The sequence below is a fragment of the Olivibacter sp. SA151 genome (assembly GCF_054130995.1).
This window is the reverse complement of record NZ_CP096391.1, coordinates 1,787,816-1,845,486: the sequence shown is the minus strand read 5'-3', so window position 1 is coordinate 1,845,486 and position 57,671 is coordinate 1,787,816. Positions and strand designations below refer to the sequence as shown.

At 38.5% G+C, this 57,671-nt stretch carries 58 protein-coding genes (1 of these 58 cut by a window edge); 26 read left to right on the top strand and 32 right to left on the bottom strand.

Features of this window, described 5'->3' with window-relative positions:
* Nucleotides 1-125: 125 nt before the first annotated feature.
* Complete coding sequence (locus M1D52_RS07385) at nucleotides 126-1,016, bottom strand: hypothetical protein (protein WP_437392025.1); 891 nt, start codon at nucleotides 1,014-1,016, stop codon at nucleotides 126-128.
* A 451-nt stretch (nucleotides 1,017-1,467) separates the two neighbouring features.
* Here M1D52_RS07385 and M1D52_RS07380 point away from each other — a divergent pair, with 451 nt between their 5' ends.
* The 5 genes from M1D52_RS07380 (at nucleotide 1,468) to M1D52_RS07360 (ending at nucleotide 8,145) form a co-directional block, all read left to right on the top strand.
* Nucleotides 1,468-1,761, top strand: a complete 294-nt coding sequence (locus M1D52_RS07380; RefSeq protein WP_437392023.1) for a hypothetical protein — start codon at nucleotides 1,468-1,470, stop codon at nucleotides 1,759-1,761.
* A 31-nt stretch (nucleotides 1,762-1,792) separates the two neighbouring features.
* Nucleotides 1,793-2,425 carry a hypothetical protein gene (locus M1D52_RS07375; RefSeq protein WP_437392021.1) on the top strand — a complete coding sequence of 211 codons (633 nt, stop codon included), beginning with the start codon at nucleotides 1,793-1,795 and terminating at the stop codon, nucleotides 2,423-2,425.
* 101 nt (nucleotides 2,426-2,526) lie between these two features.
* Nucleotides 2,527-2,940, top strand: coding sequence for an ApeA N-terminal domain 1-containing protein (locus tag M1D52_RS07370; protein ID WP_437392019.1), 414 nt, complete (start codon nucleotides 2,527-2,529; stop codon nucleotides 2,938-2,940).
* Between the two features lie 215 nt (nucleotides 2,941-3,155).
* Nucleotides 3,156-7,289 carry an NACHT domain-containing protein gene (locus tag M1D52_RS07365; protein WP_437392017.1) on the top strand — a complete coding sequence of 1,378 codons (4,134 nt, stop codon included), beginning with the start codon at nucleotides 3,156-3,158 and terminating at the stop codon, nucleotides 7,287-7,289.
* 70 nt (nucleotides 7,290-7,359) lie between these two features.
* Nucleotides 7,360-8,145: a hypothetical protein gene (locus M1D52_RS07360; RefSeq protein WP_437392016.1), complete on the top strand. Its 786-nt coding sequence runs from the start codon at nucleotides 7,360-7,362 to the stop codon at nucleotides 8,143-8,145.
* Nucleotides 8,146-8,277: 132 nt separating this feature from the next.
* Here M1D52_RS07360 and M1D52_RS07355 read toward each other — a convergent pair whose 3' ends face one another.
* The 7 genes from M1D52_RS07355 to M1D52_RS07325 form a co-directional block, all read right to left on the bottom strand.
* Nucleotides 8,278-12,465: an SMEK domain-containing protein gene (locus M1D52_RS07355; protein WP_437392015.1), complete on the bottom strand. Its 4,188-nt coding sequence runs from the start codon at nucleotides 12,463-12,465 to the stop codon at nucleotides 8,278-8,280.
* 241 nt (nucleotides 12,466-12,706) lie between these two features.
* A complete protein-coding gene (locus M1D52_RS07350) occupies nucleotides 12,707-13,312 on the bottom strand; it encodes a hypothetical protein (protein WP_437392013.1) in 606 nt (201 codons plus the stop codon).
* Between the two features lie 213 nt (nucleotides 13,313-13,525).
* Nucleotides 13,526-14,338, bottom strand: a complete 813-nt coding sequence (locus tag M1D52_RS07345; protein WP_437392012.1) for an HNH endonuclease — start codon at nucleotides 14,336-14,338, stop codon at nucleotides 13,526-13,528.
* Nucleotides 14,339-14,823: 485 nt separating this feature from the next.
* On the bottom strand, nucleotides 14,824-15,444 hold the full coding sequence (locus M1D52_RS07340) for a hypothetical protein (RefSeq protein WP_437392011.1): 621 nt from the start codon (nucleotides 15,442-15,444) through the stop codon (nucleotides 14,824-14,826).
* A 221-nt stretch (nucleotides 15,445-15,665) separates the two neighbouring features.
* A complete protein-coding gene (locus M1D52_RS07335) occupies nucleotides 15,666-16,208 on the bottom strand; it encodes a hypothetical protein (RefSeq protein ID WP_457941727.1) in 543 nt (180 codons plus the stop codon).
* Nucleotides 16,201-16,611, bottom strand: coding sequence for a YbjQ family protein (locus M1D52_RS07330; protein ID WP_437392010.1), 411 nt, complete (start codon nucleotides 16,609-16,611; stop codon nucleotides 16,201-16,203). The genes M1D52_RS07335 and M1D52_RS07330 overlap by 8 nt, the downstream gene beginning before the upstream one ends.
* A 630-nt stretch (nucleotides 16,612-17,241) precedes the next feature.
* Nucleotides 17,242-17,949 carry a hypothetical protein gene (locus M1D52_RS07325; protein WP_437392009.1) on the bottom strand — a complete coding sequence of 236 codons (708 nt, stop codon included), beginning with the start codon at nucleotides 17,947-17,949 and terminating at the stop codon, nucleotides 17,242-17,244.
* A gap of 550 nt (nucleotides 17,950-18,499) precedes the next feature.
* Between M1D52_RS07325 and M1D52_RS07320 the strand changes: the two genes are divergently transcribed.
* From M1D52_RS07320 to M1D52_RS07310, 3 genes are all read left to right on the top strand, one after another.
* Nucleotides 18,500-19,687, top strand: coding sequence for a serine hydrolase domain-containing protein (locus M1D52_RS07320; protein ID WP_437392008.1), 1,188 nt, complete (start codon nucleotides 18,500-18,502; stop codon nucleotides 19,685-19,687).
* 571 nt (nucleotides 19,688-20,258) lie between these two features.
* The gene (locus tag M1D52_RS07315) at nucleotides 20,259-20,852 is read left to right on the top strand and encodes a Crp/Fnr family transcriptional regulator (protein WP_437392007.1); all 594 of its coding nucleotides are present in this window, start codon (nucleotides 20,259-20,261) and stop codon (nucleotides 20,850-20,852) included.
* 184 nt (nucleotides 20,853-21,036) lie between these two features.
* Nucleotides 21,037-21,258, top strand: coding sequence for a hypothetical protein (locus tag M1D52_RS07310; RefSeq protein ID WP_437392005.1), 222 nt, complete (start codon nucleotides 21,037-21,039; stop codon nucleotides 21,256-21,258).
* On the opposite strand, the gene M1D52_RS07305 is transcribed toward M1D52_RS07310, so the two are convergent.
* On the bottom strand, nucleotides 21,234-21,716 hold the full coding sequence (locus tag M1D52_RS07305) for a hypothetical protein (RefSeq protein WP_437392003.1): 483 nt from the start codon (nucleotides 21,714-21,716) through the stop codon (nucleotides 21,234-21,236). The genes M1D52_RS07310 and M1D52_RS07305 overlap by 25 nt on opposite strands.
* A 362-nt stretch (nucleotides 21,717-22,078) precedes the next feature.
* On the opposite strand from M1D52_RS07305, the gene M1D52_RS07300 reads away from it, so the two are divergent.
* Nucleotides 22,079-22,675 (top strand): hypothetical protein, encoded by a 597-nt coding sequence (locus M1D52_RS07300; RefSeq protein WP_437392001.1) that lies wholly within the window; start codon nucleotides 22,079-22,081, stop codon nucleotides 22,673-22,675.
* A 206-nt stretch (nucleotides 22,676-22,881) separates the two neighbouring features.
* On the opposite strand, the gene M1D52_RS07295 is transcribed toward M1D52_RS07300, so the two are convergent.
* Nucleotides 22,882-23,439 carry a hypothetical protein gene (locus tag M1D52_RS07295; RefSeq protein WP_437392000.1) on the bottom strand — a complete coding sequence of 186 codons (558 nt, stop codon included), beginning with the start codon at nucleotides 23,437-23,439 and terminating at the stop codon, nucleotides 22,882-22,884.
* A 136-nt stretch (nucleotides 23,440-23,575) separates the two neighbouring features.
* On the opposite strand from M1D52_RS07295, the gene M1D52_RS07290 reads away from it, so the two are divergent.
* Nucleotides 23,576-24,175 carry a hypothetical protein gene (locus M1D52_RS07290; RefSeq protein WP_437391999.1) on the top strand — a complete coding sequence of 200 codons (600 nt, stop codon included), beginning with the start codon at nucleotides 23,576-23,578 and terminating at the stop codon, nucleotides 24,173-24,175.
* Nucleotides 24,176-24,251: 76 nt separating this feature from the next.
* Nucleotides 24,252-24,839 carry a hypothetical protein gene (locus M1D52_RS07285; RefSeq protein WP_437391998.1) on the top strand — a complete coding sequence of 196 codons (588 nt, stop codon included), beginning with the start codon at nucleotides 24,252-24,254 and terminating at the stop codon, nucleotides 24,837-24,839.
* Nucleotides 24,840-25,046: 207 nt separating this feature from the next.
* Here M1D52_RS07285 and M1D52_RS07280 read toward each other — a convergent pair whose 3' ends face one another.
* The 7 genes from M1D52_RS07280 to M1D52_RS07250 form a co-directional block, all read right to left on the bottom strand.
* Nucleotides 25,047-25,235, bottom strand: a complete 189-nt coding sequence (locus tag M1D52_RS07280) for a hypothetical protein (RefSeq protein WP_437391997.1) — start codon at nucleotides 25,233-25,235, stop codon at nucleotides 25,047-25,049.
* Nucleotides 25,236-25,345: 110 nt separating this feature from the next.
* A complete protein-coding gene (locus tag M1D52_RS07275; protein WP_437391996.1) occupies nucleotides 25,346-25,729 on the bottom strand; it encodes a hypothetical protein in 384 nt (127 codons plus the stop codon).
* Between the two features lie 459 nt (nucleotides 25,730-26,188).
* Complete coding sequence (locus tag M1D52_RS07270) at nucleotides 26,189-26,368, bottom strand: hypothetical protein (protein ID WP_437391995.1); 180 nt, start codon at nucleotides 26,366-26,368, stop codon at nucleotides 26,189-26,191.
* Between the two features lie 22 nt (nucleotides 26,369-26,390).
* Nucleotides 26,391-26,732: a hypothetical protein gene (locus tag M1D52_RS07265; RefSeq protein ID WP_437391994.1), complete on the bottom strand. Its 342-nt coding sequence runs from the start codon at nucleotides 26,730-26,732 to the stop codon at nucleotides 26,391-26,393.
* Nucleotides 26,733-26,742: 10 nt separating this feature from the next.
* Nucleotides 26,743-26,898: an RHS repeat-associated core domain-containing protein gene (locus M1D52_RS07260; RefSeq protein WP_437391993.1), complete on the bottom strand. Its 156-nt coding sequence runs from the start codon at nucleotides 26,896-26,898 to the stop codon at nucleotides 26,743-26,745.
* A gap of 157 nt (nucleotides 26,899-27,055) precedes the next feature.
* A complete protein-coding gene (locus M1D52_RS07255; RefSeq protein ID WP_437391992.1) occupies nucleotides 27,056-27,562 on the bottom strand; it encodes a hypothetical protein in 507 nt (168 codons plus the stop codon).
* A complete protein-coding gene (locus M1D52_RS07250) occupies nucleotides 27,562-28,512 on the bottom strand; it encodes an RHS repeat-associated core domain-containing protein (RefSeq protein ID WP_437391990.1) in 951 nt (316 codons plus the stop codon). Before M1D52_RS07250 ends, M1D52_RS07255 begins: the two co-directional genes overlap by 1 nt.
* A gap of 39 nt (nucleotides 28,513-28,551) precedes the next feature.
* Between M1D52_RS07250 and M1D52_RS07245 the strand changes: the two genes are divergently transcribed.
* The 4 genes from M1D52_RS07245 to M1D52_RS07230 all read left to right on the top strand — a co-directional run bounded on the left by M1D52_RS07245 (nucleotide 28,552) and on the right by M1D52_RS07230 (nucleotide 34,311).
* Complete coding sequence (locus tag M1D52_RS07245; RefSeq protein ID WP_437391988.1) at nucleotides 28,552-29,025, top strand: lipocalin-like domain-containing protein; 474 nt, start codon at nucleotides 28,552-28,554, stop codon at nucleotides 29,023-29,025.
* 48 nt (nucleotides 29,026-29,073) lie between these two features.
* Nucleotides 29,074-31,185 carry a M48 family metalloprotease gene (locus M1D52_RS07240; protein ID WP_437391987.1) on the top strand — a complete coding sequence of 704 codons (2,112 nt, stop codon included), beginning with the start codon at nucleotides 29,074-29,076 and terminating at the stop codon, nucleotides 31,183-31,185.
* A 54-nt stretch (nucleotides 31,186-31,239) separates the two neighbouring features.
* Complete coding sequence (locus tag M1D52_RS07235; protein ID WP_437391985.1) at nucleotides 31,240-31,707, top strand: DUF1572 domain-containing protein; 468 nt, start codon at nucleotides 31,240-31,242, stop codon at nucleotides 31,705-31,707.
* 219 nt (nucleotides 31,708-31,926) lie between these two features.
* Complete coding sequence (locus M1D52_RS07230; protein WP_437391984.1) at nucleotides 31,927-34,311, top strand: ABC transporter permease; 2,385 nt, start codon at nucleotides 31,927-31,929, stop codon at nucleotides 34,309-34,311.
* 625 nt (nucleotides 34,312-34,936) lie between these two features.
* Here M1D52_RS07230 and M1D52_RS07225 read toward each other — a convergent pair.
* On the bottom strand, nucleotides 34,937-35,758 hold the full coding sequence (locus tag M1D52_RS07225) for an alpha/beta fold hydrolase (RefSeq protein WP_437391982.1): 822 nt from the start codon (nucleotides 35,756-35,758) through the stop codon (nucleotides 34,937-34,939).
* Between the two features lie 283 nt (nucleotides 35,759-36,041).
* Complete coding sequence (locus tag M1D52_RS07220; RefSeq protein ID WP_437391980.1) at nucleotides 36,042-36,380, bottom strand: winged helix-turn-helix transcriptional regulator; 339 nt, start codon at nucleotides 36,378-36,380, stop codon at nucleotides 36,042-36,044.
* 111 nt (nucleotides 36,381-36,491) lie between these two features.
* Here M1D52_RS07220 and M1D52_RS07215 point away from each other — a divergent pair, with 111 nt between their 5' ends.
* Together M1D52_RS07215 and rhuM are read left to right on the top strand one after the other, a co-directional pair.
* Complete coding sequence (locus M1D52_RS07215) at nucleotides 36,492-36,863, top strand: DoxX family protein (protein ID WP_437391979.1); 372 nt, start codon at nucleotides 36,492-36,494, stop codon at nucleotides 36,861-36,863.
* Nucleotides 36,864-37,043: 180 nt separating this feature from the next.
* The gene (rhuM, locus tag M1D52_RS07210) at nucleotides 37,044-37,217 is read left to right on the top strand and encodes a RhuM family protein (RefSeq protein WP_437393123.1); all 174 of its coding nucleotides are present in this window, start codon (nucleotides 37,044-37,046) and stop codon (nucleotides 37,215-37,217) included.
* 7 nt (nucleotides 37,218-37,224) lie between these two features.
* On the opposite strand, the gene M1D52_RS07205 is transcribed toward rhuM, so the two are convergent.
* The 3 genes from M1D52_RS07205 to M1D52_RS07195 form a co-directional block, all read right to left on the bottom strand.
* A complete protein-coding gene (locus M1D52_RS07205; RefSeq protein ID WP_437391978.1) occupies nucleotides 37,225-37,707 on the bottom strand; it encodes a hypothetical protein in 483 nt (160 codons plus the stop codon).
* 298 nt (nucleotides 37,708-38,005) lie between these two features.
* Complete coding sequence (locus M1D52_RS07200) at nucleotides 38,006-38,470, bottom strand: hypothetical protein (RefSeq protein WP_437391977.1); 465 nt, start codon at nucleotides 38,468-38,470, stop codon at nucleotides 38,006-38,008.
* 124 nt (nucleotides 38,471-38,594) lie between these two features.
* A complete protein-coding gene (locus M1D52_RS07195; RefSeq protein ID WP_437393122.1) occupies nucleotides 38,595-38,903 on the bottom strand; it encodes a DUF1016 N-terminal domain-containing protein in 309 nt (102 codons plus the stop codon).
* A 172-nt stretch (nucleotides 38,904-39,075) separates the two neighbouring features.
* Between M1D52_RS07195 and M1D52_RS07190 the strand changes: the two genes are divergently transcribed.
* Both M1D52_RS07190 and M1D52_RS07185 read left to right on the top strand, forming a co-directional pair.
* Nucleotides 39,076-40,071, top strand: coding sequence for an SDR family NAD(P)-dependent oxidoreductase (locus M1D52_RS07190; RefSeq protein ID WP_437391975.1), 996 nt, complete (start codon nucleotides 39,076-39,078; stop codon nucleotides 40,069-40,071).
* 148 nt (nucleotides 40,072-40,219) lie between these two features.
* Complete coding sequence (locus M1D52_RS07185) at nucleotides 40,220-41,068, top strand: AraC family transcriptional regulator (protein WP_437391974.1); 849 nt, start codon at nucleotides 40,220-40,222, stop codon at nucleotides 41,066-41,068.
* Nucleotides 41,069-41,224: 156 nt separating this feature from the next.
* Here the strand turns inward: M1D52_RS07185 and M1D52_RS07180 are convergent, their stop codons facing one another.
* From M1D52_RS07180 to M1D52_RS07170, 3 genes are all read right to left on the bottom strand, one after another.
* Entirely contained in the window at nucleotides 41,225-42,052 is an 828-nt protein-coding gene (locus M1D52_RS07180) for an NAD-dependent epimerase/dehydratase family protein (protein ID WP_437391972.1), read from the bottom strand.
* Between the two features lie 63 nt (nucleotides 42,053-42,115).
* Nucleotides 42,116-42,970, bottom strand: coding sequence for an AraC family transcriptional regulator (locus M1D52_RS07175; RefSeq protein WP_437391970.1), 855 nt, complete (start codon nucleotides 42,968-42,970; stop codon nucleotides 42,116-42,118).
* An 87-nt stretch (nucleotides 42,971-43,057) separates the two neighbouring features.
* Nucleotides 43,058-43,474, bottom strand: a complete 417-nt coding sequence (locus M1D52_RS07170) for a Cif family virulence factor (protein ID WP_013668200.1) — start codon at nucleotides 43,472-43,474, stop codon at nucleotides 43,058-43,060.
* A gap of 85 nt (nucleotides 43,475-43,559) precedes the next feature.
* On the opposite strand from M1D52_RS07170, the gene M1D52_RS07165 reads away from it, so the two are divergent.
* Entirely contained in the window at nucleotides 43,560-43,907 is a 348-nt protein-coding gene (locus M1D52_RS07165; protein WP_130856597.1) for a winged helix-turn-helix transcriptional regulator, read from the top strand.
* Nucleotides 43,908-44,039: 132 nt separating this feature from the next.
* On the opposite strand, the gene M1D52_RS07160 is transcribed toward M1D52_RS07165, so the two are convergent.
* Nucleotides 44,040-45,233, bottom strand: coding sequence for an MFS transporter (locus tag M1D52_RS07160; protein WP_437391968.1), 1,194 nt, complete (start codon nucleotides 45,231-45,233; stop codon nucleotides 44,040-44,042).
* Nucleotides 45,234-45,330: 97 nt separating this feature from the next.
* Nucleotides 45,331-46,278 (bottom strand): helix-turn-helix domain-containing protein, encoded by a 948-nt coding sequence (locus tag M1D52_RS07155; RefSeq protein ID WP_437391967.1) that lies wholly within the window; start codon nucleotides 46,276-46,278, stop codon nucleotides 45,331-45,333.
* 259 nt (nucleotides 46,279-46,537) lie between these two features.
* Between M1D52_RS07155 and M1D52_RS07150 the strand changes: the two genes are divergently transcribed.
* On the top strand, nucleotides 46,538-47,542 hold the full coding sequence (locus M1D52_RS07150) for an aldo/keto reductase (RefSeq protein ID WP_437391966.1): 1,005 nt from the start codon (nucleotides 46,538-46,540) through the stop codon (nucleotides 47,540-47,542).
* A gap of 8 nt (nucleotides 47,543-47,550) precedes the next feature.
* Nucleotides 47,551-48,438, top strand: coding sequence for a helix-turn-helix domain-containing protein (locus M1D52_RS07145; protein WP_377477736.1), 888 nt, complete (start codon nucleotides 47,551-47,553; stop codon nucleotides 48,436-48,438).
* 77 nt (nucleotides 48,439-48,515) lie between these two features.
* Here M1D52_RS07145 and M1D52_RS07140 read toward each other — a convergent pair whose 3' ends face one another.
* Nucleotides 48,516-49,025 (bottom strand): dihydrofolate reductase family protein, encoded by a 510-nt coding sequence (locus M1D52_RS07140; protein ID WP_149106186.1) that lies wholly within the window; start codon nucleotides 49,023-49,025, stop codon nucleotides 48,516-48,518.
* A 122-nt stretch (nucleotides 49,026-49,147) separates the two neighbouring features.
* On the opposite strand from M1D52_RS07140, the gene M1D52_RS07135 reads away from it, so the two are divergent.
* The 4 genes from M1D52_RS07135 to M1D52_RS07120 all read left to right on the top strand — a co-directional run bounded on the left by M1D52_RS07135 (nucleotide 49,148) and on the right by M1D52_RS07120 (nucleotide 51,879).
* Complete coding sequence (locus tag M1D52_RS07135) at nucleotides 49,148-49,456, top strand: winged helix-turn-helix transcriptional regulator (protein WP_289552232.1); 309 nt, start codon at nucleotides 49,148-49,150, stop codon at nucleotides 49,454-49,456.
* A 72-nt stretch (nucleotides 49,457-49,528) separates the two neighbouring features.
* Complete coding sequence (locus M1D52_RS07130) at nucleotides 49,529-50,359, top strand: sialate O-acetylesterase (protein ID WP_437391964.1); 831 nt, start codon at nucleotides 49,529-49,531, stop codon at nucleotides 50,357-50,359.
* A 244-nt stretch (nucleotides 50,360-50,603) separates the two neighbouring features.
* Nucleotides 50,604-51,371, top strand: coding sequence for a helix-turn-helix domain-containing protein (locus M1D52_RS07125; RefSeq protein ID WP_013668208.1), 768 nt, complete (start codon nucleotides 50,604-50,606; stop codon nucleotides 51,369-51,371).
* Nucleotides 51,372-51,453: 82 nt separating this feature from the next.
* Complete coding sequence (locus M1D52_RS07120) at nucleotides 51,454-51,879, top strand: VOC family protein (RefSeq protein ID WP_437391963.1); 426 nt, start codon at nucleotides 51,454-51,456, stop codon at nucleotides 51,877-51,879.
* A 137-nt stretch (nucleotides 51,880-52,016) separates the two neighbouring features.
* Here M1D52_RS07120 and M1D52_RS07115 read toward each other — a convergent pair whose 3' ends face one another.
* The 4 genes from M1D52_RS07115 to M1D52_RS07100 all read right to left on the bottom strand — a co-directional run.
* A complete protein-coding gene (locus M1D52_RS07115; protein ID WP_377611383.1) occupies nucleotides 52,017-54,554 on the bottom strand; it encodes a tetratricopeptide repeat protein in 2,538 nt (845 codons plus the stop codon).
* Between the two features lie 176 nt (nucleotides 54,555-54,730).
* Nucleotides 54,731-54,856 carry a hypothetical protein gene (locus tag M1D52_RS07110; protein ID WP_278045568.1) on the bottom strand — a complete coding sequence of 42 codons (126 nt, stop codon included), beginning with the start codon at nucleotides 54,854-54,856 and terminating at the stop codon, nucleotides 54,731-54,733.
* 201 nt (nucleotides 54,857-55,057) lie between these two features.
* Nucleotides 55,058-56,665: a peptidase dimerization domain-containing protein gene (locus M1D52_RS07105; protein WP_437391962.1), complete on the bottom strand. Its 1,608-nt coding sequence runs from the start codon at nucleotides 56,663-56,665 to the stop codon at nucleotides 55,058-55,060.
* Nucleotides 56,666-56,674: 9 nt separating this feature from the next.
* A protein-coding gene (locus tag M1D52_RS07100) for a zinc-dependent metalloprotease (RefSeq protein WP_437391960.1) crosses the window boundary here: on the bottom strand, nucleotides 56,675-57,671 show its final stretch. It continues 1,547 nt past the right edge of the window; only the last 997 of its 2,544 coding nucleotides appear in the window; its start codon lies off the right edge, out of view — the gene reads right to left on this strand; it ends in the stop codon at nucleotides 56,675-56,677.

Here is a 57,671-nt window from a genome sequence, read left to right as displayed (position 1 = left end):
TCTAGTGTTAAAAAATTAACCGAACCACCTAATATCTATGGGTAGTAAAAGCAAGTAGAATATACGGGTATCAATTTTTAGTCTGCTCCTGTTTTCTGAATGCGGTTCGTTAAGAAATGGAGAAGCTATCTTTTTAACAGCGTTTTGACATCGAACATTTCTATTTCGCTAACCGCTATAAACGCAGCTTTCAAGCGATTGAGATCCCGATATTTTGAAGCCCAGTTTAAAACTTGTGCCTGTATCGAGATAATGTCGCTGTTTTTGAAGGTTTCCGGTTCGTAAATGATCAATATCACAGGAACTGCACTTCGACCAGTATTACTTTTGTAATAGGTTATTGTATTATTGAGTTGGACTAAAGCTTTGTCTACTACGAAATGGTTAAAATTGGTTTTGAAATATTTGATTTCAATAATACGATCCCTGTAGGAAGAGGATCTGGAAGCCATAACGACGTCTATCTCGGTACGCCCCAGCCTCATTTGGGTATAGGTGTCAAAGTGCCTGCTGGGATTATTTTTGAATAGGTTATACACGCGCTCCTCTACTTTCAGGTAGTCGATCAGAGAGTAGTCGCTCGGGCCGGTTTTGTGTTCTTCATTATTGACGGCTTCAATTTCCTGTACTTCGCTTTGGGCTTTTTCCGCGACTTCCAATGGACTCATCGCAGTCAATTCCAGTTTTGATTTGGCCAGTTCGGTATCAAATTTTTCATCGATACTTCGTTGTCGTTTGAACCATCGGCGCAGCCCCCATTGCGAAAGGAGAATACCAAATGCAAACAGAAGTAAAGAAATAACTGGAAGGGCATCCTGTAGGAAGGCAACCTGCATTTGCTTTCTCCAGATGAGCGTTTGCATATGGGGTTGCAGTTCCAAAATTTTAGAAATTTCCAAATATACACCGAAATCTTCTTTTAAAAAGAGATAAGGTAATGCGAAGCTTAGTGTAATCAATACCAATCCGATGGAGACAAGGAATTTATTTACATCTCCGTATTCGATTTTTTCCATTGGCGTTTTTTTGGTAGGACAAGATAATATATTTTAATGATTTTCCTATTTAGACTAAGGTTGTGTACTTACCATATTCTTAAATACAAACAAACCAAAATGCAAGCCTCCATACATTGCACCACAACGCCGATACACCCCACATCGCTATCGTTTTCCCTAAAAAATTAAAAGATCTATATGCTTATCAAACAACTGATAACCCCTTCTATTTCATATTAACGAATTTTTTTTCATTGAAAAGTGAACGGTCAATTTCATTTGGTTGCTCGTTTAGGGCTTTCCGTAAAATATTTAGCAGAAGACTATTTAGCTTTGAAAATATGAAAAAGATATTTCACCAATTGCACAGAAGTTCGCTATATTAGATCAATAATAACAACGTTAAACCAAACCATAGTTTAAATCAGATAGCAAACTAAACGAAAAAAAGCGATCAATCGGAGAAATCATGGGAGAGACTTATGGCATCAGTTATTTAACAATTGCACACAAAGACAGCTCTTCGCATAAGCAAGAAATATTAAGTAGCAAATTATGTGGATGCTTTTACTCTCAACAGACCTATCCGCCATCTGAGATTTTGGAATGGATCAATGATATTAACGGCGAAACAGCAATGTCTCCAAAATGTGGAATAGGTGCTGTTTTGACCTCCCAATATCCTATAGAGGATAAAAGATTTTTGTTGATATTATATTGCCAACAAACAATGAGACACCTAAAAGGAAAGAAACGTGTATAAATTTTACTCAATTATATCAACCACATTGATAGTGTTGATAATTGTACTTGGAGGTATAAAATTTGACTCAAGTGTTTCCGAGTGGCTATCTTCACTCTCAACCTTTGCAACACTCATGGTAGCTGTATATGCACTTTTTCAATGGAAGGAACAAAAACAGTATGATGTGCAAGTTGAAGCGTTGTCAGTACTTCGCGTCTCAACCGATGTCGTCAGGAATCTGCGCAATCCAATCTCTTTCTCTGGTGAAATAAATGAAAAATTCTTTAATGCGATGAACGCCGAGTTGGAACAAGGCAAAATGTCTCAAAACGTAATACACGAAATTTATGTATTTCAGTCTAGAATACTACGATATGAGGAAGATCTTAAAAGAGTATATCAGATGAAGGAACGACTCTGGGCTACTTTCGGAGACAATCACTATCTAACAAATTCCTTTGAAACAATCGCGAAACGGATAAAGGATATTAATAACGCATACCATAAATATGCGATTACTAATCAAATGAAAGATAATTTGGACAAGGATATGGTCAGAACGGAACTGGCAAATGCTAGGAAAATTATGTACGGAATGTCAGGTGACGAGATTTCGAAAGAATTAGATGATATCATTTCCAAGGCAGATTCTTTAAAAAAAAGAAAATCTACGCTGTTTTAATAAATTCAGCTTTATGTCTTTCTTGGGCTAGCGCAGCGAATTTTAAATCGCTCTTGCTCAATTTAGTTACCTTGTTATTAATTTATATTTAAGAATGAACGATGCAAGAAGCGAATGTATTTAAAGGATATTGGTTTATCCCAAATAAACCTAAACAAAAAGTTGCTGGTATACTCCATTTTACACCTTATGAAACGTTAAAACTAGAGCTTATAGGCGGGTTCGAAACACCAAAAGACTCTTTGAAAAATATGGCTAGTGATGTATTGACCACTGAGGATGTTATTTGGGGAATTGATCAAGATGCTAAAAATATAACACTCGTGAACTGTCGGAAATATGGATCGCTCAACTTCTCCAGTGAATTTCCTATGATAAGTTATACGGTGCAGCATGCAATTATTGGTATACACATAAGTGCTTGGGATGAGAAAACATTTTTCAAATTAAATGTAGAATTGCCTCTTTTAACTAAGTGGGTAAACTACCGTAGAATTGGTTTTTCAATGAGTTAGTTATCGTCTTTTAATTGATAATAGTCATTTCGAAAAGAGATGTGCTGACGATTTATTTCCTACAATACACACTATTGCTTATTTTAGTAAAATATCGAAAACAAAAACAATCTAACCATAGTCAACATAATTAAGCCGGACGAAACATAGAGATGCCGAGCCTAAAACTAGGGATGATTGAGGTCGGTCATAACTTCAAAATATTTTACTGTATCATGCATTACGATAATTTACCGTGGGAGATGTTGAATTGGGAAAAATTTGAATGCCTTGTTGTTTATCTTTCGCAGATTATATATGATGATCCTTTCTTCGAAAAATATCTTAAAGGTGGTTGTAAACAGGACGGAATAGATATTTTATCTTTTGATTACAGAAAAGGAAAACAACTCTGCATACAGTGTAAGTTTCTACAAAGAAACAAATTAAACTTTGATGATATAGTTAAAGAGTTTAGAAAAGGAAAGTTTTTAGAAACCTCAAGTCATTTCACAATTGCCACAACCGTCGATTTACAAAATCAAGGAGCTAGAAACCAAATAGAGAAGCTAAAATCTCAGTTTCGCAACGAGCATAATATAGATTTGTATGTTTGGGATGTAAATTACCTAAATCAAGAGCTTAAAAAACATTATAGGCTTGTTCTACACTACTTTGGAAAACGAATAGCAGACGAATACTGCTTCCTACCACGACCGAAGAAAGTCTGCTATCAACCGATAGACAATTACATAGTACGCTCTCTGACAAACATCAAAAATAACTACGGCCTCAGTGATTTTTTACTAGAACGCCAAGGGATTCAAGGGCAAGTAAAAACGTTAACAGATAAGCTAGTTGAGTGGCCATTGAAAGCAAAAAAAATCTGCTTATTGGCAGATGCATATGAAGGCAAAAGTACACTTTTAAACCAAACCGCATTCGAAATAACGGAAAAGCACTCTTACCTTACTCCGTATATACTTACGTTAAAATCTTACAATTTGGCACCTATAAATGTACTCTTAGATATGGCTTTCCAATCTTGGCAGAGTATTCCCGTAAACGATTTAATTGTGATGATAGATGGTTTAGATGAGGTTCCAGAAGACAAATTTCTTGAAGCGATTAAACATATACATGCTTTTACAACCGAATACCAATGCGTTAATCTCATATTTTCCTGTAGGACGCTATTTTTTTATCAAGGAGGTATAGGAGAAAAGCTCCATGACGTTGAGTTTTATCATTTAAACGAGTTAACGTCAAAACAAATAGACGATTATCTAAAGCATAATCTTTTTGATACCACCTCGAAGTTCTATAATCATATTCACGAATTTGATTTAAATGAATTGATATCACATCCTTTCTACCTTACCAACTTGGCAAAATGGTTTGGAATGGATCAAAGAAAAATGCCAAAGAGCAGACTGCAGATAGTAGAGAGATTTTTAGAAGATTCTTTAATCATTTCGGCACAACGGGAGCTTTCTAAAGGACTTAATATAGAATCAGTTAAAGTAAAATATAAAAAAACTGTGCAAAAATTGGCTCTAACCTTCCAAATTGCAGGTGTCAATTCATGTGATAATGACTTTTTACAAGAAATTTTTGATACGGAAGAAATAGTCTTACTCAAACATAATACATTTATAAATTTCACGTCAAACAAATGGACATTCAGTAATGCGCTTTTCCAAGAACAATTTGCGGCTTTAGCTCTTAACGACTATGATATAACGCAAATAGAAAGCTGGTTTATAGTTGGAAAAAGAATAAGAAAAATACGCTCTAAGTGGATACAAACGATCACCTCGTTCTTGTCATTAATGGAAGATACTAAAGATCGGGATCATCTCTTGCATATTTTAGAACAAGATAATGTTGAACTCCTTTGCTATACTGATGGTGAAAGCCTTCAATCCGAATACAAGTTGAAAACTGTGTCAAAAATTATTGACAACTGTATTAGAAGATCTAGTAGGCTCATCAGTATAAGGGAAAATCATCTTGCCAGCTTTATTGGTCAAAAAGATGACATAAAAAATTATGTGATCGAATGCCTAGCGAAAGATATACCAGATATCGTCAAAATCGTTTGTTGCAGAGTTATCCTAAATCTATGCTTAAAGCAAATTTTAAAAAGCAAACTAATAGAAATAACGGTTAGCCAATTAAAAAAAATTCAATCTCCTGTTTATGGGAAACTATTATTGGATATTTTAATAAGTGTTCAGTACAAGGATAAAGCTTTAATCAACAACTTAATGGACTCTACTTATAACGCAGATCGTGAGTTAAGGGATGGAATTTACCAATATCTAGTAACGAATGACTGGGTTGACGAATTTTATGATTTCGGTTTGCGCGGCTTTTCGCTTCTTTATGAAGCTAATAAGAAAATATCAATATTTGGATCTGAGAGTACTCTGCTCGAATTCTGTAGTAGTACAAAAAGCTCCTCAAACTTTAGGAAATTCATCTGCATTTTATCAAGCCAAGAATGGAAAAATTTTTATAAACACAAATCTTCTTCTGTGAATGAATTTGCTGAACTGTTTGTAAAACTGATTTCAAGAATATACGAAACAGATATTTCAATAATTTTTCCCGTCGTAAATCTCTTGCTCAACACTGACAATGAATACTTTACACAACAAATAGTTGAGAAATTTATCGATAAATACAATCTACGCTCCCTGTCCTTACAAATTTGCTTTCTAAATGATAATTACAAATATTCTCCATTTTTGGGTCAACTGATTTCAGGAAAACAATTAGATCTGATTTTGAGACTATACGAAGATGATATTTTAACGCGAAAAGACTTAACTGCAACCGCTGTGAGTTTGTATAAAACGTCAAACAGCGGATTTGTTGATCAACTTCAAAGTGAGTTATATAAAGTATTCGGAAAACGACCTAAAACTAAAGAGCAAATTGAACACGAGGTGTACCTTGTACAGGAAGAAACTTTAAAAAAGAATGATGTTCTGTTTATCCAATCAAAAGAAACATTTGCGGAAGCTTTAAAGCAGTTTTTTTTAGCACATGGAAAGGAGGAAGTCAATATCGATGAACTTTATGATATTAAATATCAAAAGAAGTTGGTACCTTATAGCTCAAACTTCCTAACTGCACTCATTCGAAAAGCCATGGGTGACTATTCGATTATCTCACATAATGCATGCCTTGACTTGATAAATAGCCGAGGTTTTTTCAAGCAATGGCGTGTTAAAAAAATCTTAAATTGCCACCTCTCATCTATGCCCCAACAAGAAGTATTAATCGGCATTGTAAGGGATTTTTTCTACGAAAATATAAAAAGTGCAAGTTTTGAAAATACATATTATAGAGAAAATGGTCAATTGTTCTATAGAAAAAAAGAGGTTTTACTTGGTGAAATATGGAAGCAGTTTAAGTTTGAAATAGATAACTCCCAAATGTTGAACTTTTTATGGTTGGATACGAGCGGTATAAAGGGTATACAAACTGGAAAAATAAACAAGAAAGAAACCATATCAAGCATACTGTTGGAAAAGCTTGCAGATCAAACTCAATTAATAAAAAATAAAGTCAAGTCGAATATCGAAATTGGAATTCAGGATCAACGAGTTAAAGCCACACACATTGATCTTTGTCGTCATCTACAGTTATACGAAACTTGCGACACAATAATAGAAATGATTGTCAATAACTGCTTATCGGACGACAACACGTATTGGGTGTTGGAAGTATTAAACGAACTCGAAACAGATTTCTTGTTATTGGAATCGTACTTTAAAGAAATAGAAGATTATACAACAATAAGTTACTTTCAGTTTGTTAAATATCTAACCGATATTTGCCCTAGGACTGTAAGGACGTCACTGCTGAAATGTATGGAAAGTAAGCACTTATCCTCAAACTTAAGGATAGAAGCTGCACGAAATTTAGCCCATCTTGGAGAAAAACAGGGGTTCTTATTTATTATGAATTACATTGCATCTACGAAGGCATCACCCTTTGAAATACAAGGTAAACTTAATATATGGAACGTTGAAACAAGTTTTGGCCTTATGGAACTAGAGAAAGTAATGTTCCTGTTCCATGATAAAAAATATCACGCTGATTTTTTTGCTGAATCAATTGATCGGATATTGATTGAGATATTATATGGATTTGCAAGTAAATCGGAGAATGATCTATGTCTAGTACAGGATTTCATGTTAGATCAGGCAAACCTTTATGAAAAAAATAATATAGGGAAAACCAGTGATCTAAAGTGGTATGCTGATCTCGTAACTGAGCGTTTTAGGGATATTGATATGGCAGAAAGCAACCCTAAAAAAATCAAAAAAATGTTAGAACAAAGATCGCATTATTAATGATACTGAAACAGTAAAAAGTCCTTTACTTTTCGGGTAAGAGAACGATTAAATCAACAATTAAACTTATATGACAAAATCTTACTATAATGTCGATTATCTCATCGAATTAAATGAAAACCGTTTAGAGCAATATTCTGCTCACTATGATAAAGTTCAAGGACGCTTCACAAATATCATCATTTTATATTCTGGAGTTGGTATTTTTATAACCCCATTGATAAAAAGATGTTTTGACGGAAATTTTGAAGAGTGGCTTTTTTTAGGTATTTTTCTTATTTTCTTAATCTTTTTCATAATCTCTATCATCAATACTATCCATCTATTAAAACCTATTGAAATCGCCCATCTCAATTCGCCAAAAATATACTATGAAGATTTAATTAAGGACTATGAACAAAGTCCAAGCTTCTTCGAAGAGAAAATTGATGAGAACGGAAAAAAAGAAGTATTTGTTAACCAAGAAAAAGTTGATCTATATTTAAAAGCATCGTATATTGGAGAACTAGAAGAGGCTATTGAAAAAAATGTTGATGCAGTAATAAAAAAAAGTTTACGGTATAACAAGTCGTTACAATATGGTTTGATAAGTATTGTACCTTTCTTAATTTGCGTACTTATTCATCTTAATGGTGAAGTTGAGACGATAAGTAAAATTGAAATCACAAATATTGACGAATTAAATCAAAAGACACAATCTATTATGAGCAAAAGTAATCCATCAAATTCGCATGGCGGAAATGGTTCTAAACCTACGGCCAAAATTCCGGGCGTTGACAGAAGTCAGGTAAAGCCTGTATCTCCTAGAATGATAAAGAACAGTAAAGATGTTACTTCAACTAAGCGCGATAAATAAAAGGAGAAACGGAAGCTACCCTAAGAAAGGAATGATTTACGGTTCTTTTCTTAGGGAAAATTATAGTTGATCGTAACGCCTGCGTCTGGTTTATTTAATAAGAGACGGCAGTTTTCCTGTTATATTGTTTATCTAAATGAGTTCAAGTACTTCCCGTTCTGTCAGATAACGACTGGTCTTTTCCTGAAATCTTTTGGTTAATCGAATTTTCCACCATTCTAGGGCATAGGTATTAGGAGCTTCGAAACCATAATCTTGAATTAGCCTGTCATAGAATCTCATAGCTTCTTGATATCTCTCCGAATTTTGGGAGGCAAGATTAGTAATAATTAAATCTAAAGCCCCGCACATTGACTCTCCCGAATGGTCTGCGATATTCCTTCGATAAACCTCAAGACATTCAAGTGCTAGTCGAAAGAGCTCATTAGGGTAACGCTTCTCTATTATTTCGAAATATGAATATTTAAGGGTTGAATTATAATACTTCTTGCTCTTTACGTATTTGAAAAAGACGTCCATACAATTTAGAGACCCGAGGCGTACGCCGTAGAGACTTATTGCTATCGGTAGATAATCGTGTAATTCAATATTAGGATTAAACCACACCTGACTTTCGATAATTTTTATCAACTCGCTATGAGTTGTATTTTCCTCGAGAAGGTACTCAATTAAATCGGTATGCCAGCTGTCATAGATTGTTGGATGTTTAACAAAATATTGTAATAATCTATTTCTACTAAAGTTGGAAAATTTCAGATACTCAAAACAAATTTCTTTACTAAGGAAGTTTGCGCTTTCAAGCAGCTCGTATACCTCTTCCATCGGTTCTACTACCTTATAAGCTATACATGTCCTAATGGCAGAGGCTTTAATACTATTTTTACAAAACTCATCTTCAATGATTTCGACCACATATTGCTTTACTGTTTCCAGTGTATACTTGTTAATTAGGAAATCATCCATCCGTTCTTGACTACTTATGCAGTCCTCGATCTGGTTAAAGTAGAGCAATTCCATTGCCTTTTCAAATGGCAGCTCAATAATTTTTTCCTTAAATAGTAATCCGATCTGAATCTCGATTGCGTCTCTATCAAACTCAACTTCCTGAAAGCTCTTGTAATTTATCGATGAAATCATTGAATCAGCATACTTTTGTAAAAACTCTTTTGCTGGTGACAATAATGTCATCATATCCTCATCGTATTTATGACTTGTTAAGATCTTTGCTAAATATATAAACCACGCTTTGTCCTGCTCTATCGAACCTACAATCTTATGGACAGATTGATTCCTACAGTCCCATCTCAAAAAGTCCGCGATTACATTGCATCCGAATTTCCCTTTTAATTCTTCTATAGACTCACTATAAAGGTCAATTCTACCATTCATAATTAGGTCTGGAATATCTACTTTAATATAGTTAATTATCTCATTTAGACTTTCGATAAAAAGAGTTCTGTTGTTAAGCAATTTAGCGTCCATTTCCCTCCACAAAGCATACCGTTTGTCTATGGATATACGAGTCTTAAAAGGAGCAAATTCTTTAGGAAATTTTGCACATACATAACGACAGAGATTTAGGGTTGTTACAGATAAATTGCTGAATGTGATACTATACAACATCTTTAGTCTGTCGTCATTTATTTCACCAGATTTGTGTAACATAATCATAGTCTGGCTGTGGTCAACCGCTTGTAAATCAAACAACTCATTAAAAAGATAACCAGATTCCAACAACGGCTGAGATGTTAGAAGCCTTTTAAGAAGGTTTTCTTGTTCTACGTGTTTAAAAAATTCAATAGCATTTCCATATGTAGAATGTGAATACGAATCATACTGAACTTCATTAAGATAGTTAATGAAGTCCAACATAATTCGATTGTCGCCCGCTTGGTTGTCAAGCTGAGCCAACTTTAAGTAGATTCGATCGAGATACATCTTATTCTCTTCTTCGAAGTAGCTGTTTTCCTTTAATAGATAGCTAAGATAGGGATCACCACTCTCTGATAAGTGATAGAACAACAGCTTATAATTTTTGTAATCTATAGTGTCTAGTATATATTTACTAAATATCCGTTTATAATTCGAAACAGACATGCCCTCATTATTGTATAAATTCTTTGCATTTTGCAAAACAAATTCAAATTGATCAGGGATTCTTTTTTCACCAATAAGATCAATGACTTTTGTAAGCACATAACGGTAATGGATCAGAGGGCATTTTTTTATCGTGTGATTTAATGTGTCTTCTGTAAAATAACCGACCGAAAAAATAATATCAATCATCTCTCGATATTCGGTTTCCCTAAAGCCCTTGATGGTGATTAAACTTTCTATAGTTTCGAAAATCTCCTGTTTTCTTTTCTTTGACAATGGGCGAGCTGAGTAATCATGAAGAAAGAACAAAAGGCTTTGAAAGTGGTTAGAAGACCTTATATCGTTTTTTATTTCTTGGATTACAAAATCTAAGCCTTCCATATCTCCTTCAATAAAACCTATTAACTTATACGAAGCGAAGTCTCCAGATAAATAAGCAATCTTTTTCTGCTTACCCTCCAAAATAAATCTTTTAAAGAGAGCTAGCCTATCTCTCAAAGGTATTCTCTCTTTTTCGAAGTGAAATAATATGGTATAATCACTTTTATTAACAGCTTCTGTCAATAATTCATGCCGTTCATCATGCCTAGATATAATAGAAAATAGCAGGGCAGTAGTATTCAGTAACTTTACGTTGAGAAATCCATTATCTGTGTTAAACAAGATTTTCTTAATCTTTGGCCACGGCAACGTTGAAAGTTGTTTTGCTGTTAAATATTCTTGGAAGTTATTGTGTATGGAACTAACCCATGTTTCTATATCCTTATCATAAGTAGATAAAAAGGGATTTGTTAATATTTGCTGACGATCTAAGCTGGTTAGTTGTAATACCTGTGAAAGGTTTATCACGTTTTCTCCTTTCAGCGTCATGAACACAGCTATTTTTCGCATAGCATCATACACCACCCGCTTATTTAAACTTCCATTATATTTCACGTTGTCTTGGGATAAACGTTGTACGATAATCTTTTCGTAAAGATCTACCAAGTTGTTAGGTAATACCTCGTTGTCATTATTTGATACTGAAACTAGTTCAGTTAAATAAAATGGGATATAGATGATATTTTTGGCCCACTTTTTTCCAGTTAATGCTTTTGTCTGTTCTGATCGGTTACTTTGATTTTCAACATAGTGATCGACGTCACTTTGAGATAATCTATCAAGGTAATATGTATCAAAGTTTTCATGACTGACAGTGTATATTTCACTGTCAAAGTTGGAACGGATTGTGCATATTACATTCAAGCCCGAATCCGAATCTATTAGGTGATTAAATTCCGACACAAAGTTTTGATATACTGCCGGATTGATTTCGTCAATACCATCTACTAAAAGCAAGACTTTCGATTTGGTGACTTTTTCCCAAAACCGATATTTTTTACCTATAAAGCCATAAAGATCAGCAGTATAATTCTTAATGGTCACTCTAAGAGCGTATAAATCTAGATCATTATTTTGTATGTGATAGGCTATATTATCCAGTTCTATAGATTTGCCTTGGCCCGCCTCCGCTTTTATGATGATCCTAATTGGCAGGTTGTTTTTGACTTTATCCCCAATGATTTTGAATAATGTTTTCTTACCAAAATAGGATGCCCAATGGTCATGTTGATCACTCTTAGTAAGATGCCTTTCAATATAGTTGTTTACTGCTGCGTATTGAGGAATTTCAATTGGAGGGGGGGCACTTATTATGTTAGTAGGTGAAAATTCATTTGCGAGGTATGAATGGATTTCCTCTATAATCTCTGGTGAACAATCTCCGATTAATCCACTCAAGTTAACACTATCTAATAGACTATCGGCATTAAAAACATTGTTTCTTACGAGCTGATTATATTTCTGATCGCTTACAATTTTGTCTACCGAAGTTTTTCGGAGCTTGTTTTTTTTTAGGAAATAAATGTATAGCTTTCTATATTTTTGATGGAATCCCTTTTCCAAAAACATATCCAATGTATTACGAACTTTTTTAAGTGAACGTTCAGAGGTTACCTGTATTGCAATTTCATCGTCCAGTGAGTACAGGTCAATAGCGGGAAAGTTCATTTTTTGAAACCTTGAAAATTTCTTTTCAAATATTCTAGAAAAAACAGGCTTGAATAGCGTTTCTGCAAACTTATTTATGTCAAAATAGCCGCTGCCGTTATCTTGCTCAACTGTATGAGAGAAGACTGCTAGCGCTGATCTTATTTCACTTAAAAGTCTATATGTTTTAATCATTAAAATTATTAAAGAGTGTACGTAAATATTTTAAAGCCTTTTCTGAGGAAGCCAAGACATTCTTAACTAGTTCTACGATAGAATTGACCTTATTGGAATAAGGTGAATCAATCAGTACTCTCCATGCAAAAAGCTCAATTGCTTACCTCTTAAATAGGGAAAATACAATGACACTAGTTTATACGGTTTTGTTTAGATTGCGCATAGCTAAGATACATATTTTTGCATCAAAGTCAAACACTTATTTCTTTCCTAGTATTTTATCAATAAACCTTCTATGCACATCCCTCCTTTTTTGGCGCCTTTCTGTAAGCATAGCCAACTGTAATGTTAGTTCTTCAGCCGGATTCCAGTCTTGATAGGTTTTCATTGGAACATCGTATTTTTTTGATAAGTCTGCTGATATTTTATAAACGCTTAGCCCTGTGCTTGCATACCAATATGCACGTTCGATAAAGAACTCTTCAAAATCTGGCGATTCCGCTACGTTAGAAGCGTCTCGGATAAGTCTTTCAGCCGCCTCGATATCGGACGGTAGAGAAAGTATTCGATACATCAAATCAGGATCTATACTCTTCCAGTCAACATCATTTGGTAAAGCCGGAGGGCCAGGTGCTTTTACCTGCGGTTCTAAATAACCTTCTTTAGTACGCTGCCCGTAACACAATCCGTCATCTCTGACCACATCAGCACAATCTTCAAGATATTTATCAAGGACGCACATAACACGGATCGCAAGGTATCTAGCATTTTTTCTTATAGCCCGTTTCTCTGCCCAATACATCTGAAACCAAGAGATTGCAGAACCTACAATTACTCCAATAAGACCAAAAATCGCTTCTGTCATTTTGTATTCTTCTTATAAGTCATGGGGTATCTTCTCTTCCGTGACCACACCCATTGAACATTTGAATTTAATGTTTTTATTTTGACCAGTTGGTATTACACTCTTTGCTTTGATATTCTTTGAAGTCAAGCAGTTTTCGTATCTCTGTTCTACATTGAACTACGACAACTTTTCAATATGGCATCGCTTTAAACAGGTCATAAGTTTTTCAATTTATCTATATTGGCTCTGTCTCAGTATTTCCTTAAGCTCTTCAATGGTGTATGGTTCCACTCGTTTGTGCAGCATAGCATGACAATTAGGACAAACTGGTCGAAGATCATTAATCGGAGACACATCATACTCCGTTTTGTTGCTAGATATCCGCTTTAAATGGTGAACATGGATGAAGTCTCTACCTATCTCACCATATATTTTTTCAAAATTGAAGTCGCATACCGCGCAAGACAGCCCGTAGTAGTTTATACACTCTTGTCTAGCATAAGGGTTTCTTTCGTATCGCGTCAACAGGAGCTGGCTAGGAGCTCCCTCCGTAAGTACTCTTTCGCGTATTATATCGGTTTCCTGCTGTATATTGCTATATATTCCTTTGCCAGCAAGAAAGTCGAACCATTTCGTCTCTAATATTGCAGCAGCGTCTTTGCTAATTTCAATGCCGGATGATTGTGGTGTCCAATTGAGTTCAGCCAAAATTCCATCATTAAGTTTATCAAGCCCAAAGAGTGCTTCGCTAACTGGATTTAGGATGACTTCAAAATCTAGCACAATTCTATAGACATCCCTTTCTTCACCACTCCAGTGTTTTGACAGAAAAGGCATTGTTGAAACAAATCCTGCAGCCATAATCCCTTTCGGCTCTTTTCCAAGTCGCATTAAAAATGCTCTATCTCCACGTTGAATTTTCCTATAGCTTGCAACACTCCATTCTTCCTTTGCACTACCTTCTAACTTAATTCGGCTAATATTTTCCTCTAATGTCTTCCAATCCCATTTTTTTGGATTCCATGCAAACAGAAAAGTTCCCATTTAATGTCTAATTTTGAATATTTTTATATATTTAGATCACTTAGCCACTATGCCCCAAAAAGCTTTAACCCCTCCCTGACTTCTCCGCCTGTATCTTCATAGCGGTTCAGAGTTATACCATCGTCGGATTCGATTCTAAGAGCTTTATATTGCGTAATAACCCTACTACAATCACACTTTTCCCTATATCAAAAATTTAGAACTTCGCTCGTTACCATTTTGTTCATCTGTATAGTGTGCAAACTGATTATTTGCCATTGAATAAGTCGCCAAATTTGGCAAGCCTACAGTGCTTCTAAAACAGAGGTTTTCCAGACTCATTTATTCCAACTAGTATTGTAATATCATCCTCTACATCAAAGCTCAGTTCTGTTTCAATACATTTGTACTTATGGATAGTAAGTTTTTTAAGTTTCATAATGCGATCTAAGTTGATAAATATGGTAAATTTAGGAGATTCGTTTTAATGTTATTAACCTATAATACTACAAACCATAATATTTTTTAATAATCTCAGTTAATAAGCCACCAGCAGTCCCGATACCTACTTGCCATACACCGTCAAGTGATTTGTCTAACATCTTTCTAATCCATTTATTTACTCTAAGTCCAAACGACCTTTCGACTGGCATTTCAGATTGGACTATTTCTGCAATTTCTCCTATATCCTCGTGTGAAACATCGTTTCTAGCTAATTCCTCCTTTAGCGACTCGATATTCCCTTTATAGAAACTGACATTGTTATTAATAGTATTGCCATGCCCAGCATTAATAATACCGCTATTGCCCACTGAATGTATATTGATCTGATTTGGGCCATTCATCGCTCGTTTAAATAGTTCTCGCTTGTGCTCCGCAACGAAACCGCCGCTATCAAGAAAAGCGACTGCAGAAGGGTTTAAGAACATAAAAGCTGGCAGATCCTGCTCTTCAGCATCTACTCTATTTACAAATCCTTTCCTTTGAAGTATATCGATCAACCCATTGGCTTTCTTCTCATCAGGCTCAATCTTTAAAACTTTTTCGCCGGCCAATGCATTATTATTATCAAAAGCTTCTAAGATCCTATTGAGTTTTTCACATTGTTCTTCCGTTAAATAATTCATTGATTTATCGTTTCTATTTTTGTATTACTAGCGGTTTATGTTATAAAATGCATTTGTATACCGTGCCGTAGCACGATATACAAAAAAATCACTAATAGTGTACGATTAAACACTTAGTTTACTACCTGTTTTTTGTTTTAGGGCGAACAGGCGGCTCCTCGGCCTTTTCTCTCCGAACCGGAGGGGGTGGCGGCGGTGGGGTTGATGGTTTTTTTGACATATTATGATAATTTAATGAAAGAGATTACGATAAGAAGAAAAATTCCAACTATCATCGTAATGGCGATAGTCATCCTGAAATTGTATAGAGCATTTCCTCTTTTGTCATTTACTTTTATATTGGAGCAATTACATTCATTATACCATTGAATGATGTAATCCTTTAAATCACTAACTATATATTCTTCGCGATGTCTTTTTTCATTTTCGTGGCGCTTCACTAAAGACTTATATGCATCATGTATCAGATCGCTATCTGGCATTGAACAATATGATCTCTTAAAGCCAAAGAACACTATAAATAGAAAAGCAAAAGACATAAAACAGCCAACAAATATTAATATCAAAAGTCCATACATAAATTTTCTAGTACACGCGTCCGTAAGCCATATAGTTGAATCATTTATAGCAATAAATACTCCTGCAATCAAAAAAGACATTAAAGTTATCGGAGTACCCAAACAACTGTCATAATATGACTTTCTGCTTAACTCGTAACTATATTTCTCTTTGAGTATATCTATAAGATTATCTCGGCTATCCATACAACAATTTGGTTAAACGGTCTGAATTTAAATAGTTATCTAGTTGGGCAAGTTTCGACCTCTCCCCTTCTTTTGTTGCTCTAACGGGTGTACCCAAAGCTGTGATCATAAACATTTGCGTGCCTTTACCACTGATTTCGTCCACATCGATCCGTAAACCCACAATGCAATTAGCTCTCACCCGCCTGGCTCTTTCTGAAAGTATTTCTATTGCCTGTTTATAAATATCCTGCAACTTCCGTTCGTAAGTGTTGGATCGGCCACCAAAGAAATCCGTCCATCCCGCCGCGATATCACTGAACACATTAGACCCCACCACTACATTGGCCGTAATAGGTTCATAATATTCTTCAATGGTATAGCCATCCAAGGTATCGGTGGTAGTGGTAATAATGCTGTTCATTTCGGTTTAGACTGTTTGGTTGTTGGTTAGTCGTTATTCGTTGTTGGTTTTTTTAATTGTGTGCTGCCAGTCCCATCTCCATAGAGATCAATTTTTCTATTGTTTTTTGATTTTAGTTTGATTAACAGTTCCAGTTTAGTTCCACTAAGTTATAAATTAAATGATATTTCACAAACTTAGATAATGCCCTTTTTTTCACAAGTGTTTATTTATTGGCGTTCAAGCTTCCGCCATTTTATGGCGGAGGTATACGCAGTATAATCGTGATGCGTATAAAAGGGCACTTATCGATCTCCTCAGCCATCAAAAACTCGTTTTATAGAGGAAAATTTGTGAAATATTGAGAAATACCCTCACTCCCACCTGCTATGCTTCTGGAACGAATATAATCAGTTCTGGTTTTGATTTTTTACGGGAAGCTGTAACATTCAAATTGATTACCAGTTACTAACCAAGCACTAACTAAGCCTTATGCTACTTTGTTTTATTTACACTCTCTAGGTTGAACTATCAACTCCATGTTGTCATAATGGCACACACCTCTTAAACGCTTCGAGTAATACGTGGAACAAACCAAAGATCCCCTACCGTTACATACAAATTCTGAGGCATTACCGCGAGGAAGAACTATTATATCCTGTTTGCCCTATCAATCGCTTTTCGTACTCTATCGAGGTCTGCTATTAATTTGAGAAGATCGGGATTAATCCAGGCAAGTATTTTTATTATAGAATTATAAACATCTAATGTGTCAGAGAAGTCTATTGTATTTCCGGTGAAACAAATGGGTTCGTTGTGATTTATCCGATTTCTAAATCTTCGTATCTTATCCAACTCATCGTTTACTTCTTTCCGGCCGTATCCGGAAGGCAGCGTATGAAAAATTTGAATGGGTTTCCCTTTTAAAAGTTTGTAATGGTGCACTTCGAATAAATCTGTCCAAAAACCGAACGTCTGTTCAGCAATTATTTTACCGCTTGTAACTGGCGTTCTTGTTTTTTGAAGTCGTTGCTCTGCCTTAGTTATTTCTTTCTTCAAAAAGTCATTTATTTTTACCTCGCCAGTCCGCTTATAAACAAACCGCAGCGAAGGATCTGACATAAACCCCGTTTTCTGGTTAATTATCCAGTCGGGGTCAGTAAAATAGGACGTCAAAACATCGTTTAACCTATTGCGTAGGATTACCTCGAGCGAGCCAAGTAACGGATGGAATGTTTGCGAGACTCTAAGGTTGGCTTTATATAACTTAACTGCCCGTATCGTACAGTTTTCTGTAGCTAACAGATATCGGTTTACTCTGGCTGCGGAAAAATACTGTCTAAAGTCTTCGAACTTCATGTTTATTGTTTTTGCAATAAAAAATATCTATCTTTGTAAGGTGATGCTTGGTAAAGCCTCTCGTCTTTGACAACGTAACCAAGTTAAAGAATTCAGGCCTGTCATTTTGATAGGCCTTTCTTTTTTATTACCCATTGAAGGGCTATCGAACCGTAGCTTTAGGTTGCCACACCAACTGGCTAAATCCGTCAATTTTTACTGATAGATAATTCTTAACAGGCTCTATAATGGGGATGTTTTTTTCTGATGTTAAAGGTAATTCAACTAATTCTCTCAATGCAAGAAGTTCGAATTGCTTACCTCTCAAATAGGGAAAATACATAACGCTAGACTATAAGGTTTTGTTTAGATTGTTTATCAGCGTAAGATAGGAATTTTTGTGCAATTTCTGATTATAAATGGAGAAATTTAAATAACAGGAAAAATATACAGACTGAGTGTGTTTTCAAAATTTGATGTAGATTTTAGGTATATGTTGCTATTCAGACCAAAAAATATTACCTTGGTATTAGTTACCAAGATCTACGTATCAATATATATTAAAAAAAAGATGAAAGGAAGGAACATCATTACCTTTCTAATTTGCTTTTTACAAATTTTTAACACCTTTGGTCAAAACTATCTGGATTCTTTGGATAAAAAACTGGCAGAAGCCTTCGAAAAGACCAATATTCCGGGCTTTACCGCTTGCATTTTAAATAAGAACGGCATCATATATCAAAAAAGCTTTGGCTTTGCCAATAAAGAAGACCGAACTCCTTTTACGGAAAATACCATTCAAAATATCGGATCGGTAAGTAAAACGTTTATCGCCGTTGCGCTTATGAAGGCAGTGGAATTGGGTTATTTTAAACTGGACGACGATATTAACGATATTTTACCCTTTCGGGTACGAAACCCATATTACCGTGATGAAAGCATCACGGTAAGACAGCTGACGAATCATACATCCGGTATTATTGATAACGACAGCATATATACGTGTTCTTATCTCTTCCAAAAAACGGAAAACAGAAAGGTGCAAGAATTCATGAAAGCGTATGGTTATGTTGGCGGTTTAACGGATACAACCTTGCAATCATTTCTTTTCAATTACCTAACGGAGAAGGGTCGTTTATATACGCAGAAAAACTTCTACAATAGTAAACCCGGCGCCAGATCACGTTATTCCAATATTGGTTCTGCCCTTGCAGCTTATTTAATAGAAATCAAAGCAGGCATGTCTTTTGCCGAATTTTGTAAACAGCATATTTTCGATGTATTGCGTATGAGCGACTCAAGCTGGTTGTTAAGTGACATTGACATACGACGCCATGCTATTCCTTATCTAAATGACACACTTACGTTCCCTTTCTATTCGTTAACAACCTATCCCGATGGCGGGCTTAGAGCTTCAGCATCGGATCTTACCAAATATCTTCAGGAAATGATCCATGCCATCAACGGGAACGCTAAGCTGCTAACACAGGCATCGATCAATGAGATGTTCAGACCGAGTTTTTCTCCTGATCACCTACCGGAAAATTTCAGTTTGACCACACGTAACAAAGGGATCTTCTGGAATCTATATCAGGACGGTTTTATTGGCCATGACGGTGACGACCCGGGTGTAAGCTGTAATATCCTATTCAACAAAAGTGTGGGTATGATCTTTATGGCAAATATCTATATGGAAGATAGAAGTATATTTCTGGATATCCTGAAGGATTATGCAGTTAAAATTGAGCAAGAAGAATAAATAGCATCACCTGGAAAATCAGTACTTTGGCCGAGATTGTTTGTTTTAATATCTAATTTTTTAGTTTTTTGTTTATACTCAACCTTAAAAATTAGGGCATTTCTCGGACCTAGCCAAAGGAATTAATAGTGAGAAAGATGAAAAACCAAATTGAAATATATCAAGCTAGTGATGGTCAAACGAAGATGAGGTAACGTTCAAGCAAGATACTACTTGGCCGACACAACAACAAATAGTTAGTTTGTTTAATCAGACCAAACAGAATATTAGTCTACCCATCAATAATTGTTTTAAAGAAGGCGAGTTAAATAAAGTTGAACTGTCAAGGAATCCTTGGCAGTTCAACTTGAAGGAAGTAGAAAGGTTAAACGGAAAATAGAGTACTATACTCTCGATGTTATCATTTCGGTCTTTGAAAAAACAAGCCCAAGAAAAACAGTTTAATCTACCGCATTACTGAGTGAGGCATTTGATCAGGTTAATTTGGAATTAAACAATGAACTACCTATTTTTAGCTTAACATAAGGTTAAACTCATTGAGAGGCGGTATTGCGCAAAAGCCCGAATATCTATGGAATCAATAACGCTGTCGGTAGCACAAGACAAGATCCTACAACTTTTTAACAACATTTTCCCAATAAGTGATGGCTTATCGCAGCGCATTAGAGAACAGAGCAAATTAGCTCTATTTAAGAAAAAAGATCATCTTCTTAGGTTAAACGAAACCAATAAATCAATTTATTTCATCCTTAAGGGAGGCGTGCGAACTTATTATATAAATGAGCATGGGGATGATATTACTTCATGGCTGCTTTTTGAAAATGACTTAGCTATATCAGTCTACAGCTTTTTCAGTCAGCAACCGAGCTTTGAAGCGATTGAAGCACTGGACGACTGTGTTACGCTTACGCTATCACATGACGCGCTGTCTGTATTGTATCAGCAACATGTGGAGTTCAATTATATTGGCCGTTATCTCACTGAACAATATTATATCCGCAGCGAAGCGAAAGCAAATTCATTGCGTATGATGAGTGCTACGGAACGTTATCTTGATTTGTTAAAAAGCCAGCCTCTGTTACTAAATCGTGTATCCCTCGGTCATGTTGCGTCATATTTAGGTATTACTCAATCTACCTTAAGTCGCATCCGCGCCAGTATTTGAGCCTAGCTGTTTTTTTTGCCTTTTATCAAAAAAATTGTGCTTTCTTACCTTTAACTTAGCAGTGGATGTTATGATAATTACCAATGCAAATATGGCAAATTAAATAGTTTTTAGTAATCGCTTATTTCCTTGTTGTCATTACGTCTATAAGCTACCGAAATTTAGATATTAATCATAAATGGTTATGAAACGATTTTACATCACATTAATATGTTTTCTTACGTTTAACGGATGCAAACAAACTCCTTACTTGGAAGCTGATAGTACGTCAATCGCCAAAACCTGGTACGAAAAACAGAATTCCAATCATAAATTACTATGGCCTGAGGCACAAACCGTATCGCTTTCCGGTGACAAATCAACGCTTATTGTCCCCTTGGATCAGGGGATAAAAATAGGAGAGTAGCCTGCTTCTCTCCTATACCCAATAGACGACGCATTTCTGAGATACTTCTCTGCATAGTTTCCTTCTGGCCAAAAGTCTATTCCTTCTATTTTAATAGCTATTTCCGGCTCTAAAGCATTCACGAACTGCAAAGTAACATACGAGGCAAGGCTTGAATAAATATGTTTAAACTCGGCAATTCTCAACATCTTTTTTCTTTCACTCCATTTATTCATATCTGCATGTGTCGACAAGGAGAAGATATAACTTGGAGTTCCAATAAACATCGTCTCTTTTATATTCTCAGATAATTCATCGAAGCCTTCTTTAAGTGTTACATGATAGCTTACGCGGATATATTCATTCCCATAACTCTCATTGTACTCATAGCTAATTTTCACTTCCTTAACATATCGACGCAACTCTATCGTTTCTGATACCCTTTCAAATAGAAATGCACTAAAATTCAATGAATCCATATATTATATATCTAAAAACAAGACATTTAAAAAAAATAAAATCTACAAAAAACGAATCTATCATTGAGAATGAAAAACCAAATAGAACAATAATACGCTGTATTACAACAATTTATTTAAAAAACCAAATAATGGTGTGTTACTAAAATATTAAAAATGAAGAGAATGTTTTACAAATAAAAACAAAACTATTTGACAATAAGACACTTGAAATAATAAAATAAGGGAAGGGTTATATTCCCTTTTTCTTAAAAAAGTGGATATTTTTTTAGAGATTCGGAGAATACTTGAAAAAGGTAACTCGACAAAACGTTGACGAGCACTCCTAAAACAATTTCGGTTGCAGTCATATTTCAAATATAATGATTCATCAACTAAAAATACAGCAGCTATTAAGAAGATTTGAGAATAAATTCATTTCAGATAGAAAGGTATCTCAAGCTTTGAAGATTGATAGGAAAATGGCCTCCGAAATTTTAATTTATTTGGAAAGCCTTGGATATATTGAAAAGACAGTAGTTGATAATCTTTGGCAGAACTCAATGAGAGGAAAAGTCTTAGCAAATAAGAAAATCCACCGAGAATTTAGAGCAAGTACTTTACAAGATCATTTTAACAGCTTTCTTAGCAGGGCAAAAGCTGTCAACTCTTCAAATGAATTTCCAGACTACATAAGATGCGCGCTAGTAACAACTGAATATCCGATTAAAAACAAAGGAACAGGAGTAGAGATAGTGTATTGTTTAGAACGGAAAGAGCTCGCTGAAAAAGAATACGAAAGAATATCGGCTGAACTTCGAAAACAGCATAAAGGAGGTTTTAATAACATTGTCGAGCAACTTTATTACCCAGAAAAAGCTATCGGACTGTTTTTAAAGTCCAGAAGCCCCATTTTGAAATTGCGGCAATATTCTAAAGAAGAGATAAAGGAAATCAAAGGCTATAGATTAAAGTTTTAGGAAATAAAATTAGGACTAAAAAGCCTTTATTAAGAAATGAGGTCTTATTGCCATTTAAGAAAGAAAACGTAACTCTAATACCGGCGATATCACTTTTCGAAGTGAAGACACAAAAAGAGAAAGCAGTTAAAAAAATCAGTGGAATGCACTTATAGATATTTAAACGGAACATCAGACAAAGCGTTCCTTGGTCAAATATTGGAAGCTCATCGCCCGATCGTACAATGACGCCAAACGGCAATTACATTGGTATCAGCATGGTGTTCGTTTGGATTATTATATAACAATTTTTCCTTAATGTCGTATGCTTTTGAGAAATCGTCAATTAATCCCCTGTTATTCAATTCACTAGAAAGAAACGTCTCGTTAAATCCGCCACAATTAGTCAAAGCACTAGTGTCAAAATACTGATCCAACAGGTCATAGCCAATGAATTCATAATCGTCAATAACTATCCCGTTACAGTCTTGATCTGGCTCGACAACAACTCTTAGCATGTTAAACTTACCTTTTACTTTGATTCTTCTAAAGACATAGTCCTGCGTAGAGAAAAAACCTGTTTTGATGTGCTCAACTGTATGGATAAAATTCCAGTCATCCGCATCACTATAGTCTGGCTCAACCAGTAGTTCGTTCAATTGGGAATCGAGAGAAACTACCTCAGTCAAATGGATAAGTTTCGACCATGCAATATATTTGTCCCAGGATAATCCGTTTTCATAAGATCTGTCAAAAATGCCCCGCGCGGTGTATAGAAATGTCATTTGTTATTACCTCACTCAACTAGTTAGCTTCATTATGCTAAAATAGCTCTAATTTATTTTAATTTTGGTTTAAATTGTATCTTAGATGTAGATAGAATCAAACCCCTGCCACGAAGACAAATAGATAATATAAACAATGAATCTGAACCTATTAACGGCAATATTTTCATTGCTGGCGCTTTTCACCTGTGGACAACCGGCAACGAAAAAACTAAGCGACGAAGAACTGCTCATTGCTAAAGAACGCGCAGCTTTTGAGCAAAGACCGAAATTAGATGGAAAATTAAGTAAAACTATCACTTTCGATGTAACAGCACCTATAGAGGACTATAGTGATGGTGTACAACCCTGGATACGGATTGATTCACCGGAAGTGAATATTCCCAATCTAATTAACAAAGATGAAATTGTGGTTCTTCGCAATAAAGTAAAAGTTATTATTGATTATCCGCTGAGGGAAGCATCCGAATTTGAAATCCGGTCAGAGGATGGTTTCTCAAGGGAGGACCTGATAATCGCAATCAGTCATTTGTATCACCAGATATATAATGATGAAGAAAGGACCGCCACAATAAAGACACTGCCGTTAGAACAGCGAGTGATATATAACAGGAATGAAACCAATGGCAAATATGGCATATGGGGACATGATATTGGCGATCTGGTACTGACAGAGATTGATGTATTCATTTCTCCGCAGAGGCAGATTATTCTAACGTTGAATATTGATTCATAAATACCTAAACCCAAAAAATCCCCATTCTAATTTATAATATTTAATGAAACATCGATCATTCTTCACTGCATTGGTAATGATATTTGTATTGCTTTCATGCGAACACTATAATCCCAATACGGGAAAAGTTGTACTTGAAAATATTGACTCCAGACCAAGTCTAGATACAGGTTATGTTGATATATTTTTAAAAAGTGTCCTTACCGTCGTAACCGATAGTTCATACATTTATGTTTCTAAAGGTTTTTACAAAAACAAAATCGTTGGATTGCGAGTGGAAGTAACGAATAATATCGGTGCCGGAATAACCGATGGCAAGATGAACGCTCATAACGGATTCTGTGCTAATGGTGTACGTATTACATCACTTGGCATAGAAAGCAACAATTTCTTACAAGCTCTTGCAAAATTGTATGGAAGACCAACAAACAAATCGTTTTCAAGTGTGCCGCTTTATGCATCCGCATTTTCTCTGAACGAAACTGAAGCCGACCTCGGCAGAAATGATTACTATAGATTTAAATTATTCTTCGAAGATAATAACGATAAATTTTATGGTGAAATTTTTATGAATGTTAATACAGAAAGCAAAGAAATTGAATTTTTTGAAAAAGACATTGAATTTAGAGATCAGATTATCCATTTTTTAGCTGAAAAAAGATAGTGAAAAAATGCGATCGCCATATTTTCGGCTTGGGTAGCTGTGTCATGTATTATAACCTTCAGCAATATTTTCGATTTAACAAATTGTAGTATAAACTACATTTCTGATTCGCCTTTATATCGAAGATACTCATCCTGTATAATTCCGTTAGGCACAAATTTTTCAATATATTAAAGTAAAAAGGTCCAACAGTTATGACGCTGGACCTTATTGCCGTTTATATAAGTCCAAACTTTGTAAAATTGGGTCTATTAATTCATCTGTAAGCTCAATTTCTCGTAAGATTGAAACAACTTTGGCAAGATCTCTCTTTTCAACAGCTTTATCAAAGTCATCTATCAACTCACCTACAAAGAGTCTCTCGTTTACTGTCATACCAGCATATTTACTATCCATTATCTTTAAGGTTTAAGAACGAAAAAGCACGTTATGTTTATGTTTTTGCTTAAAAAGCACCCAAAAGTTGTACATTTTGTTGGGACAGTCAATTTTAAACAGGTTTCGATCTATTCTATTGATCTTATTATTTCATCTACAACAGTAGTCTCTTTACCTTTTTCTTCCTCATCGCAATTATAAGACACGAATATAATGTTATCTCTCTTCAAAAAAAGCCAATAACGCCAATACACCTTATCTTCATCAACCGTCTCAGAATAGGCCTTTCCATTTAACAAGGTAACGGTAACATTTTCATATTTATCAGATAGATAATCTTTAAGCTCTTCTAACACATCTACCTCTTTCCCCTTTCTATATAAAGAAAGTTGTAATGCTCCAATACCCTTTGCCGACTCGTAAATAGTCGCGACCCCTTCTTCCTGATACACCTCCCATTCTTCCGGTATCATTACACCAATATCATCACCAAAATAAAATAGCTTATTCATATTATTGTGTCATATTTCCCATCTTTTTTTGTGTGCTGCCAGTCCCATCTCCATAGAGACCAATTTTTCTATTGTTTTTTGATTTTGGTTTGATTAACAGTTCCAGTTTAGTTCCATTAAGTTATAAATTAAATGATATTTCATAAAATTTGTGAAATATTGAGAAATACCCTCACTCCCACCTGCTATTCCGTAGATTTTCCTACCACTGGTTCAGGCTGTTATCAAAGAATTCCTTTTTTCCTCGAAGTTACCTTTTTGCACTGTAGTTAACAGGCTGTTTTTTGTTTTGGTTATGATAGGTGCCGATGCTGTTAAAAAGCTCGAGCCATTTGTCACGTGCAAGTACTGTTTTGCCAGCTAACAAGCCTATACAGAATAGAGAAGCTCCGACGCTGTGCCGAAGCTTCATCTTTATTTTTTTGATCTTATAACTTTTAGAACTTGGATAGGAAGTCGCTAAAACTCTCGCTTATTAAGGATGACTCTTCTTCCCCCACCCCTATAAACAGCACCTGCTATTTCTGCTCCATTCGCAGTACTAAAAAACTCTATAGATGGAAGTTTAAAGTCTACCTCTTCCGAAAATGTATTCACTTCAGAAGGTAATGGTGGATCATTTTTATCTATAGTCGCCATATCATTTTGTATTTCTCATCAATCAATTCCAAAAGTTTGTGTATTTAGCATGTTCGGAGGGCGTCAGTAAAATCTTGTTAGATAAATCTGTGGGACTTCCTCCAAACTTAACGGAATTTATTTCATGTATTTGAAATCCTTTCAAATCCTTAGTCAGTTCACTGGCACGATAGTCCGCCAGCCGCTGAGCTCTCTCCTGCGGCGTACTCGCTCTACCCTGACTTATGCTTGCGCCCGTACCTACATCTGCAAAGCTTGTTGCATTCGTATATATTGTAACATCATCTCCCAGCGTCTTTATACGACCAATCTCTTCTCCTGACTGACGGTTCTTATATATGATATCCGGTGGTCCGGCCAACATCCCATCGAGATCAATTACTTATCGGATTGTTCCAACCATAGTTGTATGGCGTCCATCTTCTTCCCTGCTCCGCCAACGGATCCACACCTCCCCATATGCCGATCACCGGGTCATAGAACCTTGCCCCGTAGTCATAGGTCTTCAGCCCGTCCTGCAAACAGATCAAAGAACCGGTTCAACCGAAGCAAGGGTAGATTTTTCTTTCATTTGATTTTCAGATGAAATAAAAAAGCAATATTCATTTTTTTATATTAGCCGATGCACTCATCCGGGATTAAGAATAAACTGGCTTACGCAAAATAACAAAATCAGCAGCTTTTACTTTATATAAAATCAGGATAATTTACAGGATATTTATTGCCCTTTAAAAGTTCTATAATTCCTAAAGGGTTCATTACAATACCTATATATGCCCTTCTGTTTTCATCTTCTAATTTCCCCACCCGTGTAAACCCATTATCATTAATCCGCCACACATACCAATTTTGAGACACTCTGATCGGTTCTTCACCAACCTTTGACCCGTAATCTCTTGTATCTCTAAACAATATTTGTGTTGTATTGCCTACCTCGTCCGTATTCCCAACTTTTTCCCAAAGATTCATTTTCAAGCCCAGTTTTGTAACACAGTGGGCATAAAAATCAACTTCTCCCTTTACTATTTCTGATAAATCAGGATTGGCATTAATCGGATAGTCTTTCTTAAAAGCCCTGATTACATCGCTGTTCAGTTGGGTAAGGTCACTAACGACATATTGAAAATACTTCTTCTTGTTATCGTCTATCTTTACAGAAAAGACATCACCTATTTTTGTGTTTGCTCTTGCCATTATTTGATACCGTATTGTCCCCAGTATTTTGGTGAAATTGAATTAACCTTATTTAGAAGCTGCCCACCATCCCTTTCCAAACCGTAATGATTGATTAACGTCTGCTCCCAAATTCTTGCTTGGGTCTTAGATAGCCCAGTTGCACCTTCTATTACACGATAATCTAACAATGATCTTGCTGTTCCTGAATTTAAGTGTTCACCAAACCTGACGGCTGCGTCCCTGCCTGTAATTCCAATATATTTAACATTACCCGCTGCATCTAACCCTTCATATAACAAGTGCGCTCCTTTACCTACCTCTTTAGCAGCAAATAAACTCCTTATGTTCTTTGCGAGGTTTAACAGCGCAGTTGGCTTACCTATCCCGAAATCCGGAGGCAGTCCCATAAGCGGTGTCCGACCTGTTGACCGGCCATCGACGTCATAACTGAACCCGTCCCGGTTCCGTCCAAAGGTATAGGCTCCGACATGTTCCCAGAAGCCACTGGCTGGTTCAATATCCGGACCGATGTCCATACCGGCTGAAGGTCCCCTGCCCGCGTTGACCACTGCAGCATCCATCGGAGTCCTGGTAAGACTGCCGTCATCCCCCTGTATATCATCTCCGGCTTTCGGTGTCTGGGTATGGTTCTGCACCGTTATGGTATCTAGCCCCATGAAATCCGCATATTTCACAGGATTGCCCAGCACATAGTTATATGGCGCATGGTCATAATGGTTCTCCGCTAAAGGATCCACTCTTCCCCACCTGCCTATAACAGGATCGTAGAAACGGAATCCAAAATCATAAGCCTTCAGCTTGTCCTGCAATTCCTTCCCGTTATAAAGATAGTTATTCTTAGGACTTCCCGCAATCGATGTGGTCGGTTCGGCCACATACTGCAGTCCGAAAGGATAATAGTCAATTATCTGAAAGCTATAGAATTGTATAAAAGTCGAAAATAACAACTATATTTTTCACTATTTTTGGCTAAGAAACTTTAAACAATGAAACCTAAACACCTATTCCTTTTCATTTTGCTATGCGCTATATTATCGGGATGTAAAAAGGAGAACAGTAATGAAGTTACTGCCGGCCCTTTTGAAAACACCACTTGGCAAGTTGCTTTAACAGACGAAAACCCGGACACCAACCCTCCCGAAGGATTCGGAATCGACGGTATCAATCAGTATTACCCTTGGCTGAACTGCAACTTAGATGATCGTTTTAGTTTTAAAGATAACACGCTTTCCTTCGATAATAATGGAACAGCATGTGAAAATGATTTAAAATTGATATTTGAATCAAACACACAGCCTTACGCCTATAACGAACAGTCAAAAACATTAACCTTAGGTTCAGGAAACAACGCTATAGATCTTCAGGTATTTGAACTTAGCAGCAGCAGATTAAAAATCGGCGTACCAATACCATCGGCTTCAGGCATCGGATATGTAATATTGATTTTTAAGAGACAATAAAAACCGGTTAACAATGTGACTTATCTTTTCTACAAGGACTATTTCAATATGAAAAAAAACAACCTAACAATCTCCTCTGAATTCAGAGCTCAAACCGTTAAAGCCATTACTGCTATTATCTTCTTTGTGCTGGCTTATGTGCTCATTCTTTTATTGGCGCTTATTCTTACCCCATTGTGTATTTATGCAGGTATAGTAATTATCATGGCAAAACCTATGATTATCACTATCACACTTGGTGCGGGGCTCGCAAGTTTAGGCGTTCTCATTCTTATCTTTTTGGTGAAGTTCGTATTCAAATCTCATCGCGTTGATCGCTCTCATCTTTACGAAATAAAAAGAGCGGATGAGCCCAAGCTTTTTGATTTAATCGAAGATATTGTGCGTGAAATCGGAACAGATTTTCCTAAAAAGATCTATCTATCTGCCGATGTAAACGCGGCTGTTTTCTATCAATCTAGTTTCTGGCGCATGTTTCTGCCTATTAAGAAAAATTTGCAAATTGGATTGGGTTTGGTGAATACAGTTACCGAAACCGAGCTTAAAGCCATTTTATCTCATGAGTTTGGCCACTTTTCTCAAAAGACGATGAAAGTGGGAAGCTATGTATACAACGTAAATCAAGTGATCTTCAATCTGATTTATGACAATGACTCATACGATAAGTTGATTCAAAAATGGGCGGCTCTGGGGAGTGCTATTTCGATCTTCGTGAGGCTAGCCGTCAAAATCATTAATGGAATACAATGGATTCTGAGGGGACTTTACGAAATTGTCAATAAAAGTTATTTAGGATTATCAAGAGAAATGGAATTCCACGCGGATGAGGTGGCGGCTAATGTTACAGGATGTGAACCCTTGAAAAACTCGTTGCTCAGAATGACAATGGCCAGTTATTCATTTGACGCCGTACTGAACTTCTATAGTGGAAAAATAAACGATAATTTGAGAAGCGAAAATCTATTTAATGAACAGACCATTGTAATGAATTTCTATGCCCAGAGAAATGGTATTCCGATAGTAAATAATTTACCCAATATTTCGATCGATGAGCTAAAAAAATTTAACAAATCTAAGTTGATTATAAAAGACCAATGGGCTTCACACCCCAGTACAGAGGATAGAATATTCAGACTGGAAAAGACAAAATTAGTATCGGAACAGCTTAAAAATAATGCTGCAAATGACATATTTGTCGACATTGTAGCCACACAACGTATGCTTACGGAAAAAATTTTCAGTACGGTCGATTATTCAGGTGTGGTGACCACTGTGCCGTTAACCGATTTCGAAGCAATGTTTACAAGTGATTTTTCAGAAAACTCATTCCCGAAAATTTACAACGGATATTATGACCAGAAAAGTCCTGCCTATTTTGAAACGGCTGATTATATACCTAAAGATAAGGAGATTGAACTTAAGGAGCTTTTCTCAAATCAAAAAGTTGATTTGGTTTACACCGCCATTGCCCTGCAGAATGACATGGAGACCTTAAAGCAGATGGCAGCTAAAACCATTTCCATAAAAACCTTCGATTATGACGGGGTGAAATATAAAAGGAATGAAACGGAAGAGTTACTGGACAAACTTCAAAAAGAACTTCGGGAAATAAATGAACAAATTCAAAAGAACGATATCGATATATTTGAGTCGTTCAAAAAACTGGAGCAATCTCAAAATAAAGGTTCCAACTTGGAACATCTTTACAAAGAGTTTTTTGAGATTGACAAATCATTTGATTCTAAATACGGTATCTACAGTCAGCTTTCCAATGGCTTGCAGTTTGTTAACCGAACAACTCCTACCGATGAGATAAATGCGAATTTCCAATATATGACACCATTGGAAGAAAGTTTTAAAACGGAGATCAGAGGATTGATGGATAATCGCATTTATCTGAATGCACTGACAACAGATATAAAAGATGATTTCGAAAATTATTTATCTGAGACATGGAACTATTTCGATGGCAGCACATACAACGATGAAAATTTAAATAGACTTTTTACCGCATTAAACAATTTTGCCTACCTCATGTCACGAGGTTACTTTCTAGCTAAAAAGCAATTGCTAGACTATCAAGAGGAACTGATAAAAACTGCACAAGAAAACTTTTTGGAATCGGAGAAAAATGAAAGATCAACCGGTACTATTTCATAACTTAGCATAAGCGTATAAAACAGGATTATAATTCCAAAAACCTGATGCTCTACCATGAATATGCAAACTGAACTAGCCAATAGATTTCGCGAAGTAATTTTAAGCGGAACTTGGATTGCCAATACAAATTTTAAGGATCAGCTGCAAAACCTTGACTGGAAAATTGCTACGGCAAAATTTCGGGATCTTAATACGATAGCTGTACTTGCCCAACATGTTCATTATTATATTAATGGCATCAAGGAGGTTTTACTTGGCGGTGAATTAGAAATCAGTGACAAGTTCAGTTTTGATTTTCCATCCATCGAATCACAGCAGCAATGGGAAACATTTCTGTCTAGATTCTGGAGCGACTCGGAAGTCTTTGCAGAGCTATTGGAAAAACTTTCTGAGGAAAAACTTAACGCGCATTTTGTAGCGGAAAAATACGGTACTTATTTAAGAAATATTGATGGGATGATTGAGCATAGCTACTACCATTTGGGACAAATTGTATTATTAAAAAAATGCCTGATGCACTGATATAAACCTTCTTTCGATCAACGGTAGTAGGAAAATAGTTCTTTTGTATGGTGAAAATGTCCGAAATCGAACGGAAAGTGTTCGATTTCGGACATAACATTAACGGACAAAAAGCTTTAAACTCTAAAAGACAACCACTTATGCTTTATAAAAAAATTGGTTGATTTTTAGCTTAATCAACAAAAGGTCATCAGATGTCACCTGAATAATGATTAGCCCATGATAAGAAACTATATCAAAGTTGCCTTACGGAACATTAAAACGCACAAATCCTTTGCTGTCATCAATGTTTTCGGACTTTCTTTGGGAATTGCATGTACCCTAATAATTTATTCGTTGTTAAGCTATCACCTGAGCTTTGATAATTTTCATAAAAACTCGGGCAACATTTATCGATTGGTAACTGAGTGGCACGGCGAAACGATCGGCCGATCAACAGGTGTTCCCGGTCCTTTGGGCAAGGCTTTCCGCGAAGATTTTGAATTTGATCAATATACGGCACGAATAGTCAATTATCGCAATATATTAGTGTCTCTACCTCAAAGTAAGGAAAGAAAGAAATTTGAGGAAAGCACCGGTTGTGCTTATACCGAACCTTCTTTCTTTTCCATTTTTAATTATCCCTTGCTTCAGGGCGATGTTAAAACGATTCTTAACAGGCCCAATGAGGCTGTGATCACTGAAAAACTCGCTAAAAAATATTTCGGTGATCAGAGCCCCTTAGGCAAAACCTTGAGAATAGAGAACAGGACGGATTTCATTATTACGGGAGTTTTAAAAGACTTACCTCCCAATACCAACTTACGACAGGAGATCTTCTTATCTTTCGCTAATTTGAAGGATGAAAATCCTTACCTGATGAAAGATGACAATTGGGCAGGTGTTTACAGCGGATGTGAGGCTTATACGCTGTTAAAGCCTGATGTAAGCGTAAACCATGTGAACCGTGCACTTCGAACCACTTCTGCAAAATACTATAGTGATAAAGATGCAAAAATCTGGCGCTTTAAATTGCAAGCGCTAAGCGATATACACTTTAATCCGGATTTGGGTGGATTGAATATAAAATATTTGTGGGCTCTGGCTATCATCGGCATATTTCTTTTAGCAACAGCCTGCATTAATTTCATCAATCTGGCAACCGCGCAGGCATTAAATCGGTCAAAAGAGATTGGTATAAGAAAGGTTCTGGGCGGTAAAAGAAAGTCGATATTCTGGCAGTTTATTACTGAAACGGGAATTATAGCTTTGCTGGCCGTCGTAGTTGCCTATGAACTGGCACAGATAACTCTTCCGGGAGTGAACAATCTTTTTCAGTCAAAAATCACGCTCAGTTTATTTGATAATTGGCATACACCTCTCTTTTTACTTATTATATTAATAATGGTTATCTTTTTATCCGGCGCCTATCCGGGTTTGGTTCTCTCGGGCTTTCGCCCGATCCAGGCTTTGAAAAGTAAAATTAGCCAGAAAGATGTAGGTGGATTTTCATTAAGACGGATACTGGTAATTGGCCAATTTGCCATAGCCCAAATACTTATCATCGGTGTCATTATTGTTGCAGGACAGATTAATTATGTTAAAAACACAGACTTGGGCTTTAATAAAGACGCCATCGTCAACATTCCGATTCCGGAAAAAAGTAAGGCAAATCTCATTAGAGACCGCTTTGCTGAGCTAAGTGGGGTGCAAAATATAAGCTTGAATTTCCAACCTCCTGCTGCAAATTCTAACAATAGCACCGGCGTGCGTTTTGACAATCGTGCAGAAGGCGAGCCCTGGGGGATCAACGAAAAATGCGCAGATGATCAATACCTTTCTACATTTGACATAAAATTAGTTGCAGGACGTAATTTTTTCCCTTCCGATACAACGCGTGAATTTCTTGTAAACGAAACTTTCGTTAAAAAACTGAATCTGAAATCAGCTAACGACGTTTTGGGTAAGCAGCTTGATGTGGGGCCCGGCGCTTATCGAGGAACGATCGTGGGAGTTATACAGGACTTTTACCTTTACTCTTTCCGTGCAGAAAAAGATGCGCTCTGCATAATGCCTGACACGGGTTATTACAGCAATTGTTCTGTTAAACTGGCAGGGAACCAATTAGTATCAACGTTGGCGTCCTTTGAAAAAATCTGGAACGAAACTTTTCCGGATTACGTTTATTCTTATCAATTTATGGATGACTCCATAGCCAGATTTTATGAGCTGGATAATATCATGTTGCGTTTAATACAGAGTTTCGGACTTGTGGCCATTTTGATAGGTTGCTTAGGTCTGTATGGGTTGATTGCCTTTATGGCTTTAAATAAGACGAAGGAAATCGGAGTTCGCAAAGTATTGGGGGCCAGCATAACAAACATTGTATGGATTTTTGGAAAAGAATTTAGCCGTTTACTGCTTGTTGCTTTTATTATCGCCGCACCGATAGCTTGGTGGGGTATGGATAAATATCTGCAGGATTTTTCTTATCGGATTGATATCGGTTTGGGAACCTTCTTCTTGGCTATTTCGTTAACTTTCATTATAGCCGCTATCACCGTGGCCTATAGATCTATAAAAGCGGCAACGGTTAATCCTATAAATAGTTTAAGAAGCGAGTGATCAGCTCGCCTCTCCCCATTCTGCCATCATCTTTGTTGATTGGATAGTGCAGATTTATAAATTAAATGATATTTCACATAATATATGAAAATTTGAAGAACACAATCTCTACTCCTACCATGCTTCAGATATAAACTAAATCGGTTCTGTTTTTGAGTTTTTACGGAAAGACGTAAGTTTATGATTATTTATTTACTATCCGTTTCCTCAGGGCTGTCAATGATACCTTTACTCACTGCTTGTAGGGCTATCTGGATTTGGCAACTTGGGGCGGAACTATGGGAGTAGATATAACAATTATTGCCGAACGTAAAAACCTACTCCGGAGACACGGGAATCAACCGACGAACCGTGGCTTTCATCATATCAGAGGTTATACGTGAACCAGAGCTAAAATAAAGACCAGGTAATCGGAAGCCCACTTATTCTGCGGGCTTCCGACGGCTACGATTCGTTGTTTGTCGGTTGCTTATTCTTTTCTGTATACCGATCAACCATAAAGTACAGCAGCGTGGTAAAAACAAGCTGGAAAGGCACCAAGACCAGAATGGTTGGCAAAGCATATTCTATTCTGGTTTGGGTATGAAAATTTGGAACAGACCGCCACTATAATGATTATGTTCGATTAAGACCGGATAAATTCCAAAAGGTCTTTATTAATAGTCTGATGCTCTGTGGTAGGCATTCCGTGCGAGAAACCAGGGTAAGTAATCAGCTTCCCGTTTTTCAGCAGCTTCGCAGATTTTATAGCTGAATTCTCTATTGGTACGATTTGGTCATCTTCACCGTGCAACACTAAGACCGGAATATCAACTGCCTTTAAATCTTCTGTAAAATCAGTTTCTGAAAAAGCTTTAATTCCATCATAGTGGGCAACGATGCCGCCCATCATTCCTTGCCGCCACCAGTTTCTCTGCACACCTTCCTTTATATCTGCACCTTCACGGTTATAGCCATAGAAAGGGAAAGTTAAGTCAATATAAAATTGGCTTCTATTATTTAATGTCTGTTCTCTGATATTTTCAAATACTTCCATTGGAACACCATCAGGATTAGATTCACTTTTTACCATAACAGGCGGAACTGCACTGATTAAAACAGCTTTCTTCGCTCTACCTTTGGCATACTTGTTTACATAACGGATTACTTCACCACCACCTGTGGAGTGGCCTATGTGTACCACTTCTTTTAACCCCAAAAACTCAACCAGCTCAGCCGCGTCAGAAGCGTATTGCTCGATAGTGTGACCATAAATATTCTGGCTGGAACGGCCGTGACCTCTTCTGTCATGCGCGATTACACGATAGCCTTTTTGTAAAAAGAAAATCACCTGTGCATCCCAGTCGTCTGAAGATAATGGCCATCCATGATGAAACATCAAAACCGGGCCTTCTCCCTGGTCTTTGTAAAAAATCTCTGTTCCGTCTTTTAATTTTAGCGTGCTCATTTTTCTTAAATTTTTAAAGTTTGTGATAGTTAATGTCAAGTAACCTTGCCCTAATTCTTTAGCAAAAGTAGTGCAACCAAATGCATTCGATCTTAATCTAGGTTAAGATCGCAAAAATTAATTGTAATAAATCCGATCGGCTCACTATGCCTGCATAAAGTATGCTATCTATAAATCCCCGGGAGGTGTCTTCACTTTGATAAGATTTCAGTAAATAAAGGCAACTTCAGACGTTTGAACAAAGCCTGACTTTGATTGCCTACAGGAAAGAGTTTACAAAATCTTATTTGCCAAGTACGGTTTGCCGATGACGCAGCCCCCAGTAATGCAGTTCCTTCAATACATTTTCCAACGACATACCGTGTTCTGTAATGGAATATTCAACTGTGGGCGGAAAGGTATCATACACGTTACGATTGATGAGCAGATTGGTCTCCAAAGACTTTAATTCTTTAGACAGTGTTTTATCCGTAATGCCTGAAACCTCACGGGATATTTGTTTGAACCGTAACGGCCCATCTGATAGTGCAAATAAGATCAACAATTTCCATCTTCCTTCCAGGGCTTCCAGTGCGTCACTGATGGACAACATAGTTTTAGGGCAGCCTCCTTCTTCTAACATATGCTAATTTTTTTAACGATACTTCCCGTTTGGATAGTGCTTTCCGAATGGGAAGTAATATCAATCAGATAGCTAATGTAAATAATTTTGCCTACATATAATTTTGAATTGATGATGAGAAAAACATTAAACGTAATTTGTTGGATTGTGCAAGGTTTACTTGCCATTACATTGGTATGGGCAGGATATACTAAATTGTTTACCGTCGGAGACAAATTGGCTGAAATGTGGCCGTGGACTGCTGAATACCCGTCTTTGGTAATTGTAGCTGGAATCGCTGATATTTTGTTGGGAATAGGTATCATATTACCGTCTTTATTAAAAATCAGACCTCAATGGATCACTTATTCAGCGATTGGTATAGTATCGCTTATGATATCAGCAGCGGTGTTCCATATTTCCCGTGGAGAAATTTCGGATATTGGCATTAATGTATTCGTATTACTATTGGCAGGATTTGTAGTCTGGGTGAAGGAAGACTGAAAAGTTATCTGCTTTCCGTTTACAAAACGATTGTCAGAAATATAAACTAAAATAACTTCGGACGTTCGAACAAAGCTGGATTATATCAGTTGTAAAACCTACAACTTCTCTGCTACCGCTAGGGGGCAGTTTTAGACTTTCGGCAATGACATGATTGGCTACGCCTACTTTTTTTAAAGACTGTACAGAGACCGATTTCCCACGAATCAAGAGCTGGAGGAACAGTCAACTGTTCGGAAATTCCGAACAGTTCAAGTAGAGGGAAATCGAAAGGTGGAGAGGGATAGGATACATTATAATTTAGACGTTATCATTTCAGTTGGCTACCGCGTTAATCCTAACGCGGTACCTTGATTCATAGTTAAGCTTCTTTTGAAATCCTATAGTCTTGTTCATGCCGATCGATGAAAAAGTAAGTAAGTGACGTAAATACAAGACTAAATAAAGCTGCCAAACCCGGATAGAGCAAATTGACATACCAGGAATCTGTCACAAATAGATTCATTACAAAGCAACCCAGCATAACAATGTAGAACATAAACAATACGAATAGCGTAAGGAATTTTCTGTAAAAAGTATAGCTTCTACCTGCTTTCCGCTCGTGATCTTTGATCAATTGGAAAGGCAATAAAAGGAAAATCAAGCAAACAAAATAAAGCAGAAAAAAGACCCCATAGTCATAAATAGAAGTTAAGTATTCATAAAATGATGCGAACTGTTGTCCGTTCGTTTCATATTTACCCGATATCAGCGCTTTGAAAATACCTTGTAAAGCGCCCACATGCAATACGATGGGTGACAATAAAGCCAAAAGCAGATTTAATGTTATTTTTCTTAAAGTCATGTAAATAGAACTTTATCCGATCCGGGCAATCTCACTTAATATCCCCCCTTTCACAAATGGTCTTACAGGACAATTAGCCGTCATATAGGGTAGTTGATTTACCAAAGAAACTGTTCAATTATTACTTAAACATTATGCTGTTATTACTTTTATGAAGAAAGGTATCGTAGCAGAACGAGAATCAACACTTCAAGTGTGGCGGCCGGTGGTAGGAACTGGCTGTCGCGCCTTAGCATATAAAACAGAAAAGCCATCTCTTTGAAAGGAATGGCTTAAATATCTATTAATGGAATATCCTTTAGTGCTTTTTCTTGGCCAAATCGGCACGAACTTTTTGGACAAAGTCTATCGAAACTTTGGCCGCCTTCGCCGCTTGCTCATCTGTAAAGCCAAAGTCTACTATAAGGTTCTCCACCACATCATAGCTTTTTTTTACCTCACCCTCTGCTTTTCCTCTTGCCTCACCTCTACGGTAAAGAAAATCCCTTTCTTCTTTAAAAAACTTACTTACTGCTTCCATAGCTTTTTCAAATTGAGTTGCTATATTGCTACGCAACTGTACAAATATACGTAATTGTTTGAAGTATCGACTTTCAGCGAATTCGCCTTCTGTCTTAAATTTTATATCCTCAATAATCTCTTTGATAATGGTATATCCATCATTGTTTCCAAGAACCTCTCGGACAATGACAGGCAAGGTCATTTCCAGATTCTCCTTTATAATCTTATCATATTGATTCGCTTGCGATTTACTTTGGCTCATTCAGATTTAGGTATGGCACGAATATACAAAATCTAATTTTTTTAGCAAAAAAAATAAACAAATAGCTTGCAATTTAATTGTGTACTATTCGCCATTGCTCTTCGAAAATACAGCTCTTTCCTATTCAGTTTCTTGCTACAGCCAGAACACTTTCCTTATCATTGCTCATCAAAAGACGTTCGTATAAACTGCTATAAATCTGCCTTTCCAGCTGAAGTACCGACCAGTTATTTTTGATGCTTTCAGCGATATAAAACTCTCTCTGTTCATCGGTATCGAGGCCCAATAATAATTTATATTGATTCCAACTCAATTGCGAATACGGTGTATTCGCAATTGGAAATGTATGATAGAGCTGTCTATAGAGTTCCATTTGCTTTTTCGAAAAGCTGCTGTCATATTCAGGCTCTAACGTTTTGGCAATACATTCTATAATGTACTTGATATCTGTAAGCCCTTTGTATTGAAAGCCGATGACTTACTCTTGCATATGCCATCAAAAACAATGGACTTTTAAACAAAGCAACTTCGGACGTTTGAACAAAGCCGGACTTTGATTGCCTGTTTACCTTTGTTTCATCAATAACGAATAAAATTTCTAAAAGATGGAAAAGAACAATTATCAGGGAGCATTGCAACAGCCAATAGGCTCGGGCTTCAACGCGGAATCAACAGCAGCAGACATCATCAAAGGTATTGACCTTTCAGGAAAAATCGCCGTTATAACAGGTGGTAACACAGGTATCGGTCAGGAAACCACCAAAACATTGGCACAGGCCGGGGCAACTGTCATCGTACCGGCAAGAGATGTAGAAAAAGCAAAACGTAACCTGGATGGAATCGCCAATGTCGAAATAGAGCCGATGGACCTGATGAATCCGGCTTCTATTGATGCCTTTGCACAAAAGTTTCTGGACTCTGGCAGGCCTCTGCATCTGCTCATCAACAATGCTGGCATTATGTGGGTACCGCTTCGCCACAACAGCCATGGTATTGAATCACAACTGGCGACCAATTACCTGGCACAATTCCGGTTAACAGCAAAGCTATGGCCTGCTCTCAAACAAGCGAATGGTGCCAGGGTCATCAATGTATCTTCCCACGGTCACCAGTTCGGAACCTTCGATTTTGATGACCCCAACTTTCAGCATCGTACATACGAAACATTACAGGCGTATGGTCAATCTAAAACGGCTAGTAATTTGTTCGCGCTTGAACTGGACAATCGGGCCAAAGCCTTCAATATACGGGCATACAGCCTGCATCCGGGTTCCATTGCGGGAACTGAACTTGGAAGAGAAGCACCCTTGGAATTATTTGTAAAAATGGGCTTTGTGGACGAACAGGGTAATATGTTGCCCGAAGTCCTGGCTTCACTCAAAACGATACCGCAGGGTGCTGCCACAACGGTATGGTGTGCCACTACGCCTTTGCTTGATAATATTGGTGGTGTGTACTGTGAGGATGCAGATGTTGCACCGTTAGCATCCGACAGCGGGCCATCTCGGGGCGTAAAACGCTATTCGTTGGACGAAGCTGATGCCAAACGCCTGTGGAAATGGAGCGAAGAAACCAGCGGCATCTCTTTTCCAATGAGTTAATATCAAACTAAAGGGAATAAAAACGTTGAAAGATAAATCTGTCTGCCTTTCTTCGAAAGTTTAACAGGACTTTTAAACAAAGTAGATTAACTGATATTCTTTACTTTTACAGTAATTTTTCCGTACGGGATTACAATAAGAAACAGCTATGCAATACGAAGCCAAATACATAACGGATGATATCAAACTTTCCTGTTACGAGGATAAGTTTTTCAAATCAGACATTCTGTTTGAGCACCATATGCTAATCTGGTTCATTTCGGGCGAAACAAAAATTGTTCTGGCAGATGCGACTTATATTTTTAGAGAGGGTGATATTTTCCTGATTCCAAGAAACCAGCTCGCAACCATCATTAATTATCCCAAAGACGGCAAACCGCATCAGACAGTCGTGATGCATCTTTCCACAGCGAGATTAAGGGGTTTTTATGCCAATCAGAATGGAGTTGCCAAAATCTTGGAACCGCCGAAAATCTATCATTTCAACAATCATCCGCTGCTGGAAAGTTGTTTATCTTCCCTGGTCCCGTATTTTGAAATGAACGAGCTGCCGGAGCATATCGCGTCATTAAAAATTACGGAGGCCATTAGTATCCTGAGGGCGATTGACAAAAGCATAGACAACATACTGACCAATTTTGAAGAACCGGGAAAAATTGATCTGACCGACTATATGGAAAAGAACTTTATGTTTAACCTTCCCCTGGAAAAATTCGCTTACCTGACTGGGAGAAGCCTCACTACCTTTAAAAGAGACTTCAGCAAAGTGTTTCATACTACCCCACAACGGTGGCTCACGCAAAAGCGGCTGGAACTGGCGCATTATCAGTTTACGGAAAAACAGAAGCGCCCGATTGACGTCTGTTACGAAACAGGCTTTGAAAACCTGTCGCACTTTTCGTACGCATTTAAGAAACATTTTGGCTATGCCCCAACTGAATTGCTGAACCAACCTCCCGAGCCCGCCGCAAACTTTAAATCCACGCCCGAACATTGAAACTTAAAATAATGCAAGGAGACAAGGGTTTGCCATAGCGGCTCATATGCGGGTAGTCAAATCTGGTAGGATAGTTATGTGCAGAAATAGCTCAGGTTACGCGCCGGTGAAACACGGATGTAATTCCGGCGCGACCAAAAGAAGATCAAGTATTTGTCAGAGCAGGTTTGCTTGTGCCGCCTGATAAACGGTTCTTATCGAAGGTTGAAAGCCCAAGCTACGGGCCAGCGAGGCATCGGCATGAAGATACCAAGGGTTTATCAACGGCTCTGCGGATGAAGTCATCGTTTCGCCAACAAGCTGCAAGAGCTCGTATAATGTCGTTGGGGCCTCATCTGCGATATTGACCACTCGCCCGTCCATGATCCCTTGCAAAGCCATGATGATAGCCGTGTATATATCGCGATGGTGGATGGTGCTCATCCGCATAGCCGGATGAAATTTTGCAGCAACCACATGTTTAGGCAATTCTTCCAGGTGGCCGTCACCATCCCCATAAACAAATGGGAAGCGCAGAACAGACCAGTTCAATCCGCTTTCACTCAACTCTTTTTCTGCAGCAACTTTGCTGGCCGGATAGGCATGTTGCGGGTTAAGCGCATCATCCTCCCGACCGGGGTGCGGGCTATTTATATCATAAACATGGCTGGTACTTGCAAATATGAAGCGGGCATCAGGGGCGTTGCTTTTTACGGCATCAATGAGATTGCGAGTACCTTCCAGATTACTTTTCCAGATCAGGTCCATATCCGTTGACCGGAACACGGCTGCCAGGTGAATAACAGCTACGGTGTCTTTTACAGCTTCTTGAAGTGTCGCCGGATCAAACAAGTCGCCTTGCACAGCCGTTACTCCGGTCGCGACTTCTTTGCCACGTACCAGTGCAAAACAATCATATCCCGCTTTAACAAGGCGAGGCAAAAGCCTTGACCCAACTAACCCGGTTGCACCGGTTAGCAATATTTTACCAAATTGTTTGTCCATAATTAAATCGTTTTGGACAAAAGTGCGGCTAATGTACTAGTAAGATTCGGACAAAAACCGCTTTTACAAGGACAAATCCCGGTAAAAAGCGGCTATCGTTTTACCGGTTACCTTTTTGAACAGACGCGAAAAATAACTCGGGTCATTAAAGCCGAGCTCAAATGCCAGTTCCTTTACAGATGTATTTTGGTTATTATACATTCTGCGTCTGGCCTCCATGATCAAACGATCTGTGATGAATTCCTTAGGTGAAACGCCGGAATGCTGTTTTACGATTCTATACAAACAATCTGTGCTTAAGGCCAGCTTATCGGCAATCTCCGTGATGGCAGGTTGATCAGTAAGATTATCTTCTACAAATAGTTTGAACCCTAAAAACTTATCAAGACCCGCTGCCGTGTGCTTGTTATGTAATGCATAATAAGCGGCGTTTATTTCTGTAAGCAGGCTGTTCAGGTAAGCCAGAATCAGCTCCGGATCATTTTCGGCAGTACGTAGCAGTTCGTTCAAAATCTTAAACGTATTCCGAAGTCTAAGTGCAGCATCGGGTGGAAAACTGATTTTTTGCCGGTTCAGAGGGTTGAGCAAAAAAGGGAACTTTTTCGGCAATCGCGAAAGGCACCCATCGTCAAACCCCAATTTATAATAGTCTGCGCTATGGCCGGTTGTAGGCAGTTGCCTAAGTTGGTGGGGTAACGCAAAAAAAAGCTCATGTTCGCCTACTTCGATCGTTTTCCCGTCTATGACCTCTTGGCTGTTCCCGCGCAGCACGAAAAGAAAGAAATAATAAGGTAACCGTTGAGCAGAACCGTATTGAACCGCCATCTCTGATGATATATGGCCGAACTCCGGAGAAACGATACGTATAGAGAGCTCTTTGTTCTGGCTCAGATTTTCAGGAAAAGTATTAAGGGGCATAGTTTCTAACGATCACCTTTAAGCGAATTTACCAATTAATCTTTATATTTCATTATAAGTGAGGTGGAACCATTATGCAATTAACTTTTATTCTGTAACGATACTCCCGTCCCAATCTCCTCCATTCGGAACAGAAGTGTGTTGGTGAATTAAAAGCCATTCATTTTTTTCGTCTTTTTTGAAACAGTCTGTTTCTCGGAATAATAAGGTCTTCTTAACATCATTTACGAGTACAATTTCTGCTTTTTGAATGGTGCATACAATGCCAATATCCTTGCTTAGAAATGTGTCCGTGTGAAGAATAGAAATTTTACACGATTTAAAGTTGCTAAAAGTAGTATCAAATTTTTTTATAGCAGGTTGAATACCGCGCGAAGCAAAAGGTGGGATATCGTACCATAAGGCATTTGTTGCCCAATTTTTTGTGCTTTCTAATCCTGATGTAGATTTTGTCATTGCTTCCACCATGGAAACAAGAATTTCTTTATCATCTTTTCTAATCATTATCAATTATCTTTTAGCTAATAGTGCAAATATATTAGCAAGAAAGTATACATTTGATACTTGTATACAAAAGGATACTTAATTTATGACAAATGAAGAAGAAAACCTGTTTCAAGAGAATATCAGGGCGGTACAAGATACAATGTATGTAATTGGTGGTAAATGGAAATTACCAATCATCCTATCTATTTATAAGGGTAACAAGCGTTTTAATGACATAGCTAATTCTATTCCGAAAATTACAAATCGCGTTTTGTCGAAAGAGTTGAAACATTTGGAGGATAATTTTTTGATTAAAAGAACCCTCGTGAACGAATACCCGGTTAAAATCGAATATTCCGTTGTAGACTATACATTTTCGCTTCACGATATTATAAGGCCAATGGAAGTTTGGGGTAAAAAGCATAAAGAGAAAATCAGAAAGGAGTTATAATATTATCAGTTTTTATCTCTTTACTTATTATTACCAAATAGTTTAAATCGGAATCAGATACGTTCCAACTCCTATCCATTTCAGCTTTTTAGGGGCATTAAGCAAGATTTTAAATGGAGAAGAAAGTTATTATTACTTCTCATTTCTAAAAACAAATATCGAACAAACTGCTGCTATCAAAATACTAGCGCCAAATAGCTGAAATGCTCTATCCAGACCGATATTGACGATCAGGCTCAATACGAGACTTCCCAGACCGTAACCTGTGAAAAGGGAAAAAGCGAAAAGTCCGGTAGCAATGCCTTTTTTGGAACTGAATGTAGTGACAATGGCAGCAAACAAAGGATGGGATAAGTCAAATCCTAAAGATAGCAATGCTACTAAAACATGGGATGCGGCAAGGCTGAAATTCTGGCTTAGTAGCAGCACGGTTATACCGCTTAGCGCTAAGCCCACAGGTATTATCTTATTTCTTCCGTAGCGGTCAGCTAACCTGCCCAACAATGGACCCAACAACAGCCCCGGAATACCATAACCTAATAAGGCAAGACCGATCTGAAATTCGTTCAACCCATAATTCTTATAGAAGAAATAACCCAACCAAGCAAAAATACCACTATGGAACATACCGTTGAACATGACATAAAGATAGGTCCGCTTGGCCCTTCCGGTCGACAAAATACGCTGAATAGACAGTATAGTATTATCCCTTTTTTTTACCGCAGCTTTGGTTTTTCCGAAGATGTTCTTTTGCTGCATCAATATCAGAACCAAAATAGCCAATCCGATTGCTGCAACTTCCGCAAAAAGCCATTGCCAACCTATCAGGGAAGTAATTAATGCCCCTGTGGTGGCTCCAAATGCCGTACCACCTGCCATGGCGCCGAAAAAAATGCCGAGGGCGTGACCCCGCTTTTCGTAAGGATAGGAATCACCGATCCAACTAATGGTTGTAGGAGCAACACCGGCAGCACCAATTCCTGTCAATAACCTTAGGAAAATCATCTGGTTGACTCCGTTTACAAAAGCAGTCGACAAGGTAAATAAGCAAAACATAAAAAGGCTAAATACGATAACCCGGAACCTACCGAAGCGGTCGCTAAGTGATGCATATACCAATGTGAACAGTCCATACCCGAGTAAGTAGGCAGGTTCGATAAAACTGACGTGACGGACAGTAGTACCGAACTGCTCGGAAAGCATGGGTAGTAGCGGTGCGACCATAAAGCCTTGAAAAATGATAATGAAAGTAGCCAGTGATACGATATAGACTGGTAGCATAGACGCCTGTACGGCTGTTTCGCCGCTTTTATTTAATTTGCTCATTCTTTTCTTTATTGTAATCGCCCAAATTTCGGGAGGATGAAAAGAATATCGCTTATACCAATTCAGGTGATGATTGGACTTTTTATCGATTTTGGCTTTAGAGTGGGCGCCGTATGAGTTGAAGGGCATCATCACGGTAAGCCGTGGGTGTGATACCCGTCATTTTCTTAAAAAACCGGTTGAAATAAGGTGCTTCATTGAATTGTAGCAGGTCAGCTATTTCCGATACCTGAAGATCCGTATGTGTCAACAGGCTTTTTGCCTCCAGCAATATCTGTTCATGGATATAGTGCAACGCGGTGTGCCCAGTATACTTCTTGACAAGAAAGTTCAAATGACTGGGTGTGAGGTGTAGTTCATCTGCAATATTTTTTACGGTTGGTTTGTGCTCTTTTCTTTTGCTTGGTGCATCGATAGAATAACTATCCAACACTTTCCTGAACCTGATCATAAGGGATGCCTGTTTTAACTGAAAATCTGTTTTTGCCTCTTTGTCTTTATAGTACAGGCGACGGACACTAATAAGCAGCACCCTTAACAGCGGTTGTATCATTTCAAAATTATCCGCATGACCGGATTTCATCTCGCTGAGCAACGTTTCGGCTATATGTCCTACGGCATCCATATCTTCCTGCGATACCCTTAAAATTGAATTGGCTCCGTTCATGAAGAAGGGAAAGTCTTTTTCAAACCTCGGCCCTAGCGGGTCGATTTCCGCAAATTCCGGCGTAAAACAAATGAGGTAGCCATATATGGTTTCCACACGTTGCCAGCTTTCTATCTTGCCCGGATACGCAAAATAGATAGAGTTTGAGGATGTACTTACGGTTTCGTCGGGCAACAGGAATCGGAGCCCCGGTGTTTTGCAAATGACAAGCCGAAAAAAATTTCCACGAAAGAGCGGCATGAACAATAACTTATCTTTTGATTGGTCTTCCATCCGCATAATCGTAAAAAAATTATTCTCAGCCTTCCCGATCCGAAAAGTATCGTAGAAGTCGCTGATTTTATCGAGCCAGGGAATATAGACTTTGGTATTTGGCATAAACTAAAAAGACCACCGTAAATTTAAGTAAAAATTCCTCGTCGGATGTAATTAGGTCTGAAAGCGATGCTCTCAAAAAGTATCCCATTGATGGTTGAGTTAAATGGCATGTCGTTGGACAAGGCAATCTGGTATGCAGATGATGATGGATTTTCGCGGCCAGTTTCTCCAAAGAATTCACTAAATCATCCCTTGATTTGCTTACAAGCTTCAGGGATTTGCATACACGCGCGCAAGTTGGTTTACCGACCTTTGGATCATGGAAATTAAACAAATTGCATTGGGCAGCCAGGGTTTGGTTGTGCCGATGGTCGGCCTGGGCTGTATGGGTATGACGGGTTTTGAAGAAGGCCATATGTACGGGCCTGCGGATGAGCAGGAAGCGATCGCGACGATTCACCGTTCGCTCGAGCTGGGCGGCAATTTCTTGGATACTGCCGATCTGTATGGGCCGCTGAAAAACGAGCAGCTCATTGCGAAGGCAATCAGCGGTAAACGCGATCAGTATATTCTGGCCACCAAGTTTGGCTGGGAGATCGATGACAACAATAAAGTGACTTGGGCCATCAATGGTAAAAGGGATTATGTAAAGAAATCTTTAGAGCGTTCGCTGAAGAATCTCGATACGGATTACATCGATTTGTATTACCTACACCGTCTGGATAAAAATACGCCGATCGAGGAAACGGTGGAAGCCATGGCCGAGCTGGTTAAAGAAGGTAAAGTAGGTTATATCGGTCTGTCGGAAGTATCGTCTGAAACGGTTAAGCGTGCGCATGCCGTACACCCTATCACCGCAGTACAAAGCGAGTATTCTTTATTTGAACGAACGGTGGAAGAACGCGGAGTGTTAGCGACATTAAAGGAACTGGGTATCGGGTTTGTAGCTTACTCACCATTGGGCCGTGGCTTTTTATCGGGACAGATCAAAAGCATCGATGACCTGCCGGAGAACGATTTCCGCAGAGCGATTCCGCGTTTCCAAGGCGAGATGTTTAATAAGAATCTTGAATTGGTCAAGGCAATTGAAGCCATGGCTGAAGAAAAGAACGTAACTTCTTCGCAGCTGGCTTTGGCCTGGATCATGAGCAAGGGAATTTTACCGATCCCGGGAACAAAACGCAGAAAGTACCTGGAGCAAAACCTGGCGGCGACTACCATTGAGTTAACGGAGGCAGAACTTTCACAACTGGAAAGCATCGTACCTTTAGGTACGGACACGGGCACGCCTTATGATGAATTTAGTATGGGTTTAATTGATTAATTTTGTGTATGAACGCAATTAACTCCATATCAGAATTTCACCGACTCCTGTCATTGCCCGAACCTCGCCACCCGCAGGTGAGCGTGATCAATCTGGCGGAAAGTGTTTTTTTGGAAGACGATATCTGGAAAGGTTTCGTTAACCGCTTTTATTGCGTGGCGCTCAAACGCGACGCCAAAGGCAAGATCAGGTACGGGCAGCAGCATTATGATTATGATAAAGGCGTATTGAGTTTTACCGCACCTAACCAGGTGCAACAGCTGGACCTGCAAAATATGGAATGCGGGTCCGGTTATCTCCTGATCTTTCACCCGGACTTCCTGCTACGGCATACGCTGGCGAACAGCATTCATCACTACGGTTTTTTTGATTATGCGGTTAATGAAGCGCTGCACCTGTCGGCCGAGGAAGAAGACGACCTGATCACGATCTTCCATAAAATTGAGAGGGAGTGCCGTCATATCGATAAGCATACGCAGGAGATCATTCTGACGCATATCGAGAGCCTGTTAAAATATTCCAACCGTTTTTATGAACGGCAGTTTTTGACCCGCAAAAATAATAATTCAGCGTTGCTGACCCGGTTCGAGCAGTTGATCGATGATTATTATAACAACGGGGTACAGGGTTTGCTTACGGTACAATATATTGCTGCACAGATGAACCTGTCGCCAAACTACCTGAGCGACCTGCTTCGGGTTCATACCGGACAGAACACACAGCAGCATATTCATGAAAAATTGATCGCGAAAGCTAAAGAAAAACTCTCCACGACCAATCTTTCTGTCAGCGAAATTGCCTATGCATTGGGCTTTGAGCATGCGCAATCCTTTAGCACGCTTTTTAAGAAGAAGACGAATTTATCGCCGCAGGCATTTCGGCAGACTTTTAACTGATTACCGGATTTTACGTATATTTAATGATCTAGTATCGAAAGTTGATAGCGTTAAAATGTAAGATTTGTATCAGAGAATCAACTTTTTATCAAATGCAGCTGAACGGAATTATCACGGAGCTCGGAACCGGCTAGCTTAAATCTTAAATTAAGGTTGCTATTATCAGTGCCGAGACTACCACCGTGGGCAGTAATTATCGGACTAATGTTAAAATATATATCCGTTACAAAATTACCCTCTAGGAAAGCATTAAAGGTGCCTGTTCCTCCCCCGATTGCAATTTCTGTAAATCCCTTTTTCGAAAAATAGTCGATTGCTTCTGTAGGTTTATTTACTACGGGATATGTAGATGAAATAAAAGATTTATCAGCTAATACGACAATTTCGACATTTTTGAATAACGCTTTTACATGATCGGGAAACTTCTCAAAGTTCTCAAAAGTTCTTGCTCCAATAACCAGGTTCCCGATCTGATTGACCAACTTCAGATAAAAATCCATCGTCTCCTGTGGTAGTTGATGGTGCGGGTGATCTGACACCAACACTTTTCCATTTGCAGCGATATTTGCAACGATTATTATTTTCATAACTCTTATATTTTAAGTTTTCAGCGTCAAAACTATTGGATAATTACTTTATATTTGATATTCATTACCTTTAGGAAAGTAACTATATGCAATGTAATGAAAGAGAACCTTCAAAAGAGAGCATGCTAGCATTGCGGGATGCGATTGAACTGCTTGGCGGAAAATGGAAAATTTGTATTCTTCGAAATTTATCGTTCGGTGAAATGCGTTTTAAAGACTTGCAGCAAATGGTGGTAGGGATTTCCCCTAAAATTTTATCGAAAGAATTACTGCATCTGGAACAAAACTTATTGATTACGAGAACGGTTAATAACACAAGACCTGTTACGGTTTCCTATGCTATTACAGACCATGCCCTACAGACGTTGCCTGTAATTGATGCTTTACTTGAATTTGGATTGAAGCACAGAAAAAAAATAAAGACAGGTTAAATCTTAAACAATTTATGCTTTTAATGCGAAGCCCAACACGCTTAGCATTTAAATATTATACAATAGATGGAAATGAAGTCATTTTTACTAATCGGCCAATCGAATATGGCAGGACGTGGATTTACACATGAAGTACCTTCGATTTACAATGAGCGAATTATGATGTTGCGAAATGGCAGATGGCAAATGATGACTGAACCTATTCATTTTGACAGACCAATTGCCGGCGTGGGCTTGTCGGCATCATTTGCAGAGGCATGGTGTAGCGATCATGAAGGAGAAAAAATTGGTCTCATTCCATGTGCAGAGGGAGGCAGCTCGATTGATGAGTGGTCGACAGATGGGACATTATTTCGCCATGCAATCAATGAAGCCAAATTCGCAATGGAAGATAGCGAATTAGCGGGCGTATTATGGCACCAGGGAGAAAGTGATAGTCACGATGGAAAACACAGGGTGTACCGTGAGAAAATATCGCGGATATTTGATGAAATAAGAAGAGCGTTATCAGCGCCTAGTATTCCATTTATTATAGGCGCATTGGGCGATTACTTGGGTAAGGTAGCATTTGGAGCAGGGTGTATAGAATACAAACTCATTAATGAAGAACTGCAAAAATATGCAATGGATAACAAAAACTGCTATTACGTAACTGCTGAAGGACTTACAGCCAACCCGGACGGTATCCATCATGATGCGATGTCACAACGTATATTTGGTATAAGGTACTATGAAGCGTATCTTAAAAACAAACATATATATGAGCCGTTACCAAATGAAAAAGAACTAGTGGAAAAGTGTCATAATAGGGTGAATACTTTAGCGGAAAAAAGGTATATGGCACTGGAAAAGTTCACCCTAGGAGAGATTACTTATGAAGAGTTGATGAAGACTTTTTCGTAGGGAATATATCAACGTTTTATTACCGGATTTATGGGGACGGATGTAACTTCACTCCTAGCAGATTTCTCAACGGTGAGATATTTTTTAAGCGTCTTATTTTGACGGTCTTGCATATTTCTTATCTTTGAGATACATGATGATGTCGACTGTACTTCTCTATCACATGGGGCCGCAGCACACATAGGTTACATATCAAGCTGTTTTATAAAATGTCGTAATTGTAAGCATTAACAAAGTTTGAAAATTGAAAGGAAGTAGATTAAAACCGGCTCAAAAAATTGCCGAATATGTTGACGAAATTCTCATCATTGAAAATTATGATGTTAAAGACAATTTCTCGCTGCCTCTTTTTGCAAATGGCAAACCGACGCTACTTTTTCAAAATACGTTAGGCACGATTAACAACACCAAAAATTATTTAACTCTTTTTGGACAGACGGTCCTTCCTGAAAAAATCACATTCTCTGACAACTTTACACTTATTGCCTACTTTTTTAAGCCGTTTTCTTTAAAGGCCCTTTTTGGCTTTTCTGCCCAAGAATTTACAGACAATCCTATTAACTTAAATTTAGTAGACTACAAAGTAGCGAGTGAGCTACAGGAAAAATTACTAAATGCTCTATCCATTCAGGCAATGTTGACCATTTTGGATGGTTTCATTTTCGGTCTTATTAATAAAATACAAATTTCCAATAAACTTATTGATTATGCTACGAAGCTAATTGCTGAAAATCCTTCAAAACAGATTTTAACAAAAGCTCAAAACGAGATTTTTGTAACAGAACGGACTTTTCAGAGAATGTTTAAAAAGGAGGTAGGGATTTCACCAGATCAATATCGAAGAATAGCCCAGTTCAATTCTGCCTTTCAGCAACTAAATACCGGACTGTTTAAACAGCTGACTGATATCGTATTTAATAATGGTTACGCTGACCAAAGCCACTTTATAAGAACATTCAAGGAGTTTACAAATTTAACACCTAAAGCGTATCTGAACTTAGGTAAGCAATAAGATATTTTGTCGGGATCATTCTATTTTGAGGTATTGCGGCATCCTACATTTGCAATATCAAAACTTTAAAAATTTATTTGAAATGAAAAATTCGATTTATCCGTGCTTGTGGTTTGACGGGCAAGCACAAGAGGCAGCTAAGTTTTATTGCTCAATTTTTCCAAACTCAAAAATCATCGCTGACAATCAGATGGTGGTAACGTTTGAATTGGACGGAAAAAAGTTTATGGGTTTAAATGGCGGACCAAATTTTATATTCAATGAAGCGGTATCCTTTGTTATTGACTGTGACACACAGGAGGAAATTGACCATTATTGGGAAAAATTGACATCCGGGGGTGGGCAAGAAGGAAATTGTGGTTGGCTGAAGGATAAATATGGAATGTCATGGCAGGTAGTTCCTACAGTTTTACCGAAACTGTTGAGTGATCCTGAAAAATCGCAGAAAGTACTGGACGCTTATTTAAAAATGAAAAAGTTTGACATTAAGACTTTGGAGGAAGTTTAAAACGATTATATGTTACAATGCGTTGGCGAAGTGACCGAATCTGCTACTTCGCCAATTGTTATTCAAATGACCTTGGGTTCGACCGAATGCTTTATAAGATCCGGCCAATGAAAACATTTATTAATGGAATATTTCTGTTACTTATTCTTCAATTTCTGTAAACGTTCTTTTGCTGAAGGAATGACGTCATCATCTTCTTCATAGTTTTTAATCACACTTTCCAACGTCTTCCTCGCTTGGAGCTTATCGCCTTTGCCCGCATAGGCATCCGCAAGCAGGATGAAGCTTTTGGCCACCCAATAGTCATATGCACCCATGTTGTTGATCACATCAAAGGCTGTTTCCTGTGCTTTGTCGTATTCTTTGTCTTGATACTGCAGTTGCCCTATGCGGTACCTTGCCTCTGCGCCGACTGCCGTTCGGCTCTTCAACGCCGCCTGATTCAGTTCATCCATGGCAGGTTCCACTTTCCCTTCCTGCAGCATGGCCCGTGCGCTGTATAAGTGTGCCTTGGCAATGTCCTCTTCAGACGACCGATCGTAATTCTTAATCAACTTCGCATACTTGGCCACCTGCTCGAAGTCGCCGATTTCAAAATAACAAATCATTAGGTTAGTTACCGCATAGCCATAGTTTTTTCTATATTCTGAAACGAGCTCCAGTTTTTTGAGATGCACGATGGCCTCGTTGTATTCCTTCAAACTCAGGTATAAGGCAGCAACCGTTAGCAAGGTCTTCTCCGTATACTGGCTCGTCCAGTCGTTCAAGATAATGTTTAGGTCGTGCAGGGCTTCCTTCGGGTGCCCGGTATGGTACAAACTCACCCCGCGGATATAACGGGCATGTTTTTCCTGTATGGGTTTTGGGAATTTATCAAAATATGCATTAATCGCTTCCACAGCCGGTCCGTACTCTCCCCTGGTAAACAAGGAATTGGCCACCTGGAAAGCTAGGTTATCCTGCTCCGCAGTACTCAGATCACCGATATTGGCACCGGTTGCGTATTGAATATAACTCGAGGCATCCCCTTGATCCAGATAGATGTTTTCAATGGAACGCAGCGCCTGCTTTGCCTCTTCGGTTGTGGGATATTTCTCTACCACCCGCTGAAAGGTGGCCTTCGCGGCTTCAGTTTCATCTTTATTGTACTGAACAAGCCCGATGGTCATCAATGCCCGGGGGACATAGCTGCTGCGGGGGTATTGTTCGATCATCTGTTGCAACCCTTCGATGGCGGCATCGTAATCTTCGGTAATGAAATACGTGTATGGAACCTCAAAAGCCACGTCGTCTGCATAGTTCGAACCGGGGAATTGTTCGATAACGGACCTTAGGGTGCTGAGTTTGGCTTCATTGTCGCCCTGCAATCCCTGAATAATACCACGCTGGAACAACGCGTAGTCCTGATTAGGAGCTTTGCTGTTGATCAGCTGGTCGTAGTATTCGTTGGCTCGGTCGTAATTACGCAGGGACAGATACGAATCACCCAAACGGGCAATTACGTCATGACGCATATTTTCCTCCAGCGAACTTCCTTCGACAGCCAAAAAGCGTTCAAAATAATCGGCCGCTATGCTAAAGCTGTCGTTGCGAAACGCCGCATAAGCCAGGCCATAGTTTGCATAATTGTATACATTGGTGTTTCGGGCGGCGGGCAACCGAAGGAACCGGGAAAAGTTTTCTACCGCCTCTCTGTACTTACGCACTTCATACATCGCCTCCGCTTTCCAGTACGTGGCCAACGCCGCCATTTCCGCATCGATTGGGAATTTTTCCGATCGCATGAACAGGGATATGCTGTTTTCGAAAGCGCGCTCATTATAAAACTCCAGTCCGCGGTAATACGTTACCTTTTGGTAGACCATATCGGCTTCCCGCCCCCTGCTTTTGAACGATTCCAGCATAGCTACCCCTGCATGGAAATTGCTCGTACCCGACAAGACCTCGGCCAACAGGGTTTCCACATTCTCTGTATTTTCAGCATCAGGTTTACGATCCGCATATTTCTGAGCGATATATTTCTGAAGGACTTCCTGAGCAACCTGGGCGGAGTCTAATTCATATAAGATTTTAGCATAATTAAACAGCCCATCCAATTTCAATGCCTGATCGAAATCCAGCCTGGACGCTTTCACGAACACATCCCGTGCACGTTGCTTATCGCCGGTTTCTACGGCAATATGGCCCAAAGTAATCAATGAGCCCTGATAAAAGGCATCCGGATCTGCCACTTTCTCCAGAATAGAGTTTGCTCTTTCGTATTCGCCTGCTAAATAGGCGATGGAGCCGATCCGGAAATTATCGATATTGCTGCGTGAAGCATCCGGGTAGCGTTCAATTAATTTAACGTAGTAAGCTTGTTTGAATTTGTTCTGTGCAAAATACGTGGCGGCAGCGATACGGCGCAGCTCGATTTCAAGTGCTTCGCGTTTGATATTCATATCCGGACTCCGACGGATCTTTACGGCATCGGCCAGCATCGGCCGGTAATCACGTACGACATCGATGGACCCCATAGGCGTAGATTGCCCTTCGTCTAGCTTTTCAGTGGCTTGCTGCTTCTCTTCCTGCTGTTCTTTTTCCTCCTGCGCATACCCCATAACTAGCAAGGCTGAAAAGGCTGCGGTAAGCAGGTATTTCAGGTAGTTATAACCGATCCTTTCTTTTGATATCATTGTTTGTCTGTATTTCTGAGCTCTTCCAACATTCCTTCGAGGCGATAAAAAGCCAATTTACTTTTTCAATAAATGCACAAATTTACGTATTTAAAATCTTTTCACAGAATTGCACAGGAACTAACAAAATGCAATTATGTCATCCACCATTTCCCAATCTTTGGCAATGTAAATAGCTATCGTGCAATTACCTTCGTCAACATGCCGGAAACAAACTTAATCGGTTCTATTTTTAGGTAGGAGATACCGGAAAACAGTGAAGCGTATACAAAAAAGCCCAAATCGTCCCCGCGCTTTTTCATATTTTGTAGATAGAATATCCGCAGCTGACGAAACTAAAAACTGTATTGCCAATAGGTGAAACTTCCTAAATACCTACAAAGAATTAATACGTGTTTTTTAGGGTCTAGTATCTGCAGCGTTCAGCCTAAACTTCAGTCTTGATGAAAATGCGTTATAAAGGAGACTACCTTTATCACAGGTCAGCCTCCTTATAAACTACTTTATCTTACTGTAGGGTAACTAATTCCTAATTGCTCAAGATAAGTACCGTATTTGCTGGGGTCATAATAGTATTTTTTCATGAGCGGACGGAATTCTTCCATTATTTTTTTATTCAGAAAAGTAGCGGGTTTATCTTTTTCTGAAACCAAGGGCGTATATTTTATTTCCTTGGTTTGTACCTCATTAAAATAAGTCCAAGCGTCTTTAATAATTTGTGGATCTACTAGCATATCCAGTAACGTAAGCGCTTCCACTTTTGCCCCGGCGATAACACCTTTATGTGCAATAGGTGTTGCCATGGCAATGGCATTAGCCCAATGATGACCTGGTAAACCGGGAATATTGGAGGGGTAACGCAACACCACGATTGGCACATTCCAAGCAATGTCAGCAATATCATCAGACCCGCCGCCCATGAGGGATGGATTGGCATTGGGAATACCGAGTTTACTTAATTCTACGTTCATTCCTTCTTCTTTAACTCCGAGTTCTTTTTGTATCGCTTTGGCGAGTTGTTGATCCTGGGCGCTCCATGTGGGTAGACCCACTGCTTGAATGTTCTTGTACATGGTTTCGGCGATTGTTTGATTGAAATGTCCGGGCCAAGCGCTTCCCAACACTTCGTAGGTCATCTTGGTATTGGTCATTTTCGCGGCGCCCTCACCGATCCGAATGCCATCTTCGTACATTTGCATGATCTTTGGATAGGTTTTCTCCCTAAAATAATACCATACCGATGCTTTAGATGGAACTACATTTGGCTGATCGCCGCCATCGGTTATCACGTAATGAGAACGCTGTGTGGGCTCCATATGTTCGCGGTGGTAATTCCAACCTGCATTCATGAGTTCTACGGCGTCTAAAGCACTTTTTCCACGCCAAGGGGCACCACCGGAATGGGCTGCTTCGCCCTCGAAATTGAACTTAACGGAAATCATGCCGTTCCCGCCACTGTCGCCATAGGATACCCCCAAGTTGTTTGCTACGTGGGTGAAGATACAAGCGTCAATATCTTTGAAATAACCATCACGTACGTAGTAGGCTTTTGTGCCCAATTGCTCTTCTGCAACCCCTGGCCATAAGACCAAGGTACCGCTGATGTGTTCGCGTTCCATTATCTTTTTTAGGGCCAGTGCAGCAGTAATATTTAAAGGAACACCCGAATTATGACCTTCGCCATGTCCGGGTGCCCCCTCCACTAGGGGAGCATGAAAGGCTACTCCGGGCTTTTGGGAGGCTTTAGGTATGCAATCAATGTCACTGCCAATAGCAATAACGGGCTTGCCATTTCCCCATCTTGCCAGCCAGGCGGTTGGAATACCGGAAATACCCTGCTCGATGGAAAAACCGTTTTCCTTTAGAATCCCGGTTAGATAGCGGGATGTTTCTTCTTCCTGAAAACCCAATTCGCCGAAACTAAAGACCATATCTACCATTTCCTGGCTTCTTTTCTGCTCTTTATCAATTTCCAGGATAAGCTCCTTTTTTAAACTAGCCAATTTCTTGGCATTGATCTTTTGTGCGAAAAGTGGATTTATACATCCAACCTGTATCATAAAGAATACGACCTGAATGAATACCCGTTTGCTAATTTGTTGTTTCTTCATGTTGAGCGTTTAATTGAATGAACACATTTGGTCTATAAAATGAAGTGATGGCGTGCCTATCGGAGCACCGGGAGGCATTTGCATGGGGGCTTCGATTTCAAATTTTGAGGGATTTTCCCGGAAAGACTTAATTTGAGTTAAACCAAAGCGTAAATTGGAGGCGTAAGCAGGTGATGCATTGCCGAGATGATCTTGCATCCAGGTGGCTAGGTTCTCGATCAAATAAATAGCTTGCCCTTTCACCACGGTGGACGTCTCCTTACCGGCTGCCAACTGTAGCAAATACTGCAACGTAACATTATTTACCATGGCTTGTAATGCTCCCTTATAGCCGTCAACGAGGGGTTGCTTCCAAGTGAGCTCTAAAAGCCTTTCGGCCATGGGAATAAAACCGGGTTGTTTATCGTCTCTGCCTTGGTACTCAATTAACCTGGCTGCCCGCGCAGGGTCTAATAGATGACCAAGCGTTGTGCTGGCCACTGTCTCTGCCGCGGCGATAGGATCAAAAGTGGGGCCTGTATAACGGTTAAAGACTTCACGGGTCTGCGGATATCCCGAAGGCCGGGGCGGGATTTTCTGTATTAGCTGCTCCGGCAGTGAGAGCGCGTCTGCCTGGATTGTGCTGATTAAGGCATCAAAGGCCTTCCATTGTTCTTGGGGTTCAATGAGTTTGGTAATAACTTGTCCGTCATTCTTTAGGGCATGGGTAAAATACAAACCACCTAAAGACTTGGCTGCGGCTTCTATCTGATAACGGTGCAGGAGATAGATAGGCACCAATACTTCTTCCAAGGTGGCCATGGGTGCACCTTCGGGAATGGCTTTCTCTGAAAAATTTTGTAATAGTCGATTCCTGATTTGCAACAGACGTTTTAACTCGTTAGGTGCATTGGTACCTTCATCCCATTGATTGGCGATGGGATGGACATAACCGCCGATATCGGGAATGAAGATATGCCCTTGAGCGAGGGTTTCTTTCATAATATCATCGAGGGCTTTGTTTTCA

Excerpts from the sequence above, each read along its gene's own strand:
- M1D52_RS07325 (WP_437392009.1), bottom strand. The coding sequence starts at position 17,949 with ATGAAGTTCGAAGACTTTAGACAGTATTTTTCCGCAGCCAGAGTAAAC.
- M1D52_RS07200 (WP_437391977.1), bottom strand. The coding sequence starts at position 38,470 with ATGAGCCAAAGTAAATCGCAAGCGAATCAATATGATAAGATTATAAAG.
- M1D52_RS07380 (WP_437392023.1), top strand. The coding sequence starts at position 1,468 with ATGGGAGAGACTTATGGCATCAGTTATTTAACAATTGCACACAAAGAC.
- M1D52_RS07160 (WP_437391968.1), bottom strand. The coding sequence starts at position 45,233 with ATGAGCAAATTAAATAAAAGCGGCGAAACAGCCGTACAGGCGTCTATG.
- M1D52_RS07300 (WP_437392001.1), top strand. The coding sequence starts at position 22,079 with ATGATTCATCAACTAAAAATACAGCAGCTATTAAGAAGATTTGAGAAT.
- M1D52_RS07280 (WP_437391997.1), bottom strand. The coding sequence starts at position 25,235 with ATGGATAGTAAATATGCTGGTATGACAGTAAACGAGAGACTCTTTGTA.
- M1D52_RS07130 (WP_437391964.1), top strand. The coding sequence starts at position 49,529 with ATGAAGTCATTTTTACTAATCGGCCAATCGAATATGGCAGGACGTGGA.
- M1D52_RS07220 (WP_437391980.1), bottom strand. The coding sequence starts at position 36,380 with ATGTTAGAAGAAGGAGGCTGCCCTAAAACTATGTTGTCCATCAGTGAC.
- M1D52_RS07240 (WP_437391987.1), top strand. The coding sequence starts at position 29,074 with ATGAAAAAAAACAACCTAACAATCTCCTCTGAATTCAGAGCTCAAACC.
- M1D52_RS07140 (WP_149106186.1), bottom strand. The coding sequence starts at position 49,025 with ATGAAAATAATAATCGTTGCAAATATCGCTGCAAATGGAAAAGTGTTG.
- M1D52_RS07225 (WP_437391982.1), bottom strand. The coding sequence starts at position 35,758 with ATGAGCACGCTAAAATTAAAAGACGGAACAGAGATTTTTTACAAAGAC.
- M1D52_RS07135 (WP_289552232.1), top strand. The coding sequence starts at position 49,148 with ATGCTAGCATTGCGGGATGCGATTGAACTGCTTGGCGGAAAATGGAAA.
- M1D52_RS07145 (WP_377477736.1), top strand. The coding sequence starts at position 47,551 with ATGAACGCAATTAACTCCATATCAGAATTTCACCGACTCCTGTCATTG.
- M1D52_RS07385 (WP_437392025.1), bottom strand. The coding sequence starts at position 1,016 with ATGGAAAAAATCGAATACGGAGATGTAAATAAATTCCTTGTCTCCATC.
- M1D52_RS07270 (WP_437391995.1), bottom strand. The coding sequence starts at position 26,368 with ATGGCGACTATAGATAAAAATGATCCACCATTACCTTCTGAAGTGAAT.
- M1D52_RS07320 (WP_437392008.1), top strand. The coding sequence starts at position 18,500 with ATGAAAGGAAGGAACATCATTACCTTTCTAATTTGCTTTTTACAAATT.
- M1D52_RS07230 (WP_437391984.1), top strand. The coding sequence starts at position 31,927 with ATGATAAGAAACTATATCAAAGTTGCCTTACGGAACATTAAAACGCAC.
- M1D52_RS07190 (WP_437391975.1), top strand. The coding sequence starts at position 39,076 with ATGGAAAAGAACAATTATCAGGGAGCATTGCAACAGCCAATAGGCTCG.
- M1D52_RS07365 (WP_437392017.1), top strand. The coding sequence starts at position 3,156 with ATGCATTACGATAATTTACCGTGGGAGATGTTGAATTGGGAAAAATTT.
- M1D52_RS07350 (WP_437392013.1), bottom strand. The coding sequence starts at position 13,312 with ATGACAGAAGCGATTTTTGGTCTTATTGGAGTAATTGTAGGTTCTGCA.
- M1D52_RS07235 (WP_437391985.1), top strand. The coding sequence starts at position 31,240 with ATGAATATGCAAACTGAACTAGCCAATAGATTTCGCGAAGTAATTTTA.
- M1D52_RS07205 (WP_437391978.1), bottom strand. The coding sequence starts at position 37,707 with ATGACTTTAAGAAAAATAACATTAAATCTGCTTTTGGCTTTATTGTCA.
- M1D52_RS07185 (WP_437391974.1), top strand. The coding sequence starts at position 40,220 with ATGCAATACGAAGCCAAATACATAACGGATGATATCAAACTTTCCTGT.
- M1D52_RS07110 (WP_278045568.1), bottom strand. The coding sequence starts at position 54,856 with ATGAAAAAGCGCGGGGACGATTTGGGCTTTTTTGTATACGCTTCACTG.
- M1D52_RS07115 (WP_377611383.1), bottom strand. The coding sequence starts at position 54,554 with ATGATATCAAAAGAAAGGATCGGTTATAACTACCTGAAATACCTGCTT.
- M1D52_RS07165 (WP_130856597.1), top strand. The coding sequence starts at position 43,560 with ATGACAAATGAAGAAGAAAACCTGTTTCAAGAGAATATCAGGGCGGTA.
- M1D52_RS07295 (WP_437392000.1), bottom strand. The coding sequence starts at position 23,439 with ATGACATTTCTATACACCGCGCGGGGCATTTTTGACAGATCTTATGAA.
- M1D52_RS07105 (WP_437391962.1), bottom strand. The coding sequence starts at position 56,665 with ATGAAGAAACAACAAATTAGCAAACGGGTATTCATTCAGGTCGTATTC.
- M1D52_RS07180 (WP_437391972.1), bottom strand. The coding sequence starts at position 42,052 with ATGGACAAACAATTTGGTAAAATATTGCTAACCGGTGCAACCGGGTTA.
- M1D52_RS07310 (WP_437392005.1), top strand. The coding sequence starts at position 21,037 with ATGAAACGATTTTACATCACATTAATATGTTTTCTTACGTTTAACGGA.
- M1D52_RS07170 (WP_013668200.1), bottom strand. The coding sequence starts at position 43,474 with ATGATTAGAAAAGATGATAAAGAAATTCTTGTTTCCATGGTGGAAGCA.
- M1D52_RS07150 (WP_437391966.1), top strand. The coding sequence starts at position 46,538 with ATGGAAATTAAACAAATTGCATTGGGCAGCCAGGGTTTGGTTGTGCCG.
- M1D52_RS07265 (WP_437391994.1), bottom strand. The coding sequence starts at position 26,732 with ATGTTGGCCGGACCACCGGATATCATATATAAGAACCGTCAGTCAGGA.
- M1D52_RS07370 (WP_437392019.1), top strand. The coding sequence starts at position 2,527 with ATGCAAGAAGCGAATGTATTTAAAGGATATTGGTTTATCCCAAATAAA.
- M1D52_RS07120 (WP_437391963.1), top strand. The coding sequence starts at position 51,454 with ATGAAAAATTCGATTTATCCGTGCTTGTGGTTTGACGGGCAAGCACAA.
- M1D52_RS07285 (WP_437391998.1), top strand. The coding sequence starts at position 24,252 with ATGATATTTGTATTGCTTTCATGCGAACACTATAATCCCAATACGGGA.
- M1D52_RS07245 (WP_437391988.1), top strand. The coding sequence starts at position 28,552 with ATGAAACCTAAACACCTATTCCTTTTCATTTTGCTATGCGCTATATTA.
- M1D52_RS07360 (WP_437392016.1), top strand. The coding sequence starts at position 7,360 with ATGACAAAATCTTACTATAATGTCGATTATCTCATCGAATTAAATGAA.
- M1D52_RS07215 (WP_437391979.1), top strand. The coding sequence starts at position 36,492 with ATGATGAGAAAAACATTAAACGTAATTTGTTGGATTGTGCAAGGTTTA.
- M1D52_RS07275 (WP_437391996.1), bottom strand. The coding sequence starts at position 25,729 with ATGAATAAGCTATTTTATTTTGGTGATGATATTGGTGTAATGATACCG.
- M1D52_RS07175 (WP_437391970.1), bottom strand. The coding sequence starts at position 42,970 with ATGCCCCTTAATACTTTTCCTGAAAATCTGAGCCAGAACAAAGAGCTC.
- M1D52_RS07155 (WP_437391967.1), bottom strand. The coding sequence starts at position 46,278 with ATGCCAAATACCAAAGTCTATATTCCCTGGCTCGATAAAATCAGCGAC.
- M1D52_RS07315 (WP_437392007.1), top strand. The coding sequence starts at position 20,259 with ATGGAATCAATAACGCTGTCGGTAGCACAAGACAAGATCCTACAACTT.
- M1D52_RS07335 (WP_457941727.1), bottom strand. The coding sequence starts at position 16,208 with ATGGATAGCCGAGATAATCTTATAGATATACTCAAAGAGAAATATAGT.
- M1D52_RS07255 (WP_437391992.1), bottom strand. The coding sequence starts at position 27,562 with ATGGCAAGAGCAAACACAAAAATAGGTGATGTCTTTTCTGTAAAGATA.
- M1D52_RS07355 (WP_437392015.1), bottom strand. The coding sequence starts at position 12,465 with ATGATTAAAACATATAGACTTTTAAGTGAAATAAGATCAGCGCTAGCA.
- M1D52_RS07290 (WP_437391999.1), top strand. The coding sequence starts at position 23,576 with ATGAATCTGAACCTATTAACGGCAATATTTTCATTGCTGGCGCTTTTC.
- M1D52_RS07330 (WP_437392010.1), bottom strand. The coding sequence starts at position 16,611 with ATGAACAGCATTATTACCACTACCACCGATACCTTGGATGGCTATACC.
- M1D52_RS07345 (WP_437392012.1), bottom strand. The coding sequence starts at position 14,338 with ATGGGAACTTTTCTGTTTGCATGGAATCCAAAAAAATGGGATTGGAAG.
- M1D52_RS07340 (WP_437392011.1), bottom strand. The coding sequence starts at position 15,444 with ATGAATTATTTAACGGAAGAACAATGTGAAAAACTCAATAGGATCTTA.
- M1D52_RS07305 (WP_437392003.1), bottom strand. The coding sequence starts at position 21,716 with ATGGATTCATTGAATTTTAGTGCATTTCTATTTGAAAGGGTATCAGAA.